We start from the raw sequence: 57,671 nt of genomic DNA, 5'->3' as shown, positions 1-57,671 counted from the left end.
TTGCCTGCGCGAGTGGTCAGTTTCAATGGGCATACGGTTACGTGCGAGATCATGATTAACAAAATGATGACTAACGGCCAAGAGATTGAGCTCCCTCCCTTAGTCGATGTGATTGCACAGTTTCCTCATGCAGGTGGATTTTGTTTTACCGTTCCAATCAAAGCCGGTGATGAAGGATTAGTGATATTTTCCAGTCGCTGTATCGATGGATGGTATGCATCAGGCAACAAATCGATTCCACTTGATAACCGCATGCATGATCTCAGTGATGGCATTTTTATCGTTGGTGTAAACAGTGTGCCAAACAAAATTTCTGATTTTTATCATGATGGTGTATCAATGCAGACTGATGATGCTTCGACATATATCCGATTGGCTCAAGGTAAGATTTATATAAAAGGAGATATAGAACATTTGGGTAATTGTCAACAAATAGGGGATGCTGTCTTAATGGGAAGCTATAATCAAGTAGGAAGTTGGACGCAACAAGGTGGAATGGCATCGGCAAAAGGGACACTACAAGCTGAGAAAATTATTGGTGGTGGTATTGATTTAGAAAATCATGTTCACGTTGAAACCAATAAGATTACGGAGAAACCGAAAAAATGATAGTGCGAGAATTGGATATTAACCATGATTGGACATTTGGACGCGGTAAGGCCAATTATTTAACCGGTTCGGCTGCAATTAGACAATGTATAAAAACAAAATTATTTTCTTTAAAAAACAATTGGTTTTTAAATAAAGATGATGGCATCGCGTGGTTCAATTATTTAGAAAAAAATCCTGATACTATTCAATTAGAACGTGAAATTAAAACAGCCATATTGAGTGTTGAAGGAGTCAACGAAATTATACATTTTACTATTTTACTCGATAGTATAACACGGATCTTTTTAGTTCAAGTGACCTATAACGATAAATATAACAATTTAAATGAGGTTGAATATTATGTTGACAGTCACTAAAACTGGCATAACAGTCGATAGTTATCAAACAATTTATAACCGGCTTTCTAATCAATTTAAAAAAATTTATGGTAATGATGTTAATTTAGATAGTGATACGCCTGATGGGCAGTTATTGGCATTATTTGCCAAAGAAATGGAAACCATTCATCAGTCAGTTTCATTTATTGTGCAAATGTTAGATCCTTATCAGGCAATGGGACAATGGCTCGAACAACGAGCTTTATATGCTGGCATTATTAGAAATACGGCATCCTATTCTTATATTGATAGTGTCATTATTACTGGTAAACCTAATACACATATCCCGTTAAATACTGTTCTGATTGATCAGAATAAGCATCAGTGGATCGTAACTGAAGCGATTACTTTAAATGAATTAGGTAGTGGTAGAACTCAGTTACGTTCAAATGAATTAGGTAATTATAAAGTTAAAATCAATGAGATGTTGCAATTATCTACCATTATTATAGGTATAGAAAAAGTAATTGTAAATTCTGAAAGTCATGGTGGCTCAGAAGAAGAAAGTGACGCCGATTTATTAAAACGCTTTATGTTGTCACATTCAATCAACAGTAACGACGAACGATTAGGGATTAAAGCCGCATTATATAACTTACCTGGCGTAGCAAAATGTGAAGTTTATGAAAACTATTCTCATTTAACCGATGAAAAAGGGATACCTCCTCATAGTATAAATGTGGTAATTGCTGGCGGTGATGATGAAGAGATTGCACAAACGATTGCTAGAAAGAAAATCGGTGGGTGTGGTTTATCAGGGAAACTTGAAAAAAAAGTTTGGTTATATGATGCTCAACGTTTAGTTCGTTTTGATCGTCCGATTCGTAACAATCTCACAGTTTCAATGCGTTTAGGCCGTTATAAATCGTTTAGCGATATTGATACTCAGTCTATTGAAAAACATTTAATGGCACTTGATTTTGAAATTGGTGAAACGGTTTATGCAACTCGGTTAATATCCAGTATTAATTTAACTAATGGGTTTTATATTAAATCATTAACAGTTAATAATTCTGACATTTGCTACGTCGATTATCGTGAATATGCCGCTATAACAAAAGTAGAGGTATTTATCGATGGCTAGGAATTATTTGATTTTACAGTACCACAATAAACCAAAAGCATTAGGTACAATCAATGCGTTATATGCGATGACTGATGAAATTTTTAAAACAGTACTCGACATTGCTGATGTCCTTAATATCGATAAAGCGAAAGGTTATGCATTAGATTTAATTGGCCTGCATGTTGGAATGAGTCGAATATTAAATCATGCAGTAGCCAAACAGTTCTTTGGTTTTTTAGCCGATGAAATAGCATTAGGTTTTAATATAGGTAAATTTTATCGTTATGATGATTCATTATACGATACTGTCCGTCTTGATGATGATGACTATCGTTTTTTCCTCAAAGCGAAAATAATGAAAAATTTTCAGGATGGTACTTTAGCTAATTCGATCCACTCAATTCAATATTTGTTAAGCCAAGCGAGTAACGTCATCGATAATCAAAATATGACAATGAATATTGTCGTCGATCGCAATCTCCTCAATACCATCAAACTTTATGCTATTAAATACTTAGATATTCTGGTACGCCCAGTTGGTGTTAAATATCAATTTATCGTTATCACAAATCAACAACCATTTGGCTTTTATCATGATAAACAATCATTTGGATTTGATAATGGTACATTTATAAGATTAGAAGCAATAGGACATTAATGATGAAAATACAAAAACATCCCGATTATTTAATTTTTGCCCAAGATTCAAAAAGTGGTGAATTACTGGATTTCCCTGATGTACCTCGCGGATGGGGAATTACTATCGATCAAACCGCATCTAAACCGCCAATGGAGTGGATGAATGGCGCTTTTAATCGTATCGATAAAAACATGATGTATTTACTCCAACAGGGTGTGCCAGAATGGAGTGAGCAAGTTTTTTATCCCGTTAATGCAATCATTAAATATAATGGAATTATTTATATTGCCAAAGTAGAAAATGAAAGCGCCAATCCTATAAGTAATGTCAATAAATGGACTAAATTAATCCCAGACGCCTCAACTGAACACAAAGGAATTGTGCAATTAAGTTCAGCTATTGATAGCGATTCTGAAAGTCAAGCGGCGACAGCTGGAGCAGTTAAAAAAGCATATAATTTAGCCAATACGGCAAATAAAACAGCAAATACCGCCAATACGACTGCGAACACAGCAAAAACCAATGCGGCAACCGCACAAACTAAAGCAGATAGTGCGTATACGTTGGCAAGCACTGCGAACACAACAGCTAATACGGCTAAATCTATCGCTGAAACGAATGCTTCAACTACTGCTAAAGGACGTGTTCAGCTTAATTCAGCAGTAAATAGTACAGCAGAAAACCAAGCAGCAACACCAAAAGCGGTAAAAGATGTATATGATTTTGCTAAGAATGCTATGAATAACTTTATCGGCGTTAATCAAAAGTGGTTCGATGTAACAAATGAAAGACTTATTAATATTATATATACAAATACAACTAAAAAACCTATTTTTATTCACGTCGTTGTTTGGTCATTAAGTAGTGCTTCAGCAGTAGATGCAACGTTATTTGTAGATGATGTGAGTATAAAATTTGGTGGCGGTGGAGTTGGTCACAATGGGGCGTGGAAAATGGCAAATGCGAATATTATTGTACCCGCTAACAGTAAATATAAATTAAATATAACAAATGGAACAGTTTTTACGTGGTTGGAGTTGCGCTAATGAAATATTACAAAGATGAAAATGATAATGTATTTGCTTATGAAGATAACATCCAAGAATTTAGCCACTATGATGAGATTTCTGAAATAGACGAAAACGGTGAAACTGTGGTTAATAAAATTTATCCCGCATTTACAGTAAAAAAGGGTTTAATATTAATAACGGAAGATGAAGCAAAAGAGCTAATAAAGCCGATTTTATCTCAAGATGATATCATTAAAAATTATGAGATAACAAAGTCTCAACTTATGAATAATGCAAACAAACAAATCGAAATACTACAAGACATCATCGATTTAGGTATGCAAGAATCAAACGAGGATGAACAACTCAAGGAATGGAAAAAGTATCGAATATTACTTAATCGTATTAATGTGAATGACGCGCCAAATATTGTTTGGCCAGAAAAACCGTCAATTTAAAAAACATAATGCGTATTATTATAATGCCTATTTTATCATCACATACGGTGTGGTGAAGATCTGTCATATTGATTCGTTCATCCATTTCAAGTTTATATATTATCAATTAACTAATTTCTTTATCCGCACATATTACTAACGCAAAACAGTGGTGTTATTAATCATACCTGAATGGTGTCCTTCCATTCAACCAATACACGTCATATTTACCTACCTAACTAACGACAAAGGCAGCGGTAGCTGTCTTTGCTTGTCTGTTTTTTGTGTATTAACCGATTGATTTTTCAATTCTCAATAGTGGTACTAACAAAACAGGTGAGCGTTAATATATTTTTTAAATCAATAAAAAAATTAATTTATGTGATTGCAGACTTAAAAATTAATTGCAACCATTTTCTGTAAACCAAACCATTTTATTTTAGTATTGATAATTTGATATAACTGATAAGGGGATTACTATGCTTAAGGAAAATAATGAATTATTCAATGACATTGAGGCAAAATTGATGCAAGTACAGACTTTAATCGAGGTAATACTTGATAATCATAACTATCAAGCGGTAGGATATGATGAACCTTTCATTGACCATCATAAATCAGGTAATCTTATGTGGGCAGCAGCTGATTTAGTCCATCAAGCTATTGAAGAATTGCGTGAACTTGATTTTAATATCAAAAATCATTATTGATGTATTCGATATTATTGGTTGAGTACTTTAATTGCTTTTGTTTAACGAACTAAAATAATTAGAGCATAGTCACGCTATTAATTATTTTTTTATTAGATATCTATTGATATTAAGTAAATACTATTTAAACAATAAGTATTTTTCATTGATCTTCTTAGTGAGATATGTAAAAACGAATTCTAATATATTATTGGCAATCTCTGTTTGCTGCCCTATAACATAACTATCAGATTTTATTTTTAGTATCATATGAGCAAAGATTAAAACGGTTTCCGAGCGTTGATTTACCTGATAATTCATCGAATATTGTAATGCTTTATCAGGTAATTAACCTATGTGAAGTGGTGAGTGATAATTAGCTAAACTCTTAGCATAAATATTATCAATGCAGGATTGACTTAATAGCATTTTAATATGTTATCCAATACTGATTATCCTGAGTTTATGTTTTTTATATGTCTTGATATTGAGATAATCATATTGTAAAAATTCTATTATTAATATGTTTGCTGTAAATATTTATTATTAATGGTAAATTAAAATACATATTTGTTCGAAAATGATCATGATATCTTAACCTTAGCAAGATCTTTAACTTGCGTTGTATAAGCTGGTGACAAAAATTGCTGCTTCATATGCCATTGTCCTTTCACGCCTTGTGACGCAAAAAAAATTTTGCCCATATTTGATCGATTAATCTGATCGATAGTTTTCATTAATGTTTCATTTTTAATCTGTTTTTTGTGATCTAAAAATAAATCGAATTGTTTCAATTTATGGTGATGAAAATCATTTAAAATAACACCTGCCTTTTGATATATCCTATCTTCTAACCATATCCTCTTAAGAATTTTTTGTGCAGCCGTTAATAATTGCCGGGTATCATTGGTGGCGGCTAGTATTTCTGAAGCATAATTACTGTAGTAAGGTGTATTAGGCGTAAATGGACTGCTACGAATAAAAACGGTAATATGCTGACAATATTGCCCATCAGCTCGGAGTTTTTCTGCTGCGCGAGCTGTATAGTTACAAATAGCTTCCTGCATAACAATAAATTCTGTCACTTTTTCGCCAAATGAACGTGAGCAAACAATTTGTTTACGTGGCTCGCTGACCTCTTCTAATGATAGACACGACTCACCATTGAGTTCGCGCACTGTTCTTTCCACAATAACATTAAATTTTTTTCGTGCTTGATAAGGTGATAATTGTGCTAAATCCATCGCAGTATGAATATTCATCATATTCAGTTGTCTGGTTAATTGTCGACCAATTCCCCAAACTTCAGCAACGGGTGTAATTGCCATTAATTTACGTTGCCGATTGCGCTCAGAAAGTACTACCACACCTTCGGTTTTTCGCCACTTTTTTGCTGCATAATTAGCTAATTTAGCTAATGTTTTAGTTGGACCTATCCCTACTCCAACTGTTAAATGGTTATGTTGTTGTATGGTATCTCGGATAATTTTCCCTTGCCATGCCAAAGATAATTGTTGCTCGGAGTAAGATAGTTGACAAAATGCTTCATCAATACTATAAATTTCTATATTCGGTGCTAATGTAGCCAAGGTTTCCATAACACGATGAGACATGTCAGCATATAAAGCATAATTACTACTAAAGACCTGTATAGCATATTGACTAATAAATTCAGGCGATAATGTAAAATAGGGTTGGCCCATTTTAATCCCTAGTTCTTTTGCTTCATCATTTCTGGCAATAACACAACCATCATTATTACTTAGAACAATGATAGGTTTATTTTCAAGATCTGGACGAAATACCTTTTCACAACTGGCATAGAAAGCGTTAACATCAACAAGAGCAAACATTGTTAAGCCTGATGAATAATAAAAGTGACGACACCAAAGATATTTAAATCGTCGGGATTGTTGATAATAATCGGATGAAAGTTCTGATTCATCGGTTTTAACATGAGTTGTGGTATTAAACACAATTTCTTAATAGTAAATTCCCCTGAAACATTTGCAATCACAATATCACCATGTTTTGGCTTTTTAGCTGAATCAACTACCACTAAATCACCATCTTGGATATACCCTTCATTCATGGACTCACCTGATACTCTTAATAAATAAGTGGCAGCGGGATGCTTAATTAAGAGTTGGTTAAGATCAATACGTTTCTCAATAAAATCTTGCGCAGGGCTAGGAAAACCTGCCGCAATATACTCCATAAATAGCGGAATTTTGTTTGCAATGCACAGATTTTCTTGTTTAATTGGAAGAAAATCTAAATTTTTAAATTTTTTAATACTGTTCATGCATACAGTATATTTATTTTTATGCGAAAATAAATATCTAAACAATGTAAGATAATTAATTTAGATTTCTTATTATAATCAAATTGATATATTTATTTTAAATTAAAATAATAATACGATATCTTTACGAACTTTATTATATCAAGATAAATAAACATCTCATATTTCGCCACACTTATTTGTCATAAAATATTATGCCTATGCGAAATATATTTTGCACATATGCGCAAAATATTGCACATCATTTACAGCATACGTTCTTATCCAATGTAATTTTTATAAAATAAATCATTATATTAATTTTTTTATAAAGCGAATTCTAAATTGGTATACGTATTGCAATACTTTTTAGGGCAGGGATTTAAATCAGACTAAATAAGCATTTAAGACGAGCAATGAATACCTTATGCAGTATAGAACAATTCTATTAACGTCAATAACAATGTAACTATTAATATAACAAGATAAATATCAATAAATTAATACAAAATTAAATATGAGATGCGGTAAGCTAACTAATTATTTTGATTAGTCTTACATTAGCGGTGGTAGAGGAAAGTAAGGTATCGATGATACATGACAAATGATAGGGTTATACAGCCGCTGTATATTATCAGTAGAAATAAATGGATCATAAATTACCCAAAAATATTGTTATGCGAACAAAAATATCTTTTTGAGTTCAGGTATTAAAACGGAATGTGGACATAATATGACGAATTCTCGTTTGCTGGTTGTCTGTCAATATTTAGGATTATTAAAATGAAAAAAGCTGTAATAGTGAGTGCGACAAGAACCGCAATAGGAAGTTTTAATGGTTTATTAGCATCAGTTGGTACCATAGAATTAGGTAGCATTGTTATTCAAGAGGCTTTAAAGCGCGTCGCATTGGATGCCAGTTTTGTTGACGAAGTGATCATCGGCAATGTTATACAAGCAGGATTAGGGCAAAATCCAGCTCGTCAGGCTGCATTAAAAGCCAATATTTCTAATGATGTTCCGGCATTTACCATAAATAAAGTTTGTGGTAGTGGACTTAAAGCGGTTGCATTAGGCGTACAAAGTATTCTGGCAGGTGATAATAATATTATAGTTGTTGGTGGAATGGAAAATATGTCACAAGCTCCTTATCTGATAAATAACAAAACACATCGGTACTCACAGAATACCAAAAATCAGATGTATAACACATTAATTAATGACGGGATAACTTGCGCGATTAATCGTTATCATATGGGGCTGACAGCAGAAATTCTGGCTAGAATGTATGATATTAGTCGCGAAGATCAGGATCGTTTTGCTTATCGATCGCATCAATTGGCTCAAAAAGCGATTGCTAATGGAGATTTTATTGATGAAATTGTTCCAATCACTATTTGCACGGATAACGGAAACGTTCTCTTTCAACAAGATCAGCTACCTAAATTCGATATTGATTTAGTTCAGTTGAATGAACTAAATACCATCTTTCGACAAGGAACCATTACAACGGGCAATACTTCAGATTTTAGCGATGGTGCTGCTGCATTAATTGTGATGTCAGAAGATAAAGCTAAGCAACTGGATTTAGAACCTTTAGCTTATATACGTAGCTATGCATCAAGTGGTATTAACCCTAATTTGATGGGGTTAGGAGCAATATCTGCAACCAAGCTTGCATTGAAAAAAGCTTCATTGAGTCTTAGCGATATCGATTTGATTGAAGCTAGTGAAGTATTTGCTGCACAGTTTTTGGCGCTCCATTGTGAGCTTGATTTTGATCTGACTAAAACTAATGTACGAGGAGGTACGATCGCATTAGGTCATCCTATTGGTAGCAATGGTGCACGGATTTTAGTCACGCTACTTTATGCCATGATTCATCAAGATAAACAGTTTGGTCTTGCTACATTGTGTATTGGTGGTGGATTAGGCATTACCATTATTCTTGAACGTTGTTAGCTAATGAGCTCTGGCTGTATAAGGTTAACATGATGAAAGAATGGATTTTAACTGATAATTTAGATTTTGTTAGTGAAATGGAAAATGATGATTTTGAATATAAAAATGATTTTATGGTAGTTAATCCTATTTTTAACATTGTTTACAAGATTCATTATTTAAAAGATCAGCAAGCAAACTTTATTGGTGTTTTACTTAGTTTTGAAGAAATTCACCAACAAAATGAAACACAAAAGTTAATGAATAAAATGGAAGGAATCGAGCCATTAACCGAAATAATTGCAGGTATCGCTCATCAAATCCGTAATTCACTTACCACCTTACGCGGATTTGTTCAATATTTAACTAATGAATTACCGCAATCGGATTATTGCGAATATACCGGTATTATTTTCAAAGAGATTGATTCAATTAATTTATTGCTTGAATCATTATTAGATTTTTCACTAGCGATAAAAAAACATCACAAACCTATTTATCTAAATAGCTTGCTTGAAGAAGTAGTAAAGTTGATAAAATTAATACATCCTACAAAAAATATCGATTTTATCTTATTATTGGATAAGCAGTTGTCTAAAATTTATTTAAACAAAGAGTTAATCAAGCAAGCTTTGCTTAATTTAATAGTCAATGCAATTCAAGCAAGTCAAAAATCACCAATCATTGAAATAACCACGCGTATGTCTGCTAATCGGCACTATCAGTTAATTCGAATTAAAGATAATGGTATTGGGATTAAAAATGAAATTGTCCACAAAATTTTCATGCCTTTTTTTACCACTAAACCATCCGGAACAGGATTAGGTTTATCATTTGTTAAAAGAATTATTTTATTACATCACGGGATAATTCTTATTAAGAAGAATGACAATAACGAGGGTGTAACTGTTGAAGTAGCACTACCATGTAATGAAGATTTATGATCAAATTATGATAGAAAAAATTTTAATTGTCGAAGATGAATTAAATCTACGTAAATTATTATCTTTATTATTACAGAAATATTATCACGTTATTGCGGTCGATAATGGTGAAGATGCTATCGCATTGATTCAACAACAATCATTTGATTTGATCTTATTAGATAATCGATTGCCTCAAATGACAGGCTTAGAAATGCTTAAAATAGTAAAACATAGCTATCCTGATTTATTTATTATTCTAATGACTGCTTATGCTGATGTTGAGACTGCTGTTGAAGCATTGCAATCAGGAGCATTTGATTATGTTGTTAAACCTTTTGACCTGAATCAATTAAAAATCCTTATCAAACGGACTTTAGCATTAAGTAGAGCCAAAAAACAAAATGTTAATCAATTACAATATAATCAGTCAATATTCTATAAAAATGGTGGGATTATAACGAATAGTCCTAATATGATGGAACTTTGTCGAAATATTGCTAAAGTTTCTCAAACCAAATCAACAGTATTAATTACTGGTGAAAGTGGTACTGGTAAAGAGTTAGTTGCTAAAACAATTCATGCTCATAGTATTCGTTCAAACAAACCATTTATTAAAATTAATTGTGGAGCTTTACCAGAAACATTGTTAGAAAGTACGCTGTTTGGTCATGAAAGAGGTGCATTTACCGGAGCATACCAGCGTCAAATAGGTTTATTTGAGCGTGTACACCAAGGAACGCTTTTTTTAGATGAAGTATCTGAAATGTCAGTGAATTTACAGGTTAAATTGTTACGTGTCATTCAGGAAAAAGAGTTTGAACCAATAGGCGCAAACAAACTAATTAAAACAGATTTCAGGTTAATTGCTGCAACAAATCGTAATTTACAGGATATGATAAAAACCGGTGAATTCAGACAAGATCTATTTTATCGGTTGAATGTAATGAGTTTAAATCTACCGCCATTGCGTGAAAGGAAACAAGATATTATGTTGCTGGCACGTTATTTTGCTCAGCAATTTTGTGCCGAAAATAATAAAGAATTACTAGATTTTGCTGTTAAGTCGGCAGATATTCTTAATCATTATCATTGGCCAGGTAATGTAAGAGAATTATCAAACACAATTGAATATGCCGTAATTATGTCGCATGGTTTGTATATTGATCCACAAGATTTACCCCTCCATGTTCAAAATCAGTCACAAGACACCAGCATTGGGGTTAATGATTATACACAAGATATGGGCGTTACTTTAAAAGAAAAGCTCAAAAACTATGAAAAAGTACTAATTGTCGATGAATTAAGAAAAAATCAAGGGCACAGGGAAAATACAGCCAAAGCCTTAGGAGTGAGTAGAAGAACATTATTATATAAAATGCAAGAGCATGGCATTATTGAAACGATTCTTAAATAAACCCCTATTCATCTTTTTTGAATATCACAAGTAACAATAAACATTAAATCAAATTAAGTTAATGCGATATAGCTGTGAGCCAAGTGATATCATCGGAAAACGCTCATTACTTGAAAAATTTTTAACTAATTATTTTATAATATAATATTAAATCTGCCTATTAATGTAATGAGATAGTTGATGGATAAAAATCCAAGTCTGTTTTAATTAAAAATAATTTTCATATTTAGCAATGAATTTACTATACTATTTAGTAAATAAATTGCGTGACAACAGGTTAATTATGATTGATTTAAAACTTAGGGAAGTTAAAAAAGATTTGTCAGCTAAGGAGTTAGAGGTTGCGGAATATATTATTGCTCATTCGCAAGAGCTGAAAAATGTTAGTATTCAAGCTTTAGCTAAATTAAATCAGGTTAGTACCAGTACGATTTTGCGATTATGTAATAAAATGGGATATCGTGGATTTAGCGATTTTAAAATTGATCTGATCTCTTCTTTGCCTAAAAACGTCACGAATGATATCTTGCAAGATGATATTCATCTAACTGATGACTTGCAAGATGTGAACCGTAAAGTGCTGATAGTTGAAAAATCTTCTATCGATGAAACTTACTCAATGATTAATCCTGATGAATTAAATAACGCTATCGATTTACTAATTAATAGCCATAAGATAGTGATCTTTGGGGTAGGTAGTAGTGGTTTAGTTGGGAAAGAATTAGAATATCAGCTGATTAAAATTAAAAAAGATGTCAATTGTCATTTTGATGCACATATTAGCCGTAATATTGTTCGTTCATTGGATTCACACGATTTAGTAATTATTATTTCACATTCTGGAGAAACACCTGAATGTATAGAATTATTAAAAATAGCTAATCAACAATCAATACCATCTATTGCGATCACTAAAATGGGACAAAGCCAAGTTTCTGGATTAGCAAATATTGTATTGCATACCATTTCCACAGAACATGTGTCGCGTTTAATTCCTATTCGCTCTAAAATTTCTCAAATTACATTAGTAAATATGTTAATCACTAATTTATTTATTAAACAATATGACGAAAAGCTTAAGTTTCAAACGCAACATCGTAAAGCCCGTAAGTTCCCTCATCTTAAATAACCGCAATGTTTTTCTAAATACCTTACTATGTTTGATCCCATCAATATGAATATTATTTATTATTGATATTGGTTCTATTCTTACCCAAAAACATGATCCTCTTCACAAATTAAAAAAAATCCTAAAAAAAGATAATGACGAATAACTTATTAGGATGTAACTTTATTACTAAATAAATTTATTATTTAAGTAATAAATTTACTTTAGATGTTAAAACTATACGAAGAGAAATTTGTTATGTCAAAACAACTACCTATTATTTTAGCCAGTCACGGTCCTTTTGCTCAAGGCGCACTCGAATGTGCAGAAATGCTAATGGGCAAACAAGAAAAAATAAATGTAATTTCTGTATCAGTGGATAGCAATATTGATGAATTACGTAAGCAAATGCAACTAAGTTATCAAGCACTAAACGAAGGCGATGGTGTGATTATTTTGGTTGATCTTATGGGCGGAACACCATGTAATTTAGCTGGAGAATTAGTAATACAGCATTCAGATGTATTGCTATTTTGTGGTTTTAATATCCCGGTTTTACTTGAAATATTAAATAATCGCGACGGAACACGAGAAGAAGTTAAATCAATTGTTGAAGCATCTTTTGCGCAAAGTTGCTTTGATGTTAGTCAAATATTAACAGCTCAAGTTGAGCCATCTACAGAATTATAAGGAAACAATTATGCCAATCAATGTTGCTAGAATTGATGATCGTCTTATTCATGGACAAGTGATTACTACATGGGTAAAAAATTATGATATTGAACAAGTGTTAGTGATTAATGACAAAGCTGCTGCTGATACGGTTCAACAGTCAGTTTTAACCATGTCAGCGCCTGCTGGTTTGAAAGTCCTGGTATTTGGTGTTCAACAATTTATTGAAATTATCAAGAAAACGCCAATCAAAAAACGTACTATGTTGTTATTTACTAATAGTGTGGATGTTGACACTTTAGTTGCCGGTGGACTGGAAATAGAGAAACTTAATGTAGGTGGTATGCGAATGCAGGATGGACGCCGTTCTTTGACACGTGCAGTATCGGTTACACCTGAAGAAGAACAAGCATTTAAAAATCTGATCGCCAAAAATGTTGTGGTTGAGGTGCAAATGGTACCCAAAGATCCCGTAGTATTACTAAAAACACTACTTAATTAGTCTTAATTATCTTTTTATTATAAATATTTGGAGGTTAACTTATGTTAACACAGGCTATTCTTGTCGCGATTTGGGCGGGGATCTGTTCATTAGATGATGTTGGTCCGCAAATGTTACGTAGACCATTATTGACCGGTACTGTAGCAGGCATCATCATGGGGGATGTCGTTCAAGGGCTAGCGATTAGTGCAACATTAGAATTGATGTGGATGGGGATTGGTAATGTTGGAGCTTATTCAGCCCCTGATATTGTTGCTGGTTCGATTATTGGTGTTTCGTTAGGTATTGCTACCAGTGGAAGTATTGTCGCTGATGGTTCGTCAGATACCTCTATCGAAAAAATTATAGCTACAGGTGTCGCATTAGCCTTACCTGTTTCAGTTTTATGTCAACAGTTACTGATTCTTTGGCGTTCATTTGCTTGCTTTTTAAATCCATGGGCGGAAAAAAGTATTCAAGATGGTAATTATCAAGGATTGGTTAAAGTGCATTATTTTTCCACTCCAGTTTGGTTTTTAATTCGTGCAGTACCTTGTTTCCTTGGTGTTTATTTTGGTAGCGATCTGATTACAAATATTCTAAATGTTATTCCTAAGGGTATTATCACGGGTATGGGCGTGGCATCAAAATTAATTCCTGCTGTGGGTATTTGTATTTTATTACTGATGTTACTCAAAGGTAGAATGTGGTTCTTCTTTCTGCTTGGTTTTATGTTAACCGCTTATCTTAAATTACCAATTATCCCAATCACCTTTATTGCTCTTGCTTTTGCTGTATTGTATGACATGGCATTTATGGCAGATAAGAATAATAGTCGACAATCCGCAGCACAAGATAATCAAGTAATAAATACGCCAGTTGAAGAGGAATATGATCTATGAATAGTGTTAATAAAATCACCAAAAAAGATTTAAATAGTGTTTTTTGGCGCATACAAACTATACCATTTTCTTATAACTATGAAAAATTACAAACTATTGGTTTTGCGCATTGTATGATTCCAATATTAGATCGTCTGTATAAAGATGCCGATAAAGAGACACGTGTGCGGGCGATGAAACGTCATTTTGAATTTTTTAATACGCAAGTTAATGCTGGGGCATTAATTTTAGGTGTCACTGCCGCAATAGAAGAAAAGACCGATGAAGATGAAAAAGATGCGGTTGTCTCTTTAAAAGCAGGATTAATGGGGCCTTTTGCGGGATTAGGGGATAGTTTACTGAAATTTACCTGGATGCCAATTTGTGGCAGTATCGGGGCAGCTTTTGCATTACAAGGCAATATCATTGGACCGATATTAATGTTTATTATCTATAATCTAGTTAATATTTTTACCAAATATTTCTTTGTTCATTATGGTTATAATAAAGGGATTGATATTATTGAACAATCAAAAAATTCCAATATTATTCAACGAATTAGCAATCTAGCTAATGTGGTTGGTGTCATGGTGTTAGGATCTTTGATTGCTTCGACTGTAAAAGTATCCACGCCATTAATAATTAAGGTAGATGAACAATCAATTAAAGTTCAAGAAATGTTTGATAAAGTCATGCCAAACTTTTTAACGTTAATTTTTGCGTTGAGTGTATTCTTTCTGGTTCGAAAATTCCAGGGTAAGTACACTGTGTCATTAATTATCGCAGTAATGATAATTGGCGTAATTCTTTCTATTCTTGGCGTATTACATTAAAAGGATCAAAATAATGACATATATTCAATCAGCATCAGTTGTTCGTAACACGCAAGGAAAATTAGTTTTGACATTTGAATCTACGGGTAATCAATCCATTGATCTTTACTGGACAACGCAAGCAAATTGTTGTGATGGCATGAAAACGTTAGTGGCTAAAAATGTGCAGAGCCCAATGATAATTGATGATCCTTTACATGCTAAACAGCGGGTGTATTTTATTTTGCAAACGCAAGAGCAGGCGCCTTTCTTATTTTCAGAACGTACATTACCAATTACCGGATTAAATAATTTTCGTGATTTTGGTGGTTATGTGGGGGCCGATGGTCGTCGCATAAAATGGGGAATATTTTATCGTTCAAATCATCTAAGCGGTCTTAAAGCCGATGCAAAAGCTTATATTGAAGCACTAAATATTCAAACTATTATTGATTATCGGAGTGAAAATGAGATCAAGTCCAACCCAAATACAAATATAGGCGAAAAACAGACGTTTCATCTGGATGCATCAGCACAAACTGCCGAATTAGCCGCACAATTCGCTGCAGAACCGAGTAATGAGGATCGCGCATTAATTGAAAGCGTTATGCGTGATATACCTAAAGAGTTAATCAATGGTAGAGGTGAACAGGTATTAGAGCAGTATCGTAATTTTGTGTTAAGTGACAAGTCAAAAAATTCATTTAAACAGATGTTAAGAATTATGTTGGATACTCATAATAATCCAAGTATTCAACATTGTCGAGGTGGTAAAGATCGTACAGGTTACGGTGTGTTATTAATTTTATTGATATTGGGTGTTTCACAAGACGATATCATTAGAGATTATATGTTGACGCATGAAAATCGGTTGGCACGCAACGAAATCAAAATGGCAGCTTATCGAAAAATTACTGATAACCAAGATGTGCTTGATTATTTGCTTTGTTTAATCGATACTCGAGAAAGTTTTATTTTGGAAATTTTTAACACAATGAAACAAGTTGCGGGCTCACCTATTAATTATATTAAACAAGAGCTTGGTGTTACTGAAGCTGATATTAAAACCATGCGAGATAACTATTTGCAATAATAACTTGATGTTAACAGCACAGTACAATCGTATAATGACAAAGTGAGATGAGATTGCTATAAAAAACCCCAACTAAGTGGGGTTTTTATTGATAAAAGCATTTTAAAACTTATGCTCTAACAAAATCCATATGTAATAATTTTGGTTTAAAAGCGTGACGTTGAACAGCTTGGATTTTCACTTTCACATCTTTACCAGCAACTGAAATAGTTAAAACTTCAGAATAAAATTCTGGTTTTTCTTGCATATTAAACACTTGGTTGTGGTCTAGCGTGATTGCGATAGGCGCTTCTGAACCACCATAAATAATTGCTGGGAATTTACCAGCGTGACGCAGGCGGCGGCTCGCACTCTTTCCCTGCTCAGTTTTTACTTCAGCTTGTAGTGTAAACATAATGATTTCTCTTTAGTTAAATTAACCAATCACAGGCGACCCAGCAATTGGCAAAGGATTTAGTTGCTTTTTTTAGCGGTTGGATTATAACGATTTATTAATAACATCGCAACTTAAATATCAATTAACCTTTGATTATTTCAGGTAATTGAATATCCCAAGCTTGATTCATCACATGGTCAATTTGTTGGCATTTAAATGCTAATCCGATAGGGTAAATATTTTCTTGTTGGTAATTTTGTAATAACCGGTCATAGTAACCGCCCCCCATTCCGATACGATAATTGCGATCATCAAAAGCCACTAATGGTGTAAATATCACATCTAATGATTGATAAGGTATGATTTTATTAGCATCATAAATTGGTTCAAAAATATCAAATTGATTAGCAATCAGTGGTGTATCTTGTTCATAAGCGATAAAAATTAAATGATTAGGTTTAACTGGATCAATAAGTGGTAAGAAAACTGATTTGCCTTGTTGCCAAAGGTATTCAATAATTGGTTGGGTATTAACCTCACCATCAAATGAAAGAAAAATAGCAATGTTATGAGCTAATTGTATCTTAGTGTGTTGTTGTACTTGAAGATAAATCGTTTGTTCGGCTTGCAAACGTTGCTCAATGGGTAAATTACGACGAATTTTCCGAATAATATTGCGGATTTGCTGAGTAGGAAGATGAGAAATTGATTGCATAATATTAAAGATATAATAGAGACTCCAAGATGCCGTCATGAGTTATAACCCTTGAACCCGAAGTTCAAGGTGAGCGTTATGTTTGATTATTAGGTTTCCTTAACATGAAGGCATACACACCAATCAATAAGCATAACCACTCTATCATAAAGATTATCGGCTCAGGGGACAAACCCATTAACGAACATCTCAGAGATAATTATGATACAAAAAATTTGACGCAGTATACAATCAAATTAATAGTATTTTTACAAAAATTATTACAACTGATTACAATTTAAAACATTATCAAGCAGATTCTGTATTTTCTTTAAACGATCATTAAACTCATTTTCAAGTTGCATATTTTTTTGTTTTTGTTTTGTCAACTCATATGACATGTTTAATGCGGCAGTAATGATTAATTGATCACTGTTCATTAGTTGAGTTTTACGACGTAATTCATTGAGTCTATTATCCAGATCTTTTGCTGCTAAATCAAGTGATTCAACTTCATTAACAGGACAAGTAAGCTTGAGCGTTCGGCCAAATACAAGAATATTAACAACTTGAGTATCCATATGTAACCTATTGTCTAATAAAATTTTTAATCTTTCTGGTGATTTTCTCTGCACTTAAACCAAGATCATCACGAATTTCAACTTGGTTTCCTTGCTGAATAAAAGCATCAGGTAATCCAATATTTAACATATCACATTTTAGTTTTTTCGTCAGAATAAATTCATTCACTGCACTACCAGCACCACCTTGAATAACGTTTTCTTCTACTGTTACTAAGATTTGATGATCTTTGGTTATGGCCAAAATGGCTTCTTCATCTAAGGGTTTGACAAACCGCATATTAATAACAGTTGCATTAAGAGTTTCTGCTGATATTAATACTTCGTTTAATAAACAACCAAAATTTAATATAGCTATGGCTTGTCCTTGTCGAATTAATTTACTCTTACCAATTTCAATACATTGCATTGGTTGTAATTCCCCCTCAGCTGCTTCACCACGCGGATAACGAATTACAGCCGGCCCATTATGTTGGTAACCAGTATAGAGCATATCACGGCATTCGTTGGCATTACTAGGTGTCATGATAATTAAATTGGGTATACAACGTAAGAAGCTAATATCAAATACACCTTGATGAGTTGGACCATCGGAACCAACAATACCTGCACGATCAATCGCAAATAATACAGGTAAATTCTGCAGAGCAACATCATGAATAAGCTGATCATAAGCTCGTTGCAAAAAGGTTGAATAAATTGCTACTACTGGTTTTTTTCCATTAATCGCTAAGCCAGCAGCAAAAGTTACTGCATGTTGTTCGGCAATAGCAACATCATAAAATTGCTCTGGATAACGTTCAGCAAATTTTACCATACCAGAACCTTCTCCCATAGCTGGGGTGATGGCGATTAATCGTTTATCATGTTGGGCAATTTGGCACAACCAATCACCAAAAACTTCTGAATAAGTAGGGTTACTATTAATAGCTTTATTAAATTTACCTTCACTCGGATCGAATTTTGGAACACCATGCCATAAAACGGGATTTTTTTCTGCCGGTGGATAGCCTTTACCCTTTTGCGTCACAATGTGTAATAACTGAGGTCCTTTGAGTTGTCGCAATTGGGTTAGTGTATTGACAAGCGTATCAATATTGTGACCATCAACCGGTCCCAGGTAATTGAATCCTAGTTCAGCAAATAAATTGGTGGGGGTAATCAGATTTTTAAGATGTTCTTCAGTTTTTTTCAAAAATTGTCTTACCGGTGGAATGCCAGATAAGACTTTTTTTCCGTTTCTACGGATTGATGCATAAGTCTGACTTGATAATATTTGTGCCAAATGTTGATTAAGACCACCAACATTTTGAGAAATCGACATATCATTATCATTAACAATAACCAGCATATCAGGTTTTAAATGCCCAGCATGATTCAGCGCTTCAAAAGCCATACCGGCTGTTAAAGCACCATCACCGATGACGCAAACAACTTTGCGATCTGATGATTTACTCTGTTCTGCTACGGCCATACCTAAAGCTGCACTAATTGAGGTAGAAGAGTGACCAGTACTGAGAACGTCATACTCACTTTCTTCACGCCAAGGGAAAGGGTGAAGACCGTTTTTTTGACGAATTGTTAACATTTTATCTCGGCGACCGGTTAGAATTTTATGAGGATAGGCTTGATGACCTACATCCCAAATCAATTGATCAAATGGGGTGTCATAGACATAATGCAGCGCCACTGTCAATTCAATCACGCCTAATCCCGAGGCTAAATGCCCACTTGAACGACTTACCGAATTAAGTAAAAACTGCCGCAGTTCCTCACAAATAATCGGCAATTGGGACTGTGAATAATTTTTTAAATCTTTTGGAAAATTAATCTGTTTCAATAACGGATAATGTTCAAGCTTCATTTAGGCCTTTTGTTTCTCAATATTTGATTATTAACTAAAAATGGCGACTAATAATAAAATTGGCTAATTGGTGTAATGGTTCACTATTATACGGTATTTTATTCAGCTCTTCGAGCGCTTGTGTATGAAGTTTTTGAGTAATTTTTATAGAATTATCCAAACCATATAGAGTGATATAAGTATTTTTTTCCAACTGCCTATCAGTACCTTGTTGTTTCCCCATTGTGTTTTGATCGCCAATTTCATCTAGAATATCATCTTGTATTTGAAAAGCTAAACCAATATGATCAGCAAAATTGTCGAGTGAAACTTGATATTGTAAAGCATGTTCCCCTGCCACAAACATGCCGAGTCGAACAGCTGATTTAATTAACGCACCGGTTTTATGGCTATGGATAGTTTGTAAATCCGATAAAGAAATTTCTTTGTGTTCTGATTGCAGATCTAATGATTGCCCAAGGCACATACCATTTACACCACTAGCGTTAGAAAGTTCATTAATTAAAGCAATTTTGCAATTTGCGTCTAAATAGGGTGCTTGAGCTAATTTGGTAAAAGCAAAAGTCTGTAAAGCATCACCAGCAAGTATAGCAGTTGCCTCATCAAATTTTATGTGGCAAGTCGGCATACCACGCCTTAGCTGATCATCATCCATAGCAGGTAAATCATCATGAATAAGGGAATAGGTATGAATCATTTCAATTGCCGCAGCTGGAGCATCAAGCCAATCTAATTGGCTATCAAACATTTGTCCGGTAGCATAAACTAAAAATGGTCGTATACGTTTACCACCAGCAAGCAAACTGTAAGACATAGCCGCTGTTAATACAGAAGAGGGAATATCTTGGATGGCTTGTTCAAGGACTTTATTGATTCTGTGTGTATACTGATCATGAAGTTTGTGAAAAGCAGTTATCATAGTTATTACAATCAAATTTAATTTTCAGGCAACGAAAAATCAGTTAGTGCCGAATCACCGTTTTCCGCTAATAAAATCTGAATTCGTTGTTCAGCCTTTTGCAACTGGTTCTGGCCTTGTTTAGCTAATTTGATCCCTTTTTCAAATTCGTTTAATGCTTCATCTAATGGCAAACTTCCTATTTCAAGTTTGCTGATAATTGTTTCAAGTTCTTTTAGGGTTTCTTCAAAGGCGAGCGACTTGGTTGGCTTTTTAGTCATCTTAAACCTCATATATTTAATATAACATCTAGTATATACGTAATTAATAACAATGAACAATTTTAGATGATATTTTGCTGATCAGCAAATGGGTTAATTTGAGTCTATAAAATATAACTTGTTAACAATTTCGTTTTTACTTAGATAAAAACCAATTGACTATTAATTAAACTATCATGATTAAATTATGAGGGACAAAGATAACTAAAATATAAAAATACTATATAATCCATTTTTTATATTATTAAAAATATTCTGGCTATGAAAAAGTGATATTTCTTAGTAGATCTCAAATAAATTTAACATAAATTGGTGTATTAATGAAAAAGCATAAGTTAGAAAAAATGTTATCAGAACAAGATATTCAACATCGTGTTCAAGAATTAGGTAAACAGATAAGTGATAATTATCAAAATAGTCAAAATGAATTAGTGCTTGTCGGTTTATTACGTGGATCATTTATTTTTATGGCTGATCTTAGTCGAGCAATTACAGTGGGACACGAGGTTGATTTTATGACGGCATCAAGTTATGGTAACGCTATGAATAGCAACCGCGATGTCAAAATTCTCAAAGATCTCGATGAAGACATACATGGCAAAGATGTGCTCATTGTCGAAGATATTATTGATACCGGTAATACATTAAGTAAAGTTAAGGAATTACTTGCACTTAGAACGCCAAGATCAATTGAAATCTGTACCCTGTTAGATAAACCTTCTCGACGAGAAGTGAAAGTCCCTGTTAAGTATGTTGGTTTTTCGATTCCGGATGAGTTCGTAGTAGGTTATGGTATTGATTATGCACAACATTATCGTCATTTACCTTACATTGGTAAAGTTACATTATTGGAATAAACTATAAAAGTTGTTAAAAAACAAGAGCTTTTATTGTTATTTATAGTCTGATATGATAATTATGATTAATTTTAAGTCTACTACTTAGCCAATTATTTGTCGATTAAGTGACGTGACACAATTTTGGAGTTGATGTGCGAAGGAATTTTACTTTCCTTTTAGTTATGCTCATTATGGCAGTAAATTCATTTGCTCTGGCAAAAATGCATTTAACTGTTAAAGGATTACCTGAAGCATTACAGAAAAATGTAGATGCGCGTTTGTCATTGATCGATCCAAATCGTATCGATGATACCCCCTATTTTAAGCAATCTTTAGAAGATGAAATAAAAAAAGGGTTAAGAGCTCTCGGTTACTATGCCCCAACTTTTGAATATCAAATTTCGGATGATGCAAAGCTGATAACGGTTATCGTCAATCAAGGTGAACCGATTTTAATTGAAAAGACAAATATTAATATATCTGGTGAAGGTGCCCATGATCGAGATTATATTAGTTTGTTAAATAATGATTTACCAGCTAAGGGAACGATTTTAAATCATGGTGATTATGATGGTTTTATAAAGCAATTACAGCGCATTGCATTACGAAAAGGTTATTTTGATTCTGATCTATCTAAACATCAACTTGCGGTAGCAGATAAATTACATCAGGCATACTGGAATATTGATTTTGATACTGGTCAACGTTATCACTTTGGTAATGTCAGTTTTAATGATACAGTAATACGAAAATCTTATTTAAAAAACATTATTCCTTTTAAACGTAATGAAAGTTATAGCGCTGATCAACTTTCTCTATTTAACCGTCGATTATCTTCAACAAATTGGTTTAGTGCCGTAACGGTGATTCCTTTATTGAATCAAGTCGATGAAAATAAAGCGATCCCCCTGCAAGTCATTGCAGTTCCCCGTAAAAAAAATAGTGTTGATGTCGGTATAGGCTATTCCAGTGATAATGGTGTGAGAGGGCGGCTCGGCTGGAGTAAACCTTGGATAAATGACCGTGGACATAGTTTTCATAGTGAACTTGCATTATCTTCTCCCGAACAATCGATTTCCGGGGCTTATAAAATTCCTCTATATAAATCTCCTTTAGAAGATTATTACACAATTCAGGGAGGATATAAAAAAATTGATAATAAAGATACCGATTCGCGGTCTTATTCAATAGGTATTATTCGCAATTGGGATATTTTTCAAGGCTGGCAACATGCTATCGGATTAAATGTCATGTATGACAATTTTAAACAAGCGGATGACAGTTTTAGAACCTTCCTTCTTTATCCCTCGATTAGCCTTTCTCGGGTCAGAAGTGAAGACAATTTATTTCCTTTATGGGCCGATTCACAACGTTATTCATTAGAAGCTGCAGCGGAAGATATTGGGTCTGATATTAATTTTATTCGTTTTCAGACACAACAAGTATGGATTCGTTCATTATTGAAACAGCACCGTTTAGTCGCTCGTGGTAATTTTGGTATTATTCAAGCAAGTAGTTTCGAACGAGTTCCACCTAATTTTCGCTTCTTTGCTGGTGGAGATCGAAGTATAAGGGGATATAGCTATAACTCTATAGCGCCGAAAGATAAAAAGGGTAAATTGAAAGGTGGTACAAAATTAATTACCGGTTCTCTCGAATATCAATATAATCTAACAGGTGCATGGTGGGGTGCAGTATTTGTGGATACTGGTGAGGCAATAGATAAACTTGATGGTACAGATTTTCATACCGGTGCCGGAATCGGAATACGTTGGGTGTCGCCAATTGGACCCGTAAAATTTGATATAGCAACACCGATTGAACATTCAAAAACAACAGCCCATTTTTATATTGGTTTAGGCACTGAGTTATAAATTATGAAAAGCCCACAACGAATTAAAAAAGTAACAAAAATGAGGCGTATTCGGAAATGGAAAGTCCGTAGCCTAGTGACTTTATGTATACTGACGTTTATTATTGTTTTATTAACTACCTTTATTTATACCAGTTTAGGTATTAAAGTCATTAGCAGTGTAATTGAAAAAGCGGTTCCTCAAATACAGATAAAGCATGCAAAAGGAGCATTAAATGATCTGAATATTGATGGTTTTACATTTAAAATGGATGGGGTTGAAGTCTCGGTTGGTGAAGCGAGAGTCTCACTTTCCGGATTATGCCTGATTAAGGGCAAAATTTGTGTTAAATCCTTTCAAGCCAAAGATATTTATGTCAACATAGAGACCGATAAAATTCCCAAAAGTGAATCTAAAACCGAACAACCTCAATCATTAAAACGTTTTGTAGTAAAAACTCCTTTACCAATTGAATTAAAGTCGGCACAATTAGAAAAAGTTAATGTTAATGTGGATAATATGCATTTTGAGTTGTCTTCTTTTCAAGGACAAGCAAATTGGATAAATCAATTTATTTATGTGTTACCTACTACGGCAATGGATGTTAAGGCCATTTTTCCCGATTGGAAAAGCAATCCCTCTTCATCAAACTTAAAACCCAAAAAATCACCTTTTGCGATCAATGAAACGATCGAAACATTATTTAATCAACCTTTAATTCAATCTTTACCTAATGTAAATATTCCCTTAGATATTTTTGTTAATCATTTAACTGGTAATGGTTGGGTATTACATATAGGTGGTAATGATTATTTTTTTGATGATGTTGTAATTGAAGCAAGTACCGTCAATAGTTTGGTTGATGTTAGATTGGTTGAAACGAATGCAACAAGCGATTATGCCAAAGCTCATATACAAGTCAAAGGGCAAATCAAATTAAGAGATGAATGGCCTATTAAAACAGATATTCTAGCAAAAACAAATAATACTACGGCCAAAAATAGTTCAGAATTCAATAGTCATTTTGAGGGGCAATTACTTGGCGAGTTAGCAACGCAAACGCATATTAAAGGATTAAATCAAGCAGATATCTTTGCTAAAATTAATTTTTTTGAAAAATATATGCCGTTAACGCTAAAAATGAGTGGTAAACATCTACAATGGCCAGTAATAAATAAGGCAGATTATCAACTAAATGATTTTGATATAGATTTATCAGGCTTGGCAAATCTTTATCATTTTAATGTCAAAGGTGAAGTGAATAGTAAAGATATATTACCAACTCATATTGAGATTCAATCAAATGGAACGAATGAGTATATTGACATAAATAAAACTAAAATCTCTCTACCACAAGGCGAATTGGCTTTATCCGGCAAGATTAGTTGGTTAAATAAGTTACATTGGGATACAAAAATTAATTTCAATCAAATCGATCTAAGCCAATGGTCATTGACATATCCCATTAAAATGAACGGTAATTTATTAACAAGTGGCGAATATGATGAACGTGCCTGGTTAATCAATTTAAATCGCGTTAACTTAACCGGGGAAATCAATCACGCTCCGTTACAAATAAGTGGTGATTTAGGTATTAATTCCAATCAATATTTGTTAGCTAATAACTTTAATCTTAATTGGGATAGCAATCGTATTGAATTAAATGGGTCTACCAAACAAGACGATTTCATTGCAAATGTAAATTTTCCTAATTTAAAGGTTATTAATCCAAAAATTTTGGGTAATATTGTTGGGCATGTCAATATTAAAGGAACTTTAAAGCAACCAATAATTACCTCTAATTTGGTTATTAATAAATTAATTTTACAAGATATCGTTTTAGAACAAGCCGTTTTGAACGGTGAAATAAGTTATAGCAATATGATTAACGGTGATATTAGTCTAAAATTAAAAAAATTTAATATGCCTAATATGAGTGTAAATAATGCAACTGTTTCTTTACAAGGTAATGAGCAAAAGCATCAGTTAACGCTTAACGTTAACGGTAAACCGTTATCCAGCGAGATATTACTCAATGGTTCTTTTAATAAAAATCGCAGTCAATGGCAGGGCATAATGTCGCAAGCCAATGCTAAAGTCGGTAAAAATAATCTTTGGCAAATCAATCATCCAATTGTGATAGATTATGACATTAACCGCAAATTAACTAAGATTTTTGCACATTGCTGGTTAAATACCCAATCAAGCATTTGTTTAGATAATGACATTGTTTTGGCTAATAAAGGTATGGCAGAGATCAGTTTAAAAAATATTGATCTTGATTTAATTGATCCCTTTATTAATTCCCAAACCAATATTGCTGGTTATGTTAATGGTAAAGCAAATATAAAATGGGATCCGAATACTAAAATACCAACCATAACAGTTAATCTATCAGGTAATAATGTGCATGTAAGACAACAAATTTCTTCGCAAACATTACCGATACCATTTGATTTATTTAATATTGACGCTAATCTTAATGATAAACAAGCCAATTTAAAATGGAGATTTGGTTTTAAAAATTTGGGTAAATTTAAAGGTGATATTCGAATTATAGAGCCATTAACAACCAAACGTTTAGATGGTCAGATTGATATTGATAATTTATCTCTCGCCATGATTAACCCATTACTTAATGATAATGAACATGCAAATGGTTTCATTAATAGTCACCTAAAATTTTCAGGAAGTTTACTTGACCCTTATATTACGGGTAACTTTGACTTAGAACATAGTGAGATTAAAACTAATCAATTACCCGTAGATGTCCGTTCAATTATGATTGATATGGATTTCAATGGTAAATCATCCGATTTGAAAGGAACCATGAAAACCAAGGCTGGCGTGGTAAATATTAATGGCAAAGCCAATTGGAAAAATATTGATAACTGGGATTCGACTATATCTGTAAAAGGTGATGCGCTTGAAGTTAATATTGCACCATTATTAACGATGCAAATTATTCCTGATATTCACATAACAGCTAATCAGCAACAGTTAGATCTAACGGGACAAGTAACTATTCCCAAAGCAAATATTCAAGTCGAATCTTTACCACCATCTACAGTAGATGTGTCATCAGATGAAGTTATGTTAGATAATCATTTACAGCCGGTACAAGCAAAAAATTCTACAATGGCAATTAATAGTCATGTTTTGGTTTCATTGGGAGATGATGTCACCATTGATGCATATGGATTAGCTGCTAATTTAACCGGAAAATTATTTGTTACCCAAAGTATAAAAGGTACGACAGTTAACGGACAAATCAATATCCCAAAAGGTCGGTTTCATGCTTATGGTCAAGATTTAGTTGTTCGCAAAGGAGAAATTATTTTTGCCGGGTTACCTGAACAACCGCGGATAAATATCGAAGCCATTCGCAATCAAGAATCAATTGATGACAATGTTACGGCAGGTATCAGAGTGACTGGACTTGCTGATGAACCAAAAGTTGAGATTTTTTCCGATCCTGCAATGTCACAGCAGGAAGCGCTTTCCTATCTATTACGTGGCCAAGGCCTATCGAGTGATGAACAGAGTGATAATGATATGTTCACCGCTTTACTTATTGGCTTAGGAACGGCTCAAACGGGTAGTTTGGTTGGCGATATTGGCAATACTTTTGGTATTAAAAACCTAAGTTTAGACACCCAAGGCGTTGGTAATAGCCAAAAAGTGGTAGTCAGCGGCTATCTTTTACCCAATTTACAATTAAAATATGGTGTTGGTATTTTCGATTCATTGGCGGTATTTACGTTACGTTATCGTTTATTACCACGATTATATTTAGATGTTGCTTCTGGATTGGATCAAACTGTTGATTTAATTTATCAATTTGAATTTTAGTTGTCTTAATTAATATGTAATACTTTAATTGTTTGAACTAAGTTATGTTAGTTACTTGCAGATATTGATTAACTTGCAATATATCCAGTAAAGCGCCATCAAAAACTATAAAATCGTTTTGATTAAGTATATACTTAAACACCAATACGACAGTAAAAATTAAACTAATTAAAGAATTTCAGAGGTAATCCATGTCAAATTCTATAAATAAATGTAAAAGCAATGAGACTCCGGCTTGTTGCTGTGTAGATGTCGGTACCATTATTGATAATGATGATTGTACGGCAGAATATAAAAATGTTTTTGCTTCTGAGAAGTTAGCACAAGAAAAACTCAATCAACTTACGCAAGCAGCGCGGGATGTTGAATCGGAACCTTGTCAAATTGAAAGCCAAATTGATCAGCTTAACGATGGTTATCAACTTTCAGCTAAATTTCATTTTAGTTGCGGCGCTGAATGTTTAATTTTTCAACTTAAATTACGTTAAATAGTGATTGCTTCGCTATTCTTACTTAGGAGTAGTTCTTACTATGAAAGAATAGCGGGGTAGTTTTAGGTTATTTGTTTGATAATAACTAAACCTAGTTAATCACTATTAGGCATAACTTCTATTTTGTAACAAACCATTTATAGCGAATGTATTGAGATAAACGAATAATGCTAAAAGTTTACATTATGCGACATGGTGAAGCGGGATATTCAGCGACATCAGACTCCAGTCGACCTTTAACTTCTTTTGGTCAAAAACAATGTGCATCGGTAGCATATTGGTTCAAACAGCACGATATCGTTATTGATCTTGCTATGGTCAGTCCTTACTTGCGTGCTCAGCAGTCATTTGCTTTTTTTCCTGATCAGATATTAGTAAATAAAATAGAAACGAGCCAATGGTTAACACCAAGTGGTAATACGGATCAAGTGATCAATAGTTTAATTACGCTACCATCACTTGGCATCTCTTCGGTGTTATTGGTTTCTCATTTGCCATTAGTTGGTTATTTAGTTAATGATTTATGCCCACATATTGCGCCACCAATGTTTTCACCTGCAGATGTAGCTTTTGTTACTCTATCTGCAGAAGGTCAAGGTAAGTTGGAATGGTTTCATCATCCAATATAACATCAGCTATTGAACTTAACCTCTTTACGTTACCCCTAACTGGACGTTCTTTGATTGAAGCTTCAGCGGGAACTGGTAAAACTTATTCGTTATCATTTATTTATTTACGATTGTTACTCGGTATTGGCGATAAGGGATATTCCCGGGCATTAACAGTTGAAGAAATTTTGGTGGTCACATTTACTAAAGCCGCCACTGAAGAACTACGTTATCGCATTCGACAAAATATTTATCAACTACGCAAGGCATGCTTACAAGGTTATCATGACGATGCAAATTATCAACAATTACTCAAACTTATTGAAGATAAAGAATCAGCAGCTAAACGTTTGTATTATGCAGAACAAAGCATGGATCAAGCAGCCATCTTTACTATACATAGTTTTTGCCAACGGTTATTGACTACTTATGCATTTGAAGCCGGTAGTTTATTCCAAAAAGTCTTACTCAAAGATGAGACTAATCTCTATTTACAAAAAGTACAAGATTTTTGGCGAGATTACTTTACACCAATGTCTGCTGATTTGGCAAAAATTATTTGGCAAAATTGGGCTGATCCACAAGCCTTATTAGCTGATATTATGCCTTATATTAATCGTGATATACCGGAAAATATTCAGTTATCTTCCACCCCGTTGTTAGAACGAATTAATGATTTTCATCGGTGCAATATTTACCAAATAAATACCATTAAAAGTGAATGGTTGGCCAATGTTGATGATATTCATATGATTATTATGCAATCTGGGGTGAACAATAAGAGCTATGCTAAAAATCATTTAGCACGGTGGTTAAAAACTGTCACTCAATGGGCTCAATCGCCGACTGATGATTATACAATTCCAGTAAAAGAACTTAGTAAATTTAGTCAGACAGAATTAAATAATAAAACTGAACGTGACAAAATCGCACCTAGCCATCCTTTATTTTCGCAAATTGAACAATTTATTGCTCAATCATTTAGTTTAAAAGATACCTTTTTATTTGATATAACCAAACTCATCAGTCAAAACATACAAAAAGAAAAAGGTATCACTGCACAGATGGGATTCGATGATTTATTGACTGATTTGAAGCAAGCATTATATAGCCAAAATGGTAGCTATTTGGTTAAACAAATCGTAGCACAATATCCGGTTGCTATGATTGACGAATTTCAAGATACAGATCCAGTACAATATCAGATTTTTGATCGGATTTATCAAGATCGTGAAAATACGTTATTGCTGTTTATTGGTGATCCCAAACAAGCAATATACAGTTTCCGTGGCGCAGATATTTTTACTTATATTAAAGCAAAACTATCGGTAGATCATCGTTTTACTATGACGACTAATTGGCGTTCTATTCCGTCCATGGTTGCTGCCGTTAATAATTTGTTTTCGTTAAAAAATGATCCTTTTATTTTTCAGCAGATACCATTTATTCCGATGCATAGTGCTGAAGCAAATCAATACAATGCGTTTTTAGTAAATGACCGTGTTGTTAATGCGCTCAGTTGTTATTTATTACCAGATTGTATAACTTCTAACAATGATTACCTTAATTATGCAGCACAGCGCTGTGCTGAACAAATTGCACAATGGTTATTGGCAGATAGCTATTTTATTAATAAACTGGGACAAAAGAAGGCGATTATTTCATCTGATATCGCAGTGCTTGTTCGTACAGCACGTGAGGCTGAAATCATTCAGCAAGCGTTAATCAAACGTCATATTAAAAGTGTTTATATTTCTAATCATCGCAGTGTATTTAAATCAACCGAAGCTAAAGAAGTGTTACGTATATTACAGGCTGTGATGATGCCAACAGATGAAAATTATTTGCGTAGTGCCTTAGCAACTTGCTTAATTGGTGCATCAATGGCTGATATTGATCAATTATCTTATGATCAACAAGTGTTAGAAAATTTAGTTGATGAATTTAATACATACCAAACTATTTGGCAGAAAAATGGTATATTGGTAATGTTACGATACTTAATGAATCGGCGCCAAATCGCAGAAAATTTATTAATGCGCGATGAAGGTGAGCGAACAATTACCAATTTTATGCATTTAGGGGAGTTACTACAGGAAATTTCTCAAGAATTGGATACTCCTCATGCTATTATCCGTTGGTTAAATAAACAAATTAATGAACCTGATTACAATATCACTAATCATGAACAACGGCTAGAGAGCGATGAAAATTTAATTAATATTATTACCATACATAAATCTAAGGGATTAGAGTATCCAATAGTATTTTTACCATTTATTGGCACATATCGTGAGTCAGATAGCCATATATATCATGAACGGCAAACCTATTCTACGCATTATGCTTTTGAACTTACGCCACAAATCAAACAGTTAATTGAGCAGGAGCGTCTTGCTGAAGATGTTAGATTATTGTATGTTGCGTTAACGCGTTCGATTTATCATTGTAGTTTTGTGTTAGCTGGATTAAAAAAAGGGCGGGCTAAACAGTTATCTTTAAATCAATCAGCAATTGGTCATTTGCTTTTAGAAGCATCAGAAAATGATTATTCGGCTTTGCAACAAAAATTAATGCATTGGCGTGATTTAGTTGTTATTGATGTTAAACTTCCAGTTCCTGTTACTTTTTTGCGCTATCAAACATCAGAACTTAACTCCTTAGTGGCAAATCTATTTACCCGCAAATTAGATTATTCATGGCGAGTCACCAGTTATTCGGGGTTACAACAGTCGTCAAGTTATCGTAATCATACAACTGATTTTATCAATGATATCAAGCCGGCTTTTGATAGTGAAGTTTTATCAGATACCAATCAAACCAATGATGTCGGCCAGTTTATCGGAGATGATATGGTTAAAGAAGAATCAATTAATCGCTTTGATATTCACCATTTCCCTAAAGGCGCGATGGTTGGAACCGTTTTGCATGAATGTTTTGAAATAATCGATTTTAAACAGCCTGATTTGCCTTCAATTACGAGTCAAATAATCGATAAATTGAATTTACCCGATGACTGGCGTTTACCCTTAATGGAATGGTTGACCATGGTTTGTTCAACGCCTTTAATGGATGGTTTGTCATTATCACAGATATCCAACGAACAACGCTTAAATGAATTGCAATTCTTTTTACCCATTCGTCATCAGGTAATAGCAAATGATCTTGATCGGATTTGTAAACAGTTTGATGCTTTGTCTAATCAATGTCCACCGCTTGATTTTATGACAGTTCAAGGGATGTTAAAAGGTTATATTGATATGATTTTTATGTGGCAAGGGAAATATTATATTGTTGATTATAAATCAAATTATTTAGGTGCCAGTGCTGAAGATTATACCCAAATGGCAATGCATCAAGCCATGTGTGAACATCGTTATGACTTGCAATATCAACTTTATTCACTAGCGTTACATCGTTATTTGAGAAGTCGTATTGCCAATTATCAATATCCAATTCATTTCGGTGGTGTTTATTACTTATTTATCCGTGGTATGTCCACACAACATCCACAAAATGGCGTTTTTTATACTAAGCCAGATGTTAAATTGATTGATGAGTTAGATCATTTATTTGGATAATCCAACATCTGACTTATTTTTCGTACGAGTGATTAGTATCGCCAACGATGAATACTACGGCTCAAATTCAGGCTAAGGATTAAACTGTTCCCCATACTTCTTTGGCAATATCGGTAACTAAAGCAATTTTAGCCCATTGTTGTTCTTCCGTTAAAGCGTTACCCTCTTCGGTAGAAGCAAAACCACATTGGGTACTTAGGCATAGCCGTTCTATAGGTAAATATTGACTGGCTTCTTTAATGCGTTTTATCACAGCTTGTTTATCTTCCAATTCACCTACTTTAGATGAAATCAAACCTAATACTACTTGTTTATCACCTGATACTTTGGCAAGCGGAGAAAAGTCGCCAGCACGCTCTGTATCGAATTCTAGATAGTAGGCATGCACATTTTCACGGGCGAAGAGATATGAGGCAACGGGTTGATAACCTCCACTAGCAGCCCAGGTTGAGCGATAATTACCCCGACAAACATGTGTTGTTAAGACTAAATCTGGTGGTGCATTAACGATCGCAGCATTATTAAGCTGTACAAATATTTCTGCTAAATCTTGTATAGATTGGCTGATAACAGTGGCATTTGATGCACAATTGCAATCACATTTTGAAGCTGAATTGGCAACGCCTGCATTGTTATAACGACTATCTACCATCATACCCCAAGTACAATCATCAAGTTGTACATTACGGCAACCAATGGCATAAATTTGTTGAATAAATGTTTGATAAGCATTGGCAATATCTTGTAACAAATCTGTTTGTGAAGGATAAATGCTTTCAGTCGCTGCTTTATTTTCGGGACGATAGAGCTCTTTAAAAAATTGAGCTGGAGCAGGGATGGTGATGCGCGGAACAATATCACTTTCAGCAAATGGTAATAGAAAACGGAAATGCTCAATGAAAGGATGATTTTCACCACTTATTTTACCAGTTAAACGTGCTGTTTCGGGACGTGACTCGACACCCTGGAACTTGTAACCTTCCTTAAGTGAAGCTTTTTCAACACCTTGTAATCCCCACATGAAATCAAGATGCCACCAGCTACGACGAAATTCACCGTCAGTGATGACATGAAGCCCAGCCGCTTTTTGCTTAGCAACCAATTCAGTTATTGCTCTGTTTTCGATATCGGTTAATTCTTTTTGCGTTATTTTGCCATCTACAAATTGTGTTCGGGCTTGAATTAAAAAATCAGGTCTTAGGTAACTGCCGACAACGTCTGCCCGAAATGGGGGATTTAGTAATGTTTTCATAGTGACTCCTTCAATTTTTTATTTTTTGATACGGCTTTATAATAACCACACATATAGCAGAAATTAATAATGGCAATGCTAAAATAAAGAAATAATAATTTGGTGTTAATTTAGCCGAAATTAGCAACCCAGCAACATAAGGTCCTAGGGTACCTCCTAATCGAGCAAGACCTAATACAATACCTGTGCCAGTTGTTCTGATCTGGGGAGGGTAGATGGTTGGGGTCGTTGCATATAATCCAGCCATTGCGCCAAAAATAGTATAACCAATAAATGCAATTAAACTAAATAATAAAGGTAAACTATTACTACTCAAACCGAATCCAGTGACGAACACAAAAGCCATGACAAGCATGATCGCAGTGATTTTGGTAACCACATATTTTTTTGATAACCAGCCCATGGATATGCCGCCGGTAATACCAATAATATTCATAATTAATGAAGCGGTAATACTGAGATCTTTAGAATGACCTAAATTAACTAATATTTTAGGTGTCCAATTGATAAGAAAATAAAATGAACTCATCAACATAGAAACACTAATACATAGCAAGAGGGTCGCCTTAAAAATAGCAGGATTAAAAAGTAAGCTAAATTGTTGAATGCCAAGTGCATGATCCTGTTGTTCGACTTTAGGGAAAGTTGCACATGTGTTTAATTGTAATTTTTCTAATAAATGATTAAGCCTTAGCAAGGCTTGCTCATTATTTTTCGTCAAGATAAAATCAAGTGATTCTGGCAAAAACAAAAATACGATTGGAATCATAATGATGGAAAAGATTCCACCCAAATAAAAAACATATTGCCAACCGAAATATTTGATAACAAAAATATAAATGATACCACCTATTACCGAACCAACTGTATAGCTTGCAGCCATAATACTGATCATTAATGAACGATACTGATTTGATGAATATTCGGCAATAACGGTATTGATACCAGGTAATATAGCGCCCATTCCAAGTCCTGCGAATACACGGGCAATGACCAATTCGAGAAAATGAGTTGATAGCGCTGAGGCGATCATACCAACAGATAAAATAACCAAACAGATAAGAATAATAATTCGCCGCCCGAATTGATCAGCAAAGAGGGGAATGACCAAGGAGCCAACCACCATACCGATTAAGCCAGCACTAAATAATAATCCTAATTGTTCTGGTGCTAAGTTCCATTGTTCTGATATTGATGGCGCGACAAATGCGATGGTCATCACATCATAACCATCAATCATACTAATTAAAATACAGACAATAATAGCTAAAATTTGGAAATGATTCATCGGTCGATCATTGATGATTTGTTTAATTTGTGCAACTTTCATTAAGTTTTCTCATTTTTCAAAGACAATGCTTATTGCTGTTAGGTAAAGCGATTAGCTCGATAATTATGTTAGACAAAGTCAAATAATCAGCTGAAAAATTGACAATTTTAAAAACATCATCAATGTGACTTAACGTCTTATAAAAATAAGAAGTTAAATCGTTCAACTTATTGTCTTAATCTGGCGAATTAGGGGGGGCACTTCGGATTAATGAATTTCAATCGATCCCCAAACAGATTGTGCAATTTCAACCGTTAATTGTAGTTTTGCTTTTTGATCTGATAGTGTCACATTATTACCATGCACCGTACTACTGAATCCACACTGTGGTGAAAGTGCTAATTGATCTATCGATGCATATTTGGCAGCTTGATCGATACGGCGTTTGATATCATTTTGATTTTCTAATTGGGGAAATTTGCTAGAGATTAAGCCTAAAATAGCAATTTTTCCTTTAGGCAGATATTTTAAAGGTTCAAATCCACCACTACGATCATCATCATATTCAAGAAAATAACCATCTAGATTCATTTCACTCAATAAAGCTTCTGCAACCGGCCCATAATGTCCACTTGCCGCAAAAGTACTTTTAAAGTTACCACGACATAAATGGATTGTTAACACTAAATCTTTGGGTTTTAAATTAACAACTTTATTAATGAATTCGGCATACTTAAAGGGTAATAAGTTTGGATCATCACCACGTTTTCGAGCTGCCTCACGCATTTTTTCATCACATAAATAAGCGAGATTAGTGTCATCCATTTGAACATGGCGACATCCGGCTTGATGAAGTGCAATTAATTCTTGTGCATAAGCTTGGGCAACATCATTATAAAAATCCGGTTCTAGAACTGGATAAGCTTGTTTATCAATACCATTACGACCGCCACGAAAATGTAACATCGTTGGTGATGGAATCGTCACTTTTGCCACTGAACTAGGGGTTATTTGGCTATTTAAATATTTAAAGTCAGCGAGTTGAATATCTTTAACATGTTTTACTTTTCCCGTGACACGAATATTAGGTGGTAGCAATTTTTCTTTACCATTATTATCAATTACTGTAGCGGGTGCGTCAGTAGTGACTCCACCAAGTTGTTGTAAAAAATCTAAGTGAAAATAAGTGCGACGAAATTCTCCATCTGTGATACTACGAATGCCAACTTGTTCCTGAAATTTCACAATATCTACAATCGCTTTATTTTCTATTTCTCTTAACTGTTCGATATTAATTTGTTGGTTAGCAAATTGCGCACGAGCATCAAGTAGAAATTGTGGTCGTAAAAAGCTACCAACATGATCTGCACGAAAGATGGGATAAGTATTCATTATTATTTCCTTATAATTATCTTTATTGTATTAGGATGGAGAAACGTCAAAATCAATAATAATTATAAGAGTGATTATTAATTATTAACAAATTGATAATGTTTATATTTATCTATAGTTTTTAACTATAACGAAATAGAGACAATAATAATTTTGAAGATATTTTATTGAGGGGATTTGTTTTTAATATTGTTATAAATCATATTATGTTTTATAAAATGTTTTGCTTTCTGAGTTTAACTGTATATAATCACATAATCTGTATAAAAAAACAGGGATAATTATGAAGGCACTTACACAGCGTCAACAGCAAATTTATGATTTAATTAAAGATCATATTAGTTCAACCGGAATGCCACCAACCCGTGCTGAAATTGCTAAGCAATTGGGGTTTCGTTCCGCTAATGCCGCAGAAGAACATTTAAAAGCACTCGCGCGTAAGGGGGCAATCGAAATGATCGCCGGTTCATCACGTGGTATTCGTCTATTAATGGAAGAAGAGATATCAACTGGATTACCATTGATAGGGCAAGTTGCTGCAGGCTCACCAATTTTAGCACAAGAACACATTGAAGGGCATTTTCAAATCGATCCAAATTTATTTAAACCAAATGCCGATTTTTTGCTGCGAGTTAATGGAATGTCAATGAAAAATATTGGTATATTAGATGGTGATCTTTTAGCAGTACACAAAACACAGGATGTACGTAATGGACAAGTTGTTGTTGCCCGAATTGGCGATGAGGTAACTGTTAAGCGATTAGAGCGTCGTGGTTCAAAAATCCGTTTATTAGCTGAAAATGAAGATTTTTCACCTATTAATGTTGATTTAAAAACGCAAGAATTTGAGATTGAAGGACTCGCTGTTGGTGTAATTCGTAACGCTTCTTGGATGTAATTTAACATGAAATGAGTTAATATACCTTACTAGCTATTTTTATGAGGTAATTAGCAATGTGGCTTTTCTGGCTATTTGAAATATTAGCATTAATTGCAGTTTTTGTTCTAATTTTTCTGTATTGTCATTGGTTTAAAAAACGATTTTGGTCTTTTTTAAAGCAATATCTTAAATGGATAGCTCTGGTCATTTTAGCGGTCTGGCTATTGATCGCTGTTTTATGTTGGCATCACCTTTATGATGCAACTTTTTGCTATTTTAGAGGTGTTAGCATGAAGGCGAATACGAAATATTCGCTATTTTTAGGTGAATGCCAAATTGAAACGCCTAGTGGAGCTTATGTTCCAGTGCAAAGAGCCAGAGCGCTGCCTGGTAATTCTGAGCACCATGACGATTATCAAGATTATGGTTATAACTGATTTTTTGTTTTATTAAGTTGGTAGCGACCTTATTGGTCGCTTTTTAATTTCTTTGATTTTATTAGTTATTGAAAGGTAATAAATTTTCGACATACGATGATTTATTCATTTTTAATGATTATTTTGTGATCAATGACAAAACTATTGATAAATTATTAAAAACATAAAAATATAACCTATTGACTTTAAACAATTTATTAACAATGCAATAGTTTATTTAATAAATAAAATTGAATAACTATTAATTTTTTAACATTTTTATTTTGCAATTTGCTAAAATATGTTCACACACTTAAAATTGTTAAAATGTAAAATTTGGAGTTATCATGGCAGTTGCTGTTAATAAACGTTCTGTAATGACTTTATTTTGTGACACAACAGATATTTATGGTCATCAGATTCGTTTGGTTTTAGCGGAAAAGGGTATAACGGCCGAAATCGAATTTGTGCAAGCAAACAACTTACCGCAAGAGTTATTAGATCTCAACCCTTATGGTTCAATTCCAACATTAATTGATCGCGATTTAACCCTTTACGAGCCACATATTGCAATGGAATATCTTGATGAACGTTTTCCTCATCCGCCATTAATGCCTGTTTATCCTATTGTGCGAGCCAATGCTCGTTTGACGATGTATCGGATTCGTAAAGAATGGTATAGTGCATATCAAACAATTATTGATGATCCCAAATCACCGGAAGCAAAAGTAGCGCGTAAATCGTTACAGGATGATCTGACAGCTGTTTCAGTGATGTTTAAAGAGACACCTTATTTTATGAGTGAAGACTTCACATTGTGTGATTGTTATTTTGCTCCGTTATTATGGCGCTTACCGTTATTGGATATAACGCTACCTAAGGTCGCTGAAAAACATTACCTCAATTATATGGCACGGGTATTTGAACGCCCTGGGTTTATTGAATCATTAACTGAAGACGAAAAAAAAATTAGAGCTTAATATAATGGAAGTTACCGAAATGACCCCGCGTCGTCCTTATCTTTTTCGAGCAATGTATGATTGGATTCTAGATAATGAATTAACACCTTATATTATGGTTAATACCACTGTCGATGGGGTGATGGTGCCCACCGAATTCATTAAAGACAACCAAATTATACTTAATATTGCGCCACATTCAGTGGGGCAATATTGCATGACGAATCAACAAATTGAATTTAATGCCAGATTTTCTGGTACGCCACAACATATTATTGTACCGATGGCTGCTGTCGAAGCGATTTATGCTAGAGAAAACGGTGTTGGATTAGGATTCGAGCATGAATCGCAATACGATAAAAAAGAACCAGCACCAAATAAAACCACTAATCCTTTCCGGGTGGTAAAATAAGTAACAATAAAGAGTTACTATACATGTTATTAATCTACTAACTTAATAATATAAACGAGCAAATAAAAATGGGTCATAATGACCCTTTTTTATTTCTGTTTTTTTCTTGTAAAATTAGCATGATTACTAACTTATGCTTGGTAGTTCGGCAAGTTTGACAATAATGCCTGCTCCATCAGCTTTTACTTCATTAATAACAACGTCTAATTTATCAAGTAGTTGATAAGTTGTTGTTTGATTAATGGTAATCTTTCCAGCTTCTGGTTGAATAGAAATTTCATCGCGTATCGGATGTAATAATGATAAAGGCAAAAAAGCAATTGCACCAATTTCAGTCAATCTTACTCTTGCTCCCCCACGGTTAATATCGATAATTTCAGCTGTAAAAGATTGATCTAACTTATCACTTAAATATTGGCTATATAACTTTTGATTAATATCACGTTCAGCTAACCGGAGAGCTTTACGACGTTCATTAATAACAGTAAGAACCTGTTGTTCGGGAGGTGTCGTTGATTGATTAAGTATTAGTGCTTTGAGCAATCGGTGATTAGCTAAATCGCCATATTTTCTGATTGGCGACGTCCATGTTGCGTAAGCAGATAATCCCATACTAAAATGAGCACTTGGTGTGGTGGCAAAATCTACTATGCTTAAAAATCGTCTTAAACGATATTCTAATAACGGATTGTCATCAATTGTTCGACGCAAAGTTTTATAGCCTTCAAGTGTTGCTAATTGTTCTTTAGTAAGTTGGTCAATCTGCTGTTCGGCTAATAATTTCATCACTAAGTCTAGATACTTAGCTTCAAAACCATTGTGTATATTGAAAATACCAAAACCAAGTTCAGAGGCCATTTTATGCGTAAATGCTTGATTGGCAATGACCATCATTTCTTCAACAATTTTATGTGCTATCCGTCTTGATTCTTTTAAAATATTAGTTAACTGTAAATGTTCATCAAATATAAAGCGGTATTCATTTTTATCTTTAAATACTAATGCATGCTCGGAACGCCATTGGATTCTAAGTTTAGCTAATTGCTCGAATAATGCTAACTGTTGCGGTAAACTCGCAATTGGCGTTGTTAGTGGTATATTGTCTTCAATAAAATCGGATACTTCACTGTAACTTAATTTAGCTTTAGATGTAACCCAAGCTAAGGTGAATCGCGTTGCTGAATAGATTATTTCTCCTTGTGAGTTTATGGTGATTTGGGCTACTACAGCTGGGCGTTTTTCATGTGGTTTCAATGAACACAGATCATTAGCTAATACTTTTGGTAACATTGATATAGTATAATTTGGTAAATAAGTACTAAAACTGCGTTGCACAGCTTGTTGATTGGTAGCACTTTCAGCAATAAAATAAGTACTTGGATCGGCAATGGCGATTGAAAGTAAAAAATGATGATTGTCATCAGTAGTAATGCTAATTGCATCATCCATGTCTAGCGTTTCTTTACTATCAATGGTAAAAAAATCGATATCCGTAAAATCCTGCCGCACTTTTGATTCTGCCTCATTTAATGTGAAAAGCTCATCTAGCGGTGCTGCGGTTTCTAAATTATGCCGAGCAAGTGTTTTTAGCCATAATAAATCAGGCGCAGAATCTTCGGCAACAAATTGCATGGCTTCGGCGATAAACATATGTTTATCGTTTTCAAGAGCATGAGTAAGTAATTTTGCTTTGACCCAGTCACCGTTTTTTAGTTGATGATTTAGATGACCATTCACCTTACATTTAATGAATTTATGAGGCAAATTTTCTGGCACTATAGTCATCATTTTATTATTATACGTAATCCTACCTAAAAAAGATTGTAATGATGATTCAATAATTGTTTCGGGCTCGAAAGATTCTTTATCATTTTTAGTAATGATTTGCCCACTAACTCTGTCACCATTAACGACATTTTTCATATGTTGTGAGGCAATGAAATAACTTTTTTTATTATCCGTTTCTAAAAAACCAAAACCTTTTTCATGAGCGTGAATAATACCTTCCACTCTAGGGGTTTGTTGATAAAGTTGTTGTTTTAATTGTGCCAAGAGTGGATTATTTTGTAACATAATTTTATTTTTTGCCGTTAAAAGTTTTATGATTTTAACATAACTTAAACGATAAGTCTGAATTTGTCTGGATTTTATGAGTGATTTTGATTATTTTAACTTAAATGTGGGGGAAGTTTGTAACTGTTGTTAAAAAAGAGCATATACTAATTATGCCGTCTTATATTGTGTTTTATTGAATCCATTAAATTACACCTTTTATATCGCTATGAAACTGAATTATAAAATTCAAGGTCAAGGACCTACAATACTGCTATTACATGGCTTATTTGGTAATTTAGACAACCTTGGTATTATTGCGCGTGCTTTTAACCATCAATACCAAATTATTCAAGTAGATTTACGTAATCATGGTTTATCGCCCTGGTCTAATAATATGAATTATACTGTCATGGCTGAGGATATTGTCGAATTAATTCAATCGTTAGCAGTCGAAGAGCTGATTATTATTGGCCATTCAATGGGGGGAAAAGTTGCCATGCGATTAACTGAAATGATTCCAACTAGAATAAAATCTTTGATCATTTTAGATATTGCCCCTGTTATTTATACCGCTGATTCACATAGTCAAGTATTTAAAGCGATTAATGCTTGTACCTCTTATATTCAAGGTCAGCAAGTACCTAATGACCGTAATACAGTGCAACAAGTAATGATTCAATATCTGAGTCAATCGACAATCCAATTTTTATTGAAATCCTACAAATCGGATCATTGGTTATTTAATTTTCCAGTCATCGAAAAACATTATTCAGATATTCTTGGTTGGCAAGATATAACGCCTTACTATCAGCCAGTGTTATTTATTAAAGGAAGTCATTCTGAATATATTAAACAGGAATATCATAGCGATATTCTAAACCAATTTCCTTATGCAGTTATCGAAACGGTTGAGTCAGCAGGTCATAATGTTCATTCTGAACAACCTCAAACGGTTATTGCTTTAATTGAGCAATGGATTAATCATTAATACCTAACATAAATTAAATAGATTGTAATGGTATAATCTTTTTCATAAACATCGATAAGCGGTTAGGTTTTGTATTAATTTAGTATGACATTAACCTATTTTAATGTATAATTAGTGCGTTTTGTTTGAAGATCATCATTTCATGTTCCGTACGGCTAATGAGAGCTTTACTAATAATTTCCTAATTGCTGATTTTATCTCAATGCCCCTTTGTTAAGGGAGGTATTATTCAGTAGATTTGTCATTAGTCGTAACAATGAAGGTGATCTCTTTATTTTATTTATTTAATGGAGATTTACTTTGTTTAAACCAACTATTCAAAAATTCCAATATGGCCGTCATACTGTTACTTTAGAAACCGGTATTATGGCTCGTCAGGCAACTGCTGCTGTTATGGTTAATATGGACGATACTGAGGTATTTGTTACTGTTGTTGCTGATAAAAAAGTTAAAGAAGGTCAAGATTTTTTCCCTCTAACCGTTAATTACCAGGAACGGACTTATGCTGCCGGGCGCATCCCTGGTGGATTTTTTAAACGAGAAGGTCGTCCTAGTGAAGGTGAGACGTTAATAGCACGTTTAATTGATCGTCCTTTACGCCCATTATTCCCTGAAGGGTTTGTTAACGAAATTCAAATCATTGCTACTGTTGTGTCAGTTAATCCACAGGTGAGTCCAGACTTAGTTGCTATGATTGGAGCTTCAACTGCCTTATGTTTATCTGGTGTACCATTTCATGGTCCGATTGGTGCAGCAAGAGTCGGCTTAATTGATGGTGAATTTGTGCTTAATCCATTAGTTGATGAATTACCGAAAAGTCGTTTAGATCTTGTGGTGGCCGGTACTGAAAGTGCGGTATTAATGGTTGAGTCAGAAGCTGATCTACTATCTGAAGAACATATGTTAGCCGCGGTAGTGTTTGGGCATGAGCAACAACAAGTTGTTATTAATAATATCAATGAGTTTGTGGCTAAAGCGGGCTGTGAAAAATGGGATTGGGTTGCACCAGCTAAAAATGAAGCCTTATATAATTCAGTGGCTGAACTAGCTAAAGAGCGTATTGGTCAAGCTTATCATATTACGCAAAAACAAGAGCGTTATGCCCAAATTGATCAAATTAAAGAAGATGTTTTAGCAGCATTAAAAGCGAATAATGAAGAATTAAATGAGATTGAAGTATTAAATATTATTACTGAGATTGAGAGCCAAACAGTACGTCAACGCGTATTAGCGGGTGAACCACGTATTGATGGTCGTGAAAAAGATATGATTCGAGCGCTTGATGTACGTACTAATCTATTAGCAAGAACACACGGTAGTGCATTATTTACACGAGGTGAGACGCAAGCATTAGTTACAGCGACGCTTGGTACTGAGCGTGATGCACAAATTATTGATGAATTAACTGGTGAAGTAACTGATCGTTTCTTATTCCACTACAACTTTCCTCCTTATTCAGTCGGTGAAACTGGAATGGTTGGTTCTCCTAAACGTCGTGAAATTGGTCATGGTCGTTTAGCCAAACGTGGCGTGGCTGCGGTAATGCCTAAGCCAAGTGAATTCCCATATACAGTGCGTGTCGTTTCTGAGATTACTGAATCTAATGGATCATCTTCAATGGCTTCTGTTTGTGGTGCTTCACTTGCATTGATGGATGCTGGTGTACCGATTAAAGCTTCTGTTGCCGGTATTGCGATGGGATTGGTAAAAGAAGGTGATAACTTCGTGGTATTGTCTGATATTCTTGGTGATGAAGATCATCTGGGAGATATGGACTTCAAAGTTGCTGGAACAAACGAAGGTATAAGTGCATTGCAGATGGACATCAAAATTGAAGGTATCACCAAAGAAATTATGCAAATAGCCTTAAATCAGGCTAAAGGGGCACGTTTACATATTTTAAGTGTTATGGAACAGGCAATTAATCGCCCTCGTGAAGAAATTTCTGAGTTTGCTCCACGTATTTATACGATGAAAATTAATCCAGAAAAAATTCGCGATATTATTGGTAAAGGTGGTGCAACCATTCGTGCTTTAACTGAAGAAACTGGAACAACAGTTGAAATTGAGGATGATGGTACAGTTAAGATTGCTGCATCAGATGGCAATAAAGCTAAAGCTGCAATGAAACGTATCAATGATTTAACTGCTGAAGTTGAAGTAGGTCAAATTTATAATGGTAAAGTTGTTCGTATTGTTGATTTTGGAGCATTTGTATCGATAATTGGTGGTAAAGAAGGCTTAGTTCATGTGTCTCAAATTGCTGATCATCGTGTAGAAAAAGTTACTGATGTTTTATCTGTTGGTCAAGAAGTGTTAGTTAAAGTGTTGGAAATCGATCGTCAAGGTCGCATTCGTTTAAGTATGAAAGATGCGATTAATAGCGGTAGTGAGTCTTCACCATCATCTAGCGCCAATAGCGCAGAGTAATAATTATCGCTATACGTATTTATGTATTAGTAAAAGATGATTAAACACGGGAGCTTATTATGAAAATATACAACTTGAAAAAACTATGGTTTTTATTATGCACCGTTGCAATTTCGAGTTGTATATCAGGTTGTCAGATGTTACATTCTGATAATGTTTCATTAATGGCTGTACCTTTACAAGTTTCATTTGAAAATGAAGCGAAAATTGCGAAATTGAGCCAGCAGTTATATATCAAAGATATTGATAATGATACGAAAATGCAGCTATTATATAAGCGTGCGGTTCTTTATGATGAGATTGGGTTAAAAGCGTTTGCGCAGCGTGATTTTACTCATATACTCAATATCGACAGTACAGTACCTGAAGTTTATAATTATCTCGGGATATCAGCAGCAAATAATGGTGATTATGATGCTGCGTTTTTATCCTTTAATTCAGCAATAGAGCTCGATCCCAACTATTATTACGCTTATTTCAACAGAGCAGTTGCGTTATATCAATATCAACGATATCAATCTGCTTTTGATGATATTTTAACGTATTACCGCTTTGATATTAATGATCCACTAAGATTGCTTTGGATTTATTTAATAGCGGAAAAATTGGATCAGGCTAAAGCCAAATCACTATTAATTGATGCTTATAATCAATTGGCTGATAAAACCGTTTGGGGTAGCGATATCGTTGCCTTTTATCTTGGTAAAATTAGCGAAAAACAATTGATGGATAATATTCAACAAGGTGTTGATAATAATAAAATTTTAGCGCAACGCCTTTGTGAAACTTATTTTTACTTAGGAAAATATTACCAAAGTAAAGGTAACAATAAACGTGCCGAAGTGTTATTTAAGTATGCATTAGCAAATAATGTCTATAATTATTTAGAACACAAACAGGCACTCTTTGAAATAAAACAACTGACTGATAAACAGTAAGTTGTATAAGGTCATGCCAGTTTAGATGTGAATATTAGTTATAGCAGCGTTCTTTATTTAACCATCTGATGGATTTTACTCATATTATTAATGAATTCGTTTTAATTTATTTGTCAATATCTCTTATATATTAAGGATAGTGATGATATTTTTATCTGATTTAAGAATTTAAATTGGCTAATGTAAAACCAACAACCATTAAAGAAGTATGAGAACGATCGTGAGATGTTTTGTTATTTTTGGGTGAGTTGTTATATTCATTACGTAGGCTGGCATTATTAGTTGTTAACCAAACTGTTGTTATACAGTTTAGAGCGAGTTTACATGACAAAAGAAATTTCTTTCATCGACCTTGGTTTATCCGAGGAAATCTTAAATGCATTAACTGATCTTGGTTTCTCAAAACCATCACCGATTCAAACCGAATGTATTCCTTTATTATTAGAGGGCAATGATGTGCTTGGAATGGCACAGACTGGAAGTGGTAAAACAGCTGCGTTTTCAATTCCGTTCTTAATGAAAGTCGATCCTGATTTAAAAGCGCCACAGGTGTTGGTACTTGCTCCAACACGAGAACTAGCTATACAGGTAGCTGAAGCCTGTACTGAATATGCTAAATATATGAAAGGTATCAAAGTATTAGCCCTTTATGGTGGTCAACGTTATGATGTACAATTACGTGCCTTAAAACAAGGACCACAAATTGTGGTAGGAACACCAGGTCGATTACTTGATCATTTAAATCGAAAAACACTTGATCTTTCTAATCTAAAAGGATTAGTACTGGATGAAGCTGATGAAATGTTACGCATGGGATTTATTGATGATGTTGAAAGTATCATGGCAGCGATTCCTGATGATCACCAAACAGCATTATTTTCAGCAACTATGCCTGCGCCGATTCGTCGTATTACCAAACGTTTTATGCATAATCCACAAGAAGTGCAAATTAAATCTACTAATCAAACGGCACCAGATATCGATCAAAGCTATTGGTTAGTGAGAGGTGTACGTAAAAATGAAGCATTAATCCGCTTTTTGGAAGCAGAAGATTTCGATGCGGCAATTATTTTTGTGCGTACCAAATCAGCAACGCTAGAAGTCGCTGATATTTTAGAACAACACGGTTATAGTAGCGCGGCATTAAACGGCGATATGACGCAACAATTACGTGAACAAACACTCGATCGTTTACGTAATGGTCGTTTGGATATTTTGATTGCTACTGATGTAGCTGCACGTGGTTTGGATGTTGAGCGAATCAGTTTAGTGATTAACTATGATATCACCTTAGATTCAGAGTCATATGTTCATCGTATCGGTCGTACTGGTCGTGCAGGACGAGCTGGGCGAGCAATATTGTTTGTAGATAGTCGTGAACGTCGTTTATTACGTAATATTGAACAGACCATTAAAAAACCTGTACCAGAAGTATCATTACCAAATAAAGAACTTTTGGAACAGCGTCGTTTAGCTAAGTTTTCGCAACGTGTTGCACAGCAGATTGAAGCAAAGGATTTGGATAATTACCGTGAACTTTTACCGAAACTATTACAAAGTGATGACACCGATATGGAAACCCTCGCTGCAGCATTATTAAAGCTAGCGCAAGGTGAACGTCCGCTTATTTTACCACCTGATCCAGAATTTAAACCATCTCGTGCTGATCGTGAGCGTCCAGATCGCCGTTTGAAAGGGGATAAACGTGAATCACCGAAACGACGTGAGCGTCGTGATGTTGGAGAAATGGATCTTTATCGTATTGAAGTGGGTAAAGAAAACGGTGTGGATGTTCGTAATATTGTTGGGGCTATTGCCAATGAAGGTGATATTAGTAGCCGTTATATTGGTAATATCAAACTGTATGAAAAATATTCAACAGTGGAATTACCGAAAGATATGCCAAAGGATTTATTGCGTCATTTTGAAACAGTACGTGTTATGAATATTCCAATGAATATGCGTTTAGTTGATAATCGTAATGATGCTAAAAAAGGTAATCGTCGCGGTGTACGTAAATCGGATAGCCCATTTGATGATATGCCAAAGCGTCGTGGTAGACCGAGTTCAAAAAGTAATGATAGTGAAGGAGCAGTGAAACGTCGCGCCGGACGTAAATCTAACTAGTCACAAAATCATTTTACTAGCGAAAAAACCCGAATCAATAGGATTCGGGTTGTTATAATAATAAAATTTAATTACTTATAACAAACGTTTAATGATTCGGTCGATCTGAATACGACCTAAACGATTGATGAGTTTCTGTACTTGTATAGGATAGAATTGACTAGCTTGAATTTGTTGGAAATGGTTCACTAACAATGTTTTAACACGTATCTGTTGCAATTCTTGTCTAAATTGACTATATAATTGCTGTTTTGGATCATGGACTAAGATACCATTTTCTAAATCCAGTCGCCAAGCGCGCGGATTGATATTGTTTCCGGTAATAAGTACCCATTCATCGTCAACCCAAATTCCTTTTAAATGGTAACTATTATCTTCATCTTTCCATAATCTGATAATTAATTGTTCTTTATCTATATATGGCTGTAATCGTTCAATAAATTGACGTAAATTAACTTCGTATAGATAAGGTAATCCACCGATAATATTAAATGGTTGATCTTCTGGAATATAAAAGTCATTAGCGGTTTTATCACCGACGATAATTTCAACCTTTTTACCTTTTCTCAATTGACGAATAATATCTTTTATAATTATCTGAGGAAGATTAAAGTATGGTGTACAAAATACGATTTTTTCATTTGCACTCAAAATTAGATGGTGGATGACTTGATTCAGCTGATTACTTTTTCCCAAACCAACTATCGGCGTAACACTTAATGAACTGTTAAGGCTGTCACCTTTAAATTGATAATTTGCTTGTGCTAAATGATGACGGAAAACTTTAATTGCTGATTTTAATTGTTTACGCGTCTTAAGATTATCACTGTCTAGCCGTTGGACAGCTTCATAAGTTAGAAATTGTTGATCAATGAACGTTACCATACTATCAGCTAAAATTGGATTAGTGATAATGTGATAGCGATCGTAGCGGTACTTATCGAGCTTATGTAAATACACATTATTAATACTAGCCCCCGTATACAGCAGAGTATCATCAATGATACTGCCTTTTAAATGTAAAACGCCTAACACTTCACGACGATTCACTGGTACGCCATATATAGCAACATCAATTTCTGGGTTCTGTTGTTTTAATTGATGATAAAAATGTGCATTGGTATCGGCCATACCTTCACCAATTCGACCACGTTGAGCACGGTGCCAGTCGACAAAAATTTTAACATCTAATTGTGGGTTATTACGTTTAGCCTCGTAGATCGCTTGCAGGATTTCTTGACCTGCTTCATCGCGTTCAAGATAAAGGGCAATAATATAGATACGCTTTTGAGCACACTTAATTGCATTAAGTAATGTTTGTCGGTATTCGTTAGGTGTGGCTAAAATCTGATAATTTTCAGGTTGCTGTTCTAACTTAACTAATTCATTAAGATACTTCTGATGATTATATTTAATAAAAGGTATTCGCATAAGATTATTTATTATTTTTACGCTTAAAATTTTCCATAGGATACCATATTTTATTCAATTGGTATATTTTGGTAGATAACGTATTGAAATAACAGTTAACTTTTCGAAAGATGTCAATAATCCTGAATATTTGAAACCCAATATTTTGCCTGTTTTATCAGATAATCGTTGTAATATACTGCGACCCATTCGAAAAGAAGCACAAAAAAATGTTTTGAGTTAGATCCATCCTTTAAGAAAATCATCCTCTAAAATTTTTTGTGTGACATCGAATCGGTAAAGTTGACCTTGATCGATGATGGCAACATGTTGGGCCAATGCTTTAACTTCATTGATATTATGTGAAATATATAAAATAGGAATTTTCATTTCAATAGCTAAAAATTGAATATAACGAATTAACTCTTTCTTGCGGGGCATATCTAATGCTGATAATGGTTCATCCATTAATAATAGTTGAGGATTAGATAATAATGCACGGCCTATGGCAACGCGTTGTTTTTCTCCACCAGATAACATAGCCGGATATCGATTTAGTAATCGTCGAATGTTTAATACATCAACAATTTCATCTATTCGATGTTCCATTATGGATTTCATTCCGTAACGTAAATTTTTTAGAACGTTGAAATGCGGAAACAGTAATGCATCTTGAAAAACTGTGGCAATATTACGTTGTTGGGCAGTGATATATTGCTTTTGTTCAATATTAACTAATGTTTTACCATTAAGTTGTATTGAACCGCTATCAGGTTTGATCAAACCATTAATTATGTTAAGTAGTGTAGATTTACCAGAACCAGAAACGCCGAGAATCGCCGTAATTCCCTGACATTCCACAGATTGCTTAAAAGACAATGTAAATCCAGATAACTTTTTTTCAATATTAATGTCCAACATGGTTTAACCCGCTAATTTCCGTTTATGCCAACGATTTAGTTGTTCTGAAGCAATCAAAGCTAATAAAGCTAAAATTATTGATATAATACATAATCGCATTGCTGACTGTTCACCATTTGGGACCTGTAATAAGGTGTACATAGCTAAAGGTATTGTGCGTGTTTCACCTGGAATGTTAGATACAAACGTGATTGTGGCACCAAATTCGCCTAAACACCGAGCAAAACCTAATACAATCCCCATTAAAATCCCTGGTAGTGATAAGGGTAAAGTAATGGTGAAAAATACACGCAATTGATTGGCACCTAGTGTACGGGCAACATTTTCTAGACGGATATCAATCGATTCAATAGCTAATCGAATCGAGCGTACCACTAATGGAAATGCAACTACTGCCGAGGCCAGCGCTGCACCTTTCCAATTAAAGCTGATATTGATACCCAAATAATGATATAACCACTGACCGATTACGCCATGTTTTCCCATTGTCACTAATAATAAATACCCCAGTGCAACTGGAGGCAAAACTAATGGCAAGTGAATAATACTATCGAATAATGATTTACCCACGAATCGACAGCGTGCTAATACCCATGCAGTTAAGATTGCCAAAGGTAAACTGAAAACAATAGCTGCACCTGCAATTTTAAGGCTTAGATACAAAGCTTGCCATTCATAATCATTTAGTATCACAGTGTTACAAAGCCATATTTTTGGAAGATATGTTTAGCTGTTTCACTTTGCAAAAACTCGTAAAATTGGCTCGCAACAGGATTAAGTAAAGTGATTGGATATTCAATTGGTTTAAAACTTTCTGTCGGAAATGTGCCTAAAATTTTTACTTTTTGACTGACTTTGGCATCAGTACTGTAGACAATGCCTAAGGCCGCTTCCTGACGTTCAACTAACATTAATGCATCGCGAACATTACTGGCGCGAGCAAACTGTGGTACAAGCTGATCATAGACACCTAAATTGGTTAATGACTCTTTGGCATATATACCAGCAGGAACATGATCCGGATCACCAATAGCTAATTTTTCATTGCTGGGTAATAAAGCACGCCAATCTGTTTGTTGATTAATGGTCACTGGAGTATGGTAATCTGTAATTGGCGCAATTAACACTAGATCATTTTTCAACAACGTTTGTTTAAATTCTACAACTTGATGGTCAATCAAATAATCCATCCATTTCTGGTCAGCAGAAATAAATATATCCGCAGGAGCACCTTGTTCAATTTGTCGTGCTAATACAGAAGATGATGCAAAAGAAAACACAATATCCATTTCTCTATTTTGGGCTTGGTAAGTTTGACCAATTTCTTGCATCGCGTCGGTTAATGAAGCTGCAGCGAAAACAGTAATTTTTTGTGATGCGTTTGCTGTCAGATTAATAAAGAATGTCGTAACCACAATAAATGTAGCGAATAATTTTTTCATATCCGTTCCTAAAATAAAAAAACTGTTAAAGTAAGCAGTGAATAAAATAATAAATATAGGTTATGATTTAATAAAAACTATTTATGTTTGCGTATTTATCTGTTGGCAAATATTAATAATATCCCGCAACGAAAAAAGCAGCTTTTGAGCTGCTATTTTTATGTTATTGGCCTAAACGATAATTAGGTGGTTCTTTAGTTATTGACACATCATGAACATGACTTTCTTTAATGCCGGCACCAGTTATACGGGTAAATTGTGATTTAGTACGTAATTCTTCAATTGTCCCACATCCAGTTAAGCCCATGCAAGAGCGTAATCCCCCCATTTGTTGGTGGATGATCTCTTTTAAAGGACCTTTATAAGCGATACGACCTTCAATTCCTTCTGGTACTAATTTATCTGCAGCGTTATCGCTTTGAAAATAACGATCGGATGAGCCTTTAGCCATTGCGCCTAAAGAACCCATACCACGATATGCTTTATATGCACGTCCTTGATATAATTCGATTTCACCTGGTGCTTCTTCCGTTCCTGCAAACATAGAACCTACCATGACACAGCTAGCGCCGGCCGCGATAGCTTTAGCAATATCACCAGAATAACGAATTCCGCCGTCAGCAATTACCGGAATATTGTAAGGTTTAGCAGCTTCTACGGCATCCATAATCGCGGTAATTTGTGGTACACCCACTCCAGTTACAATTCGGGTAGTACAAATTGACCCCGGCCCTATACCAACTTTAACAGCACTCACGCCTGCTTTAATCAATGCTAATGCCCCTTCGGCGGTTGCGACATTACCACCAATAATGGGAAGATCAGGATAAGCATCCCGAGCTGCTCTAATTCGCTGTAATACGCCTTCAGAATGCCCATGAGATGAATCGATAAGTAAAACATCTACTCCAGCTTCCACTAATGCAGCTATACGCTCTTCATTACCAGGCGCAGCACCAACAGCGGCACCGACTCGTAAGCGACCTTTTTCATCTTTACAAGCATTGGGTTTCGCTTCTGCTTTCTGGAAATCTCGAACCGTAATCATGCCTTTCAAATGAAATTCATTATCGACAACTAATGCTTTCTCAACACGCCGTTCGTGCATGCGTTGTAATACAATATCCCGTGATTCATTTTCTTGCACTGTAACTAAACGTTCTTTAGGTGTCATAACGGCGGTAACTGGTTGGGTTAAATCTGTGGCAAAGCGGACATCTCTTGCAGTAATAATACCAACCAGATCGTTATGCTGAGTAACTACAGGAAAACCAGCAAATCCATAATCTTTGGCCAGTTTAATTACATCATTAATTGTTGCAGTTGGCAAAACTGTAATTGGATCTTGTACGATACCACTTTCATGCTTTTTTACCCGTTTTACATGCTCGGCTTGTAATTCTATTGGCATGTTTTTATGGATAAATCCAATACCACCTTCTTGCGCTAAAGCGATGGCTAGTGAAGCTTCAGTTACGGTATCCATGGCAGCTGAAATCATAGGTAGATTCAACCGAATCGTCGAGGTTAATTGCGTACTGATATTGGCAGTATTAGGTAAAACAGTCGAATGGGCTGGTACTAACAAAACATCATCAAATGTGAGGGACTCTTTTATTATGCGAGACATAGCAATATTCACCATTAGTAGAAGGAACGTTGTTTATAAATATTGCCAAAGAATTTTACATTTTATTAAAACGAAAAGCCAGCAAATATTTAATATCGACTTCTAATTTTAAGAAATAGGATGTAAGGTGACAATCGCCCATTCCAAGCATTATCGGTGAATTGGGCTTTATATCTTAAGGTTTAATTTCAGTCAATGTTTGATTACGCAAGAGTAAAATACGATCAAATAATGCATGTTCATTTAGACGATGTGTGACCATAATGAGGGTTTTACCGGCATAGTTATTGGCAATAATGGCTAATATTTGTTGTTCAGTTAGACTATCTAGACTTTCGGTTGGTTCATCCATTAAAATTAATGGCGATTCATGTAATAATGCGCGCGCAATTCCAATACGGCGGCGTTCACCCCCCGAGAGTGTTCTGCCATCTTCACCTATCCATAAATCTAAGCCATGTTCTGCAGTCAACAATTTACCTAATTCTACTTTTTTTAAAACTGCTATTAATTGTTCATCGTTAGCATTTGGATTGCCAATTAATAGGTTATTACGTAATGTATCATTAAAAATATGAATAACCTGAGGAATAACTGCCATCATGTTCCGTAAGGAGTATTCATCAAAGTGAGTAATATCTATATTATTTATGGTAATGCTACCCTTATTAGGCTGCCAGCTGCGAGTGATTAAATTGAGGAAAGTCGATTTACCACATCCAGTCTGCCCAATGAGAGCAACATGCTCACCACTATGAATACGAATATTAATATCATTAAACACTGATAACGGTTGATTTGGATAACTAAACGTTACCTCATTAAATATAATTGTACATTTGTCATCAGTAAACGTTTGATTTATATTTCCATAGGTAATACTTGGTTGCTGAGCTAGTAGATGATTCATTCGTTTAGCTGAAGCAAAGACTTGTCCAAGAAACAAAAAAGCATTAGGAATCGGGGCTAAAATTTCTGTAGAAGAGAGTCCAATAAAAATTAATAATGCGATAACAGGCGGATCATAATTAGCAATGCCATTGGACACTAATCCTATAATAAGTAATGTCATTATGCCGACAATTAAAATAATTACTGCACTTGCAAGACTTAATAAATTGGATTGTTTTTTTTGTAATGTTAACCATTGTGATTCAGTGTCCGTTAATTGCTGACGAAAAGCCTGTTTGGCATTAAATAAGGTGAGTTCAGCTTGACCTTGTAAATAACTAACAAGCAATTGACGATATTGGCTTTTAAATTGTGCAATGTTTTCACCTAAACGTTTACCAGCATAATAAAAAAGCAGCGGCATGGTCAGAATTGTAGCCAATAAAAATAATGTGATTATTAATGCCACAGTGTGATCAAAATAATTCACTGCACAATAGATAAATAGCGTAATACTTAAGCTTCCAAGAATTGGCGCAAATAGTCGTAAATAAAGATGGTCTAAATGATCAATATCAGCAATAAAAGCATTAAGTAAATCTGCTTTTTGAAAATGTTGCATTTGATCTGCGCTCAGTGGCAACAAATGTTTAAATGCTTTAGTTCGTAAATAAGCTAAAATTCTAAATGTTGTATCGTGATTAATTAAACGGTCAAAATAGCGAGCAACCGTTCTAAGAATCGCAGCACCCCGTACACCAGCGGCTGGTAACATATAATTAAATGTATATAATCCAGCAACACCAACAAAAGCAGTTGCTGATAAAAACCAGCCGGATAATGATAATAAAAAAATACTGGCACTCAATGCAGTTATTACCATGATCATGCCAAGTAGGATACGTTGCCAGTAATAGCGATAAAGCTTAATATATGGGGAAACTAATTTTAACATAACATTGAGTCAGGTTTATTAATATACAGTTGTTGGTTGTGTAAACGCCAAATTTGTGAAAACTGCATCGCTTGGTTAAGATGATGAGTAACCATGATAATTTGGCATTGTTGATAACTTTGCGCTAATATCGTTTCTATTTCAAGTGCTGTTTGTTTGTCAAGGCTAGCCGTTGGCTCATCAAGCAGCATTAATTGGCATGGTTTTAGTAGTGCTCTAGCAATAGCGATACGTTGTGCTTGACCAACAGAAATTTTCACCGCATCTTCACCAATTTCTGTATCAAGGCCGTCTGGTAATTGAGCGATTAATTCTGTAAGTTGCGCTTGTTCGATGACATCAGCAATATCTTGTGATGTGGCAAGCGGGTCGGCCAAAAGAAGGTTTTGGCGAATCGTTCCATTTATTAGATAAGGATTTTGTCCTAACCAACTTAGTTGGCTCCGCCATGATTTAATATCAATCGTCTGGAACTCAATACCATTGATCATGAGTGAACCCCGATAAGGTAAAAATCCTAATAATAGATTGAGTATCGAACTTTTACCTTCACCACTTATACCGGTTAATGCAATTCGAAAAGGGGGAGTTAATGTAAAGTTTAGCGGACCAATAATGGGTTGATTATCAGCCGACAAAATCACTAAATCTTTGCCTACAATTGTTTCAATATTTTGATCAAAATTGACCGTTTTCACTGATGTTGATTCATTAACATGAGTCGGTTGAATGATAAATTTTTCAATATTATCCGCAGCAGCAATAGCTTGTGCTTTTGCGTGATAATAGGTTCCTAAATCACGCAAAGGTTGGAAAAACTCGGGTGCTAAAATTAAAGCGAAAAATCCAGCAAATAGTGTTACTCCACTATCGTAAGCACCAAAATCAAATTCACCTAAATAAGAAAACCCAAAATAGACAGCCACAATAGCAATAGAAATTGAAGTAAAAAACTCTAATACCGCAGACGATAAAAAAGCCATTTTTAGCACATTCATTGTTCTAATACGAAATCGTTCCGCAGCGTTAGCAATTTGTTCAGTTTGATTGCAACCTTGGTTAAATAAACGTATCGTCGTTAACCCTTTTAACCGATCTAAAAAATGTCCGCTTAAGTAGGTTAATGCTTTAAAGTTTCTTCGATTGACATCGGCAGCACCCATACCGACTAATATCATAAATATTGGGATAAGTGGTGCGGTAGCCATCAAAATTAATGCAGCAGTCCAATTAAACGGTAAAATGACAGCAACGATTATTATTGGAATCATCATCGATAGCTGCATTTGTGGTAAATAGCGGGCATAGAAGTCATGAAGATCTTCTATTTGTTCAATTAATAAAGTACTTAGCCCACCACCAGTGTGATGATAAATTGCTACAGGGCCTTCTTTTTCAATTTTAGTAATTAATTGTTGACGAATAGAATGACGTATTGCAGCACCCAATGAAAAATTGATTTTTTCACGAGCATAAGTAATTAAACTGCGAATTCCAAACAACGCCAGTAGGGCAGTGAAATAGACAGTGATTGATTTAAAATTACCACCTAAAATAATCAAATCTTGTAATATGTTAGCTAACAATGCCGCTTGCATAATAATGCAAATGGCTGTAGCTAAACCGGTCAAAACAGAACAAAGTAATGCCACTTTATGTTGTTTTGCTTGCTGCTTTAACCATTTTAGTAGATAAGTTTGACGGGTTTTATCTAATACAGACATGTTAATTCTTTTATTTTAAATTATCCAAATAATGTTCGGCATCTAACGCTGCCATACATCCTGTACCAGCTGATGTAATTGCCTGACGATAATTATGATCCATTACATCTCCTGCGGCAAAGATACCTTCAATACTGGTTTGGGTTGCATTACCTTGTAAACCTGATTTAACCTTAATATAACCATTATCTAACACCAGCTGGTTGCCAAAAATGGAGGTATTAGGTTTATGACCAATAGCAATAAATACACCTAATACGCTGATTTGTTCAGTTTGGGTTTCATCCAAAGTATTACGAATACGTAGACTGTTAACGCCCATTACATCACCAACAATTTCGTCAACGACTCGATGAGTATGTAAAATGATTTTACCTTCAACAACTTTTTCATTAAGACGCTTAAGCAATATTTTTTCCGCACGAAATTGATCTCGACGATGAATTAAATGAACTTCGCTGGCAATATTGGCTAAATATAGCGCTTCTTCGACCGCTGTATTTCCACCACCAACAACAGCTACTGCTTGGTTGCGATAAAAAAAGCCATCACACGTAGCGCAGGCTGAAACTCCTTTACCTTTGAATCGCTCTTCAGACGGTAATCCCAAATATTGTGCACTGGCACCGGTAGCAATAATTAAAGCATCGCAACTATATTCTGTTTCACCGCTATATAATTTAAAAGGACGAGAAGAAAAATCAACCCGTTCGATTTGATCAAAAATAATTTCGGTATCAAAACGTTCGGCATGTTCTCGCATTTGCGACATTAATTCAGGACCGGTTAAATTAATCGTGGCGGCTGGCCAATTTTCAATTTCGGTCGTGGTGGTTAATTGACCGCCTTCTTGTATTCCCGTGATTAATACCGGTTGTAAATTTGCTCTTGCAGCATAAATAGCAGCTGTATAACCAGCGGGACCAGAACCAAGGATTAGTAAGCGACAATGTTTATTATTCATTATAAACTCCGAACATTGTTATTTTAGTATTTATGATAGCGAATAAGTCTATCACTAACGGTTAGTTTAAGGTATGAAAAAAAGTTGATTTTTTATTGATGTTAATTATTGTTTTAATAGGTTTGATAGCAATTTTTAATGTGATTAGCGAATAAAAGGAATTTATCATGTTATTTTTGTTTTAAGTTACTTTATAGCCAAGGTAGGCATTTCTGAATTATTAGTGCCTTTTTTACTAAATTAAATAAAAATAA

General features: G+C 34.5%; 50 protein-coding genes and 1 other RNA gene (1 of these 51 running past the window's edge). 30 read left to right on the top strand and 21 right to left on the bottom strand.

What is annotated here, in order from left to right:
* The 7 genes from FcAc13_RS08310 to FcAc13_RS08280 all read left to right on the top strand — a co-directional run.
* A protein-coding gene (locus FcAc13_RS08310) for a Gp138 family membrane-puncturing spike protein (protein ID WP_187755741.1) crosses the window boundary here: on the top strand, window positions 1-609 show its 3' portion. 69 nt of this gene lie to the left of the window's left edge; only the last 609 of its 678 coding nucleotides appear in the window; its start codon lies beyond the left edge, outside the window; the stop codon is at window positions 607-609.
* Window positions 606-968, top strand: coding sequence for a contractile injection system sheath initiator (locus FcAc13_RS08305; protein ID WP_187755740.1), 363 nt, complete (start codon window positions 606-608; stop codon window positions 966-968). The genes FcAc13_RS08310 and FcAc13_RS08305 overlap by 4 nt, the downstream gene beginning before the upstream one ends.
* Window positions 952-2,073, top strand: coding sequence for a baseplate J/gp47 family protein (locus FcAc13_RS08300; protein WP_187755739.1), 1,122 nt, complete (start codon window positions 952-954; stop codon window positions 2,071-2,073). The genes FcAc13_RS08305 and FcAc13_RS08300 overlap by 17 nt, the downstream gene beginning before the upstream one ends.
* Window positions 2,066-2,713 carry a baseplate wedge 1 family protein gene (locus FcAc13_RS08295; protein WP_187755738.1) on the top strand — a complete coding sequence of 216 codons (648 nt, stop codon included), beginning with the start codon at window positions 2,066-2,068 and terminating at the stop codon, window positions 2,711-2,713. Before FcAc13_RS08300 ends, FcAc13_RS08295 begins: the two co-directional genes overlap by 8 nt.
* A complete protein-coding gene (locus FcAc13_RS08290) occupies window positions 2,713-3,741 on the top strand; it encodes a tail fiber protein (RefSeq protein ID WP_187755737.1) in 1,029 nt (342 codons plus the stop codon). Before FcAc13_RS08295 ends, FcAc13_RS08290 begins: the two co-directional genes overlap by 1 nt.
* Window positions 3,741-4,163, top strand: coding sequence for a tail fiber assembly protein (locus FcAc13_RS08285; protein ID WP_187755736.1), 423 nt, complete (start codon window positions 3,741-3,743; stop codon window positions 4,161-4,163). Before FcAc13_RS08290 ends, FcAc13_RS08285 begins: the two co-directional genes overlap by 1 nt.
* 458 nt (window positions 4,164-4,621) lie before the next feature.
* Window positions 4,622-4,852 (top strand): hypothetical protein, encoded by a 231-nt coding sequence (locus FcAc13_RS08280; protein ID WP_187755735.1) that lies wholly within the window; start codon window positions 4,622-4,624, stop codon window positions 4,850-4,852.
* Window positions 4,853-5,415: 563 nt separating this feature from the next.
* Here the strand turns inward: FcAc13_RS08280 and umuC are convergent.
* On the bottom strand, window positions 5,416-6,684 hold the full coding sequence (gene umuC, locus FcAc13_RS08275; RefSeq protein ID WP_187755734.1) for a translesion error-prone DNA polymerase V subunit UmuC: 1,269 nt from the start codon (window positions 6,682-6,684) through the stop codon (window positions 5,416-5,418).
* 2 nt (window positions 6,685-6,686) lie between these two features.
* Window positions 6,687-7,049: a translesion error-prone DNA polymerase V autoproteolytic subunit gene (umuD, locus tag FcAc13_RS08270; protein ID WP_246415112.1), complete on the bottom strand. Its 363-nt coding sequence runs from the start codon at window positions 7,047-7,049 to the stop codon at window positions 6,687-6,689.
* Between the two features lie 849 nt (window positions 7,050-7,898).
* Between umuD and FcAc13_RS08265 the strand changes: the two genes are divergently transcribed.
* The 9 genes from FcAc13_RS08265 to FcAc13_RS08225 all read left to right on the top strand — a co-directional run bounded on the left by FcAc13_RS08265 (window position 7,899) and on the right by FcAc13_RS08225 (window position 16,443).
* Window positions 7,899-9,077, top strand: a complete 1,179-nt coding sequence (locus tag FcAc13_RS08265; RefSeq protein ID WP_187755732.1) for a thiolase family protein — start codon at window positions 7,899-7,901, stop codon at window positions 9,075-9,077.
* Window positions 9,078-9,109: 32 nt separating this feature from the next.
* Window positions 9,110-10,000, top strand: a complete 891-nt coding sequence (locus FcAc13_RS08260; RefSeq protein WP_187755731.1) for a two-component system sensor histidine kinase NtrB — start codon at window positions 9,110-9,112, stop codon at window positions 9,998-10,000.
* Window positions 10,001-10,007: 7 nt separating this feature from the next.
* Entirely contained in the window at window positions 10,008-11,396 is a 1,389-nt protein-coding gene (locus FcAc13_RS08255) for a sigma-54-dependent transcriptional regulator (protein WP_187755730.1), read from the top strand.
* Between the two features lie 283 nt (window positions 11,397-11,679).
* Window positions 11,680-12,525 (top strand): MurR/RpiR family transcriptional regulator, encoded by an 846-nt coding sequence (locus FcAc13_RS08250; protein WP_187755729.1) that lies wholly within the window; start codon window positions 11,680-11,682, stop codon window positions 12,523-12,525.
* Window positions 12,526-12,762: 237 nt separating this feature from the next.
* Window positions 12,763-13,194 carry a PTS sugar transporter subunit IIA gene (locus FcAc13_RS08245; protein WP_187755728.1) on the top strand — a complete coding sequence of 144 codons (432 nt, stop codon included), beginning with the start codon at window positions 12,763-12,765 and terminating at the stop codon, window positions 13,192-13,194.
* Between the two features lie 10 nt (window positions 13,195-13,204).
* Window positions 13,205-13,678: a PTS sugar transporter subunit IIB gene (locus tag FcAc13_RS08240; RefSeq protein ID WP_187755727.1), complete on the top strand. Its 474-nt coding sequence runs from the start codon at window positions 13,205-13,207 to the stop codon at window positions 13,676-13,678.
* A 41-nt stretch (window positions 13,679-13,719) separates the two neighbouring features.
* Window positions 13,720-14,559: a PTS mannose/fructose/sorbose/N-acetylgalactosamine transporter subunit IIC gene (locus FcAc13_RS08235; RefSeq protein ID WP_187755726.1), complete on the top strand. Its 840-nt coding sequence runs from the start codon at window positions 13,720-13,722 to the stop codon at window positions 14,557-14,559.
* A complete protein-coding gene (locus tag FcAc13_RS08230) occupies window positions 14,556-15,371 on the top strand; it encodes a PTS system mannose/fructose/sorbose family transporter subunit IID (protein ID WP_187755725.1) in 816 nt (271 codons plus the stop codon). Before FcAc13_RS08235 ends, FcAc13_RS08230 begins: the two co-directional genes overlap by 4 nt.
* Window positions 15,372-15,384: 13 nt before the next feature.
* Complete coding sequence (locus tag FcAc13_RS08225; protein WP_187755724.1) at window positions 15,385-16,443, top strand: tyrosine-protein phosphatase; 1,059 nt, start codon at window positions 15,385-15,387, stop codon at window positions 16,441-16,443.
* Window positions 16,444-16,552: 109 nt separating this feature from the next.
* Here the strand turns inward: FcAc13_RS08225 and rplY are convergent, their stop codons facing one another.
* From rplY to xseB, 7 genes are all read right to left on the bottom strand, one after another.
* Entirely contained in the window at window positions 16,553-16,837 is a 285-nt protein-coding gene (gene rplY / locus FcAc13_RS08220; RefSeq protein ID WP_187755723.1) for a 50S ribosomal protein L25, read from the bottom strand.
* A 124-nt stretch (window positions 16,838-16,961) separates the two neighbouring features.
* A complete protein-coding gene (locus FcAc13_RS08215) occupies window positions 16,962-17,534 on the bottom strand; it encodes a 5-formyltetrahydrofolate cyclo-ligase (protein WP_187755722.1) in 573 nt (190 codons plus the stop codon).
* A 17-nt stretch (window positions 17,535-17,551) separates the two neighbouring features.
* Window positions 17,552-17,733, bottom strand: a non-coding RNA gene (gene ssrS / locus FcAc13_RS08210) — 6S RNA.
* A gap of 61 nt (window positions 17,734-17,794) precedes the next feature.
* Window positions 17,795-18,094 carry a cell division protein ZapA gene (zapA, locus tag FcAc13_RS08205; RefSeq protein WP_187755721.1) on the bottom strand — a complete coding sequence of 100 codons (300 nt, stop codon included), beginning with the start codon at window positions 18,092-18,094 and terminating at the stop codon, window positions 17,795-17,797.
* A gap of 7 nt (window positions 18,095-18,101) precedes the next feature.
* Window positions 18,102-19,958, bottom strand: a complete 1,857-nt coding sequence (gene dxs / locus FcAc13_RS08200; RefSeq protein ID WP_187755720.1) for a 1-deoxy-D-xylulose-5-phosphate synthase — start codon at window positions 19,956-19,958, stop codon at window positions 18,102-18,104.
* Between the two features lie 34 nt (window positions 19,959-19,992).
* Entirely contained in the window at window positions 19,993-20,877 is an 885-nt protein-coding gene (ispA, locus tag FcAc13_RS08195; RefSeq protein WP_187755719.1) for a (2E,6E)-farnesyl diphosphate synthase, read from the bottom strand.
* 17 nt (window positions 20,878-20,894) lie between these two features.
* Complete coding sequence (xseB, locus tag FcAc13_RS08190) at window positions 20,895-21,137, bottom strand: exodeoxyribonuclease VII small subunit (protein WP_187755718.1); 243 nt, start codon at window positions 21,135-21,137, stop codon at window positions 20,895-20,897.
* Between the two features lie 320 nt (window positions 21,138-21,457).
* Between xseB and hpt the strand changes: the two genes are divergently transcribed.
* The 6 genes from hpt to recB all read left to right on the top strand — a co-directional run bounded on the left by hpt (window position 21,458) and on the right by recB (window position 32,361).
* Entirely contained in the window at window positions 21,458-21,994 is a 537-nt protein-coding gene (gene hpt / locus FcAc13_RS08185; protein ID WP_187755717.1) for a hypoxanthine phosphoribosyltransferase, read from the top strand.
* Window positions 21,995-22,167: 173 nt separating this feature from the next.
* Entirely contained in the window at window positions 22,168-23,850 is a 1,683-nt protein-coding gene (gene tamA / locus FcAc13_RS08180; RefSeq protein WP_220679121.1) for an autotransporter assembly complex protein TamA, read from the top strand.
* Between the two features lie 3 nt (window positions 23,851-23,853).
* Window positions 23,854-27,681 (top strand): autotransporter assembly complex protein TamB, encoded by a 3,828-nt coding sequence (tamB, locus tag FcAc13_RS08175; RefSeq protein ID WP_187755716.1) that lies wholly within the window; start codon window positions 23,854-23,856, stop codon window positions 27,679-27,681.
* 191 nt (window positions 27,682-27,872) lie between these two features.
* A complete protein-coding gene (locus tag FcAc13_RS08170; RefSeq protein ID WP_187755715.1) occupies window positions 27,873-28,169 on the top strand; it encodes a YfcZ/YiiS family protein in 297 nt (98 codons plus the stop codon).
* Between the two features lie 170 nt (window positions 28,170-28,339).
* The gene (sixA, locus tag FcAc13_RS08165; protein ID WP_187755714.1) at window positions 28,340-28,801 is read left to right on the top strand and encodes a phosphohistidine phosphatase SixA; all 462 of its coding nucleotides are present in this window, start codon (window positions 28,340-28,342) and stop codon (window positions 28,799-28,801) included.
* Window positions 28,780-32,361, top strand: coding sequence for an exodeoxyribonuclease V subunit beta (recB, locus tag FcAc13_RS08160; RefSeq protein ID WP_187755713.1), 3,582 nt, complete (start codon window positions 28,780-28,782; stop codon window positions 32,359-32,361). Before sixA ends, recB begins: the two co-directional genes overlap by 22 nt.
* Before the next feature lie 79 nt (window positions 32,362-32,440).
* Here the strand turns inward: recB and FcAc13_RS08155 are convergent, their stop codons facing one another.
* From FcAc13_RS08155 to FcAc13_RS08145, 3 genes are all read right to left on the bottom strand, one after another.
* Window positions 32,441-33,613 (bottom strand): 5-methyltetrahydropteroyltriglutamate--homocysteine S-methyltransferase, encoded by a 1,173-nt coding sequence (locus FcAc13_RS08155; protein WP_187755712.1) that lies wholly within the window; start codon window positions 33,611-33,613, stop codon window positions 32,441-32,443.
* Between the two features lie 10 nt (window positions 33,614-33,623).
* Window positions 33,624-34,943 carry an MFS transporter gene (locus FcAc13_RS08150; RefSeq protein WP_187755711.1) on the bottom strand — a complete coding sequence of 440 codons (1,320 nt, stop codon included), beginning with the start codon at window positions 34,941-34,943 and terminating at the stop codon, window positions 33,624-33,626.
* Window positions 34,944-35,150: 207 nt separating this feature from the next.
* Window positions 35,151-36,275, bottom strand: a complete 1,125-nt coding sequence (locus FcAc13_RS08145; protein ID WP_187755710.1) for a 5-methyltetrahydropteroyltriglutamate--homocysteine S-methyltransferase — start codon at window positions 36,273-36,275, stop codon at window positions 35,151-35,153.
* 283 nt (window positions 36,276-36,558) lie between these two features.
* Here FcAc13_RS08145 and lexA point away from each other — a divergent pair, with 283 nt between their 5' ends.
* The 4 genes from lexA to FcAc13_RS08125 all read left to right on the top strand — a co-directional run bounded on the left by lexA (window position 36,559) and on the right by FcAc13_RS08125 (window position 38,942).
* Entirely contained in the window at window positions 36,559-37,173 is a 615-nt protein-coding gene (gene lexA / locus FcAc13_RS08140; protein WP_187755709.1) for a transcriptional repressor LexA, read from the top strand.
* Between the two features lie 56 nt (window positions 37,174-37,229).
* Entirely contained in the window at window positions 37,230-37,592 is a 363-nt protein-coding gene (locus tag FcAc13_RS08135; RefSeq protein ID WP_187755708.1) for a hypothetical protein, read from the top strand.
* 326 nt (window positions 37,593-37,918) lie between these two features.
* Entirely contained in the window at window positions 37,919-38,551 is a 633-nt protein-coding gene (locus FcAc13_RS08130; RefSeq protein ID WP_187755707.1) for a glutathione S-transferase N-terminal domain-containing protein, read from the top strand.
* Between the two features lie 4 nt (window positions 38,552-38,555).
* Window positions 38,556-38,942 carry a ClpXP protease specificity-enhancing factor gene (locus tag FcAc13_RS08125; protein WP_187755706.1) on the top strand — a complete coding sequence of 129 codons (387 nt, stop codon included), beginning with the start codon at window positions 38,556-38,558 and terminating at the stop codon, window positions 38,940-38,942.
* 126 nt (window positions 38,943-39,068) lie between these two features.
* Here FcAc13_RS08125 and FcAc13_RS08120 read toward each other — a convergent pair whose 3' ends face one another.
* Window positions 39,069-41,015, bottom strand: coding sequence for an exoribonuclease II (locus FcAc13_RS08120; RefSeq protein WP_187755705.1), 1,947 nt, complete (start codon window positions 41,013-41,015; stop codon window positions 39,069-39,071).
* A gap of 208 nt (window positions 41,016-41,223) precedes the next feature.
* Between FcAc13_RS08120 and FcAc13_RS08115 the strand changes: the two genes are divergently transcribed.
* The 4 genes from FcAc13_RS08115 to FcAc13_RS08100 all read left to right on the top strand — a co-directional run bounded on the left by FcAc13_RS08115 (window position 41,224) and on the right by FcAc13_RS08100 (window position 47,480).
* Window positions 41,224-41,985: an alpha/beta fold hydrolase gene (locus FcAc13_RS08115; RefSeq protein ID WP_187755704.1), complete on the top strand. Its 762-nt coding sequence runs from the start codon at window positions 41,224-41,226 to the stop codon at window positions 41,983-41,985.
* A gap of 300 nt (window positions 41,986-42,285) precedes the next feature.
* A complete protein-coding gene (pnp, locus tag FcAc13_RS08110; RefSeq protein WP_187755703.1) occupies window positions 42,286-44,415 on the top strand; it encodes a polyribonucleotide nucleotidyltransferase in 2,130 nt (709 codons plus the stop codon).
* A gap of 59 nt (window positions 44,416-44,474) precedes the next feature.
* Window positions 44,475-45,353 (top strand): lipoprotein NlpI, encoded by an 879-nt coding sequence (nlpI, locus tag FcAc13_RS08105; RefSeq protein WP_187755702.1) that lies wholly within the window; start codon window positions 44,475-44,477, stop codon window positions 45,351-45,353.
* A gap of 324 nt (window positions 45,354-45,677) precedes the next feature.
* The gene (locus FcAc13_RS08100) at window positions 45,678-47,480 is read left to right on the top strand and encodes a DEAD/DEAH family ATP-dependent RNA helicase (RefSeq protein WP_187755701.1); all 1,803 of its coding nucleotides are present in this window, start codon (window positions 45,678-45,680) and stop codon (window positions 47,478-47,480) included.
* A gap of 75 nt (window positions 47,481-47,555) precedes the next feature.
* Here the strand turns inward: FcAc13_RS08100 and pssA are convergent, their stop codons facing one another.
* The 8 genes from pssA to trxB all read right to left on the bottom strand — a co-directional run bounded on the left by pssA (window position 47,556) and on the right by trxB (window position 57,417).
* A complete protein-coding gene (gene pssA / locus FcAc13_RS08095; RefSeq protein WP_187755700.1) occupies window positions 47,556-48,911 on the bottom strand; it encodes a CDP-diacylglycerol--serine O-phosphatidyltransferase in 1,356 nt (451 codons plus the stop codon).
* Window positions 48,912-49,130: 219 nt separating this feature from the next.
* The gene (locus FcAc13_RS08090; RefSeq protein ID WP_187755699.1) at window positions 49,131-49,811 is read right to left on the bottom strand and encodes an ATP-binding cassette domain-containing protein; all 681 of its coding nucleotides are present in this window, start codon (window positions 49,809-49,811) and stop codon (window positions 49,131-49,133) included.
* A gap of 3 nt (window positions 49,812-49,814) precedes the next feature.
* Complete coding sequence (gene modB, locus FcAc13_RS08085) at window positions 49,815-50,504, bottom strand: molybdate ABC transporter permease subunit (protein ID WP_187755698.1); 690 nt, start codon at window positions 50,502-50,504, stop codon at window positions 49,815-49,817.
* Window positions 50,501-51,253: a molybdate ABC transporter substrate-binding protein gene (gene modA / locus FcAc13_RS08080; protein WP_187755697.1), complete on the bottom strand. Its 753-nt coding sequence runs from the start codon at window positions 51,251-51,253 to the stop codon at window positions 50,501-50,503. The genes modB and modA overlap by 4 nt, the downstream gene beginning before the upstream one ends.
* 163 nt (window positions 51,254-51,416) lie before the next feature.
* Entirely contained in the window at window positions 51,417-52,883 is a 1,467-nt protein-coding gene (guaB, locus tag FcAc13_RS08075; protein WP_187755696.1) for an IMP dehydrogenase, read from the bottom strand.
* A 175-nt stretch (window positions 52,884-53,058) separates the two neighbouring features.
* Complete coding sequence (cydC, locus tag FcAc13_RS08070; RefSeq protein WP_187755695.1) at window positions 53,059-54,729, bottom strand: heme ABC transporter ATP-binding protein/permease CydC; 1,671 nt, start codon at window positions 54,727-54,729, stop codon at window positions 53,059-53,061.
* Window positions 54,723-56,453 (bottom strand): heme ABC transporter permease/ATP-binding protein CydD, encoded by a 1,731-nt coding sequence (cydD, locus tag FcAc13_RS08065; RefSeq protein ID WP_187755694.1) that lies wholly within the window; start codon window positions 56,451-56,453, stop codon window positions 54,723-54,725. Before cydD ends, cydC begins: the two co-directional genes overlap by 7 nt.
* 10 nt (window positions 56,454-56,463) lie before the next feature.
* A complete protein-coding gene (gene trxB / locus FcAc13_RS08060) occupies window positions 56,464-57,417 on the bottom strand; it encodes a thioredoxin-disulfide reductase (protein ID WP_223064562.1) in 954 nt (317 codons plus the stop codon).
* Between the last annotated feature and the right edge of the window lie 254 nt (window positions 57,418-57,671).

The organism is Frischella japonica (assembly GCF_014489845.1).
GTDB lineage: Bacteria > Pseudomonadota > Gammaproteobacteria > Enterobacterales > Orbaceae > Frischella > Frischella japonica.
The sequence above is the reverse complement of the archived record's forward strand: the minus strand, read 5'-3'. Positions and strand labels throughout refer to the sequence as shown.

Excerpts from the sequence above, each read along its gene's own strand:
- FcAc13_RS08145 (WP_187755710.1), bottom strand. The coding sequence starts at position 36,275 with ATGAATACTTATCCCATCTTTCGTGCAGATCATGTTGGTAGCTTTTTA.
- FcAc13_RS08215 (WP_187755722.1), bottom strand. The coding sequence starts at position 17,534 with ATGCAATCAATTTCTCATCTTCCTACTCAGCAAATCCGCAATATTATT.
- pssA (WP_187755700.1), bottom strand. The coding sequence starts at position 48,911 with ATGCGAATACCTTTTATTAAATATAATCATCAGAAGTATCTTAATGAA.
- FcAc13_RS08100 (WP_187755701.1), top strand. The coding sequence starts at position 45,678 with ATGACAAAAGAAATTTCTTTCATCGACCTTGGTTTATCCGAGGAAATC.
- FcAc13_RS08295 (WP_187755738.1), top strand. The coding sequence starts at position 2,066 with ATGGCTAGGAATTATTTGATTTTACAGTACCACAATAAACCAAAAGCA.
- FcAc13_RS08255 (WP_187755730.1), top strand. The coding sequence starts at position 10,008 with ATGATAGAAAAAATTTTAATTGTCGAAGATGAATTAAATCTACGTAAA.
- xseB (WP_187755718.1), bottom strand. The coding sequence starts at position 21,137 with ATGACTAAAAAGCCAACCAAGTCGCTCGCCTTTGAAGAAACCCTAAAA.
- umuD (WP_246415112.1), bottom strand. The coding sequence starts at position 7,049 with ATGGAGTATATTGCGGCAGGTTTTCCTAGCCCTGCGCAAGATTTTATT.
- FcAc13_RS08260 (WP_187755731.1), top strand. The coding sequence starts at position 9,110 with ATGAAAGAATGGATTTTAACTGATAATTTAGATTTTGTTAGTGAAATG.
- hpt (WP_187755717.1), top strand. The coding sequence starts at position 21,458 with ATGAAAAAGCATAAGTTAGAAAAAATGTTATCAGAACAAGATATTCAA.
- FcAc13_RS08130 (WP_187755707.1), top strand. The coding sequence starts at position 37,919 with ATGGCAGTTGCTGTTAATAAACGTTCTGTAATGACTTTATTTTGTGAC.
- modA (WP_187755697.1), bottom strand. The coding sequence starts at position 51,253 with ATGAAAAAATTATTCGCTACATTTATTGTGGTTACGACATTCTTTATT.
- ispA (WP_187755719.1), bottom strand. The coding sequence starts at position 20,877 with ATGATAACTGCTTTTCACAAACTTCATGATCAGTATACACACAGAATC.
- FcAc13_RS08265 (WP_187755732.1), top strand. The coding sequence starts at position 7,899 with ATGAAAAAAGCTGTAATAGTGAGTGCGACAAGAACCGCAATAGGAAGT.
- FcAc13_RS08170 (WP_187755715.1), top strand. The coding sequence starts at position 27,873 with ATGTCAAATTCTATAAATAAATGTAAAAGCAATGAGACTCCGGCTTGT.
- FcAc13_RS08300 (WP_187755739.1), top strand. The coding sequence starts at position 952 with ATGTTGACAGTCACTAAAACTGGCATAACAGTCGATAGTTATCAAACA.
- FcAc13_RS08245 (WP_187755728.1), top strand. The coding sequence starts at position 12,763 with ATGTCAAAACAACTACCTATTATTTTAGCCAGTCACGGTCCTTTTGCT.
- FcAc13_RS08235 (WP_187755726.1), top strand. The coding sequence starts at position 13,720 with ATGTTAACACAGGCTATTCTTGTCGCGATTTGGGCGGGGATCTGTTCA.
- tamA (WP_220679121.1), top strand. The coding sequence starts at position 22,168 with ATGGCAGTAAATTCATTTGCTCTGGCAAAAATGCATTTAACTGTTAAA.
- tamB (WP_187755716.1), top strand. The coding sequence starts at position 23,854 with ATGAAAAGCCCACAACGAATTAAAAAAGTAACAAAAATGAGGCGTATT.
- FcAc13_RS08230 (WP_187755725.1), top strand. The coding sequence starts at position 14,556 with ATGAATAGTGTTAATAAAATCACCAAAAAAGATTTAAATAGTGTTTTT.
- sixA (WP_187755714.1), top strand. The coding sequence starts at position 28,340 with ATGCTAAAAGTTTACATTATGCGACATGGTGAAGCGGGATATTCAGCG.
- FcAc13_RS08125 (WP_187755706.1), top strand. The coding sequence starts at position 38,556 with ATGGAAGTTACCGAAATGACCCCGCGTCGTCCTTATCTTTTTCGAGCA.
- FcAc13_RS08305 (WP_187755740.1), top strand. The coding sequence starts at position 606 with ATGATAGTGCGAGAATTGGATATTAACCATGATTGGACATTTGGACGC.
- cydC (WP_187755695.1), bottom strand. The coding sequence starts at position 54,729 with ATGTTAAAATTAGTTTCCCCATATATTAAGCTTTATCGCTATTACTGG.
- zapA (WP_187755721.1), bottom strand. The coding sequence starts at position 18,094 with ATGGATACTCAAGTTGTTAATATTCTTGTATTTGGCCGAACGCTCAAG.
- FcAc13_RS08250 (WP_187755729.1), top strand. The coding sequence starts at position 11,680 with ATGATTGATTTAAAACTTAGGGAAGTTAAAAAAGATTTGTCAGCTAAG.
- FcAc13_RS08115 (WP_187755704.1), top strand. The coding sequence starts at position 41,224 with ATGAAACTGAATTATAAAATTCAAGGTCAAGGACCTACAATACTGCTA.
- lexA (WP_187755709.1), top strand. The coding sequence starts at position 36,559 with ATGAAGGCACTTACACAGCGTCAACAGCAAATTTATGATTTAATTAAA.
- umuC (WP_187755734.1), bottom strand. The coding sequence starts at position 6,684 with ATGTTTGCTCTTGTTGATGTTAACGCTTTCTATGCCAGTTGTGAAAAG.
- FcAc13_RS08120 (WP_187755705.1), bottom strand. The coding sequence starts at position 41,015 with ATGTTACAAAATAATCCACTCTTGGCACAATTAAAACAACAACTTTAT.
- cydD (WP_187755694.1), bottom strand. The coding sequence starts at position 56,453 with ATGTCTGTATTAGATAAAACCCGTCAAACTTATCTACTAAAATGGTTA.
- FcAc13_RS08290 (WP_187755737.1), top strand. The coding sequence starts at position 2,713 with ATGATGAAAATACAAAAACATCCCGATTATTTAATTTTTGCCCAAGAT.
- FcAc13_RS08285 (WP_187755736.1), top strand. The coding sequence starts at position 3,741 with ATGAAATATTACAAAGATGAAAATGATAATGTATTTGCTTATGAAGAT.
- FcAc13_RS08240 (WP_187755727.1), top strand. The coding sequence starts at position 13,205 with ATGCCAATCAATGTTGCTAGAATTGATGATCGTCTTATTCATGGACAA.
- FcAc13_RS08225 (WP_187755724.1), top strand. The coding sequence starts at position 15,385 with ATGACATATATTCAATCAGCATCAGTTGTTCGTAACACGCAAGGAAAA.
- FcAc13_RS08155 (WP_187755712.1), bottom strand. The coding sequence starts at position 33,613 with ATGAAAACATTACTAAATCCCCCATTTCGGGCAGACGTTGTCGGCAGT.
- FcAc13_RS08150 (WP_187755711.1), bottom strand. The coding sequence starts at position 34,943 with ATGAAAGTTGCACAAATTAAACAAATCATCAATGATCGACCGATGAAT.
- recB (WP_187755713.1), top strand. The coding sequence starts at position 28,780 with ATGGTTTCATCATCCAATATAACATCAGCTATTGAACTTAACCTCTTT.
- FcAc13_RS08135 (WP_187755708.1), top strand. The coding sequence starts at position 37,230 with ATGTGGCTTTTCTGGCTATTTGAAATATTAGCATTAATTGCAGTTTTT.
- dxs (WP_187755720.1), bottom strand. The coding sequence starts at position 19,958 with ATGAAGCTTGAACATTATCCGTTATTGAAACAGATTAATTTTCCAAAA.
- nlpI (WP_187755702.1), top strand. The coding sequence starts at position 44,475 with ATGAAAATATACAACTTGAAAAAACTATGGTTTTTATTATGCACCGTT.
- trxB (WP_223064562.1), bottom strand. The coding sequence starts at position 57,417 with ATGAATAATAAACATTGTCGCTTACTAATCCTTGGTTCTGGTCCCGCT.
- guaB (WP_187755696.1), bottom strand. The coding sequence starts at position 52,883 with ATGTCTCGCATAATAAAAGAGTCCCTCACATTTGATGATGTTTTGTTA.
- rplY (WP_187755723.1), bottom strand. The coding sequence starts at position 16,837 with ATGTTTACACTACAAGCTGAAGTAAAAACTGAGCAGGGAAAGAGTGCG.
- FcAc13_RS08280 (WP_187755735.1), top strand. The coding sequence starts at position 4,622 with ATGCTTAAGGAAAATAATGAATTATTCAATGACATTGAGGCAAAATTG.
- FcAc13_RS08090 (WP_187755699.1), bottom strand. The coding sequence starts at position 49,811 with ATGTTGGACATTAATATTGAAAAAAAGTTATCTGGATTTACATTGTCT.